Genomic DNA, 57,671 nt, shown 5'->3' on the forward strand with positions numbered 1-57,671 from the left:
ACCAACTCCTGTAACATGCGGTAAAGCGAAAGAATCATATCCGGAGGTATGTTCGTGATAACTCCATAATGAAACCGGAACCGGGTGCGGCTTACCATGCGGTACTGATTTATAAAAATCCGGATGCTATTTTCCAAGCCCTGCTGCAATACACGTTCATCGTCCAGGTTATGGATCACGTCCCGCAGACGCGTGCTCAGTAGATTAAGGTTTTTATAAACACTGTTCAGTAGTAACGGGGTATCGCCCCGGTTATCACGAACGGCCTCTATTTGCCTTGAGGCCAGGGTTAGCAACGGCGCGCAGTCGTCGTGCAGGTCCATAGCAATCCGGATACGTTCTTCCCAAAGTACTTCCAATTCGTTTTTAATAGCCTGATGCCGGCTGGCGTAATAACGCCGTTGGGTGCGCACTATTAAGATCAAAAAACCGGAGCAAATGATGCCCAGGACAAAAGAGGAGATCAATGCGGGGATAAACAAATCCTGGGAGGTATACATAATACAGCAAATAAATAAATACAATTGACAAGAAAATTAATAGCCGACATAATCCCTGCTATATAATAATGCCAGCTTTCTTTGATCGAAAAATTCCAAACCTGGTATAATTCTGTCAGGAGGGCATACGAAAAATAGATGATGAAAGCCGTACAAATAAGAAAAACGGCATCCCGGTATAGTATATAGTTCACCAGCTTTATGCGGTATCCGGCAATGTAAATGCTGATGATACAAATGAGAGCTGACCGGATTATAATAAACCAGGAAAAATATTGTTCCAGACTACCTTTGCAATACCATTCAGTCAGCCAAACCAATACGAGCAATATTAATAGGATTCGAAAAACCACAGTTTGTTTCCATTGGTAAAACTGCCAAAGGGTGCAAGCTGCCAACCAGAGCGCATAAATATTGTAGCCGGTAATGTTATTGCCGTGGATTTTGATAAGCACAATGCTCACGACTTCATTTACCAGGCCGATAGTAAGCAATGCCAAAAAGGGATAATAAGCTGAAGGGATAGCGGAAAGCCGTGCCCACGCTGTAAAAGCGGGCACGGCAATAAATAAACTCATTGCTGCAATGATCGTAAAACTCAATACAAATCTGTTTTAAGGTTGATTTAACGGGCTTGGATCAGGGCACTGTGGCGGGCAGCGGATGCCGGCATCTACAACCTCTCCATCGTCCAGCGTGCCGGCTGCGGCAGGCAAAATGTCTTTATTGGAAGCGTCGGAACCTACCAGCACGGCATGCAATTTCAGTTCGGTATCCATGCCATAGTAGATGCGCAAAGCCGCGCAACCCGGCTGGGCAAGCAATGCGTCAATAGCCGCCCTGTCAAAGGTTTCACTTAAAGGCAACAAATCCTTGTTTTGAAAATCGGGTGCCAGAATAGTCTCCATGTTCTGACGATAGCGGTATGTCATGGCCGCTGCTTCGGTAAGAGGGATCTCATGTTTCATCGTACAAGCTTTTAGGGTTTAAAAGCACTAAGTTCTACCATGGGAAATTCATTACCTATATCAAAATTGGTATAGGCGCAAATTTTTTGGGTATACTTTTAGGCTGATATAACCAAAGGGCACTGATGTGCGCAATATAGTGATTATAGCCCTACCGGCCGCTCACTCAACCCGATGACAAATGCTGTGACTTGTTTTTGTGAAAATAAAAGTGGACTGATGAATTAGGATTTCTTTGGGTCAATGAAATAGGGGACGATTAAACCATGATCAGGCAGATAAAGGTAATTTAGAATCTTATTACCCAGGCAGGCGCTTCGCCGGTTCAGCCTTGGCTATTCTTATTATCTCAGGTGGCTACTGCGGTTTTGAAAAAGGACTGTTTGAAAAATAATTTTCGAAATTTTTAAAAACAAATTTGGCAGTTTGAAAAAAGCCGTTATCTTTGCAGTCCCAAATCAAACAGTAAGATTCAAAAATGGCTGTCAAGTTCTTCATATACAGATAGTTAGGTAAAAAAATCTTTAAAAAATTTAGAAATAAATTTGGCAGATTAAAATAGAGCGCTTAACTTTGCAATCCCAAATCGAACGACAGGGTTTGAAAACAACAAAAAGTTCTTTAGAAAAAGCTGATAATGACTGTTAGGGTCGATCTGGATCGAATCTAGGTTATCAACAAGAGATCGGGTGAATAATTTTCAAATTTTCAAATTTGCGCATTATCACATTGGTCAAAGTTCTTTGAAAGTATGGAAGCAATAGCACAATCTACATCTCCGCAGTGATGCGGAGAGAACAGAAAGGTAAGTCAAGCGAAAATTAAAATTCGATTTGACACGTTAATTTAAGAACGCTCGACGCGAGTCGAGCGTTACTTTGAAGTTAAACGGTCAGTATCAAAACTCATTTACAACGGAGAGTTTGATCCTGGCTCAGGATGAACGCTAGCGGCAGGCTTAATACATGCAAGTCGAGGGGCAGCGCGGGTAGCAATACCTGGCGGCGACCGGCAAACGGGTGAGGAACACGTACACAACCTTCCTTTAAGTGGAGGATAGCCCAGGGAAACTTGGATTAATACTTCGTAACATGTTGTTGAGGCATCTCAATAATATTATAGTGGCAACACGCTTAAAGACGGGTGTGCGTATGATTAGATAGTTGGTGTGGTAACGGCGCACCAAGTCAACGATCATTAACTGGTGTGAGAGCACGACCAGTCACACGGGCACTGAGACACGGGCCCGACTCCTACGGGAGGCAGCAGTAAGGAATATTGGTCAATGGAGGGAACTCTGAACCAGCCATGCCGCGTGGAGGATGAAGGTCCTCTGGATTGTAAACTTCTTTTATCTGGGGCGAAAAAGGGGCTTTCTAGCTCAACTGACGGTACCAGATGAATAAGCACCGGCTAACTCCGTGCCAGCAGCCGCGGTAATACGGAGGGTGCAAGCGTTATCCGGATTCACTGGGTTTAAAGGGAGCGTAGGTGGGTTGGTAAGTCAGTGGTGAAATCTCCGGGCTTAACTCGGAAACTGCCATTGATACTATCAGTCTTGAATATTGTGGAGGTTAGCGGAATATGTCATGTAGCGGTGAAATGCATAGATATGACATAGAACACCAATTGCGAAGGCAGCTGGCTACACATATATTGACACTGAGGCTCGAAAGCGTGGGGATCAAACAGGATTAGATACCCTGGTAGTCCACGCCCTAAACTATGGATACTCGACATTTGTGATACACAATAAGTGTCTGAGCGAAAGCATTAAGTATCCCACCTGGGAAGTACGATCGCAAGATTGAAACTCAAAGGAATTGGCGGGGGTCCGCACAAGCGGTGGAGCATGTGGTTTAATTCGATGATACGCGAGGAACCTTACCTGGGCTAGAATGCGAGTGCCGTACCGTGAAAGCGGTATTTCTAGCAATAGACACAAAGCAAGGTGCTGCATGGCTGTCGTCAGCTCGTGCCGTGAGGTGTTGGGTTAAGTCCCGCAACGAGCGCAACCCCCATCACTAGTTGCCATCAGGTAACGCTGGGAACTCTAGTGAAACTGCCGTCGTAAGACGCGAGGAAGGAGGGGATGATGTCAAGTCATCATGGCCTTTATGCCCAGGGCTACACACGTGCTACAATGGGAAGGACAAAGGGTTGCCACCTGGTGACAGGGAGCTAATCCCAAAAACCTTCTCTCAGTTCGGATCGCAGTCTGCAACTCGACTGCGTGAAGCTGGAATCGCTAGTAATCGTATATCAGCAATGATACGGTGAATACGTTCCCGGACCTTGCACACACCGCCCGTCAAGCCATGAAAGCCGGGTGTACCTGAAGTCGGTAACCGTAAGGAGCTGCCTAGGGTAAAACTGGTAATTGGGGCTAAGTCGTAACAAGGTAGCCGTATCGGAAGGTGCGGCTGGAATACCTCCTTTTTAGAGCAACACTTACCTGTTGCTATTGCTTCCTGATCTTTCAAACTTATTTATCGATGGACTATGGTCAATGGACCATGGACTACAAAAAAAGTTCTTTACATAAGACCTGATGGCCAATTTGAGAACGGCATCTAAAGCCAACGGCAATTAGCACATTAGCTAATTATCACATTGGCCCATTAGTTAGATAGATCCGTAGCTCAGCCTGGTTAGAGCACTACACTGATAATGTAGGGGTCACCAGTTCAAATCTGGTCGGGTCTACCAAAAATGCTGAAGGCTAAAAGCTGAACGCCAAACGCCAGAAAGCGTTAAGCATTAAGCGTTGAGCTTTCTGCCCAGAATGGGGGTTAGCTCAGTTGGCTAGAGCATCTGCCTTGCACGCAGAGGGTCATCGGTTCGACTCCGATATCCTCCACAAGAAATTTTGAAAGCTAAATGTAAAATTTAGGATTTAAAATTAGTTCTTTAAATAATAGATGTCCGTTTCGGTAGTATCGAAAGCGTACAGGTTCGTAATCTGAACATCTACATTTTCAATTTATTATTTTATATTTTAAATTGAATAGAGTTCTTTGACATATTGGAAAACAAAAACTGTTAGGAGAGTACCTAACAAATTCGATCGCAAATTTGATCATCACACTATAATTTATTATGGTTGGTCTGAAGAAATGTGGTCGGGTAACAATCTACAATTAAACTAAAAATCAAGTCCAGCAGAGATGCTGGCCTCATATTAATTAAGTTTAACAACTTTTTTAAAGCAATTAAGGGCGTATGGTGGATGCCTAGGGTCTGAGAGGCGATGAAGGACGTGGTAAGCTGCGATAAGCTCGGGGGAACTGCACACAAGTATTATATCCCGAGATTTCCGAATGGGACAACCTGCTATACTGAAGGTATAGCACTCAGCAATGAGAGCCAACCCGGAGAACTGAAACATCTAAGTACCCGGAGGAAAAGAAAATAAACGAATGATTCCCTAAGTAGTGGCGAGCGAACAGGGAAGAGCCTAAACCAGCTTCGCGTGCGGAGCTGGGGTTGTAGGACTACTTTTAGAAATCGTTATCAAGCAGAATCTTTTGGAAAATTGAGCCAAAGCGGGTGATAGCCCCGTAAGCGGAAATTAACGAGGACGTGTAGTATCCTGAGTAGGGCGGGACCGGAGGAATCCTGCTTGAATCTGCCAGCACCATCTGGTAAGGCTAAATACTCCTCAGACACCGATAGTGAACCAGTACCGTAAGGGAAAGGTGAAAAGCACCCTGAATAAGGGAGTGAAATAGTACCTGAAACCGTACGCCTACAAGCGGTCGGAGTCCGCCTTTGGCGGATGACGGCGTGCCTTTTGCATAATGAGCCTACGAGTTACTCCTCACTGGCGAGGTTAAGTTTTGATAAAACGGAGCCGTAGCGAAAGCGAGTCCAAATAGGGCGCTTAGTCAGTGGGGGTAGACGCGAAACTTTGTGATCTATCCATGGTCAGGTTGAAGGTGTGGTAACACACACTGGAGGACCGAACCCGTTGACGTTGAAAAGTCTTGGGATGAACTGTGGATAGGGGTGAAAGGCCAATCAAACTGAGAGATAGCTCGTTCTCCCCGAAATGTTTTTAGGAACAGCCTCGGATTTTAGAAGTGTACTAGAGGTAGAGCTACTGATTGGGCTAGGGGGCTTCACCGCCTACCAAACCCTGACAAACTCCGAATGCTAGTACATATCTCCGGGAGTGAGGCTGTGGGCGCTAAGGTCCATGGCCGAGAGGGAAATAACCCAGAATAGCAGCTAAGGTCCCCAATACATGGTTAAGTTAGACAAACGATGTGAAATTTCTATAACAGCCAGGATGTTTGCTTGGAAGCAGCAATTCATTTAAAGAGTGCGTAACAGCTCACTGGTCGAGAGATTCTGCGCGGAAAATAATCGGGTATTAAACCATGAACCGAAGCTCTATGATTGTCCGCCTCGGCGGATACATCGGTAGGGGAGCATTGAAACGGCGACGAAGGTGTGTGGCGACGCATGCTGGAGCGGTTTCAAAAGAAAATGTAGGCATAAGTAACGATAAATAAGGTGAAAAACCTTATCGCCGAAAGTCTAAGGGTTCCTGATCAACGTTAATCGGATCAGGGTTAGCCCGGTCCTTAGTCAAACCCGAAAGGGGTAGACGATGGAAAGCAGGTTAATATTCCTGCGCCTGCTATGCATTAAAAGTGACGGAGCATGTTAGCTGCCTAGTCTGACGGATTAGACGAGTGGAACCTTCGGGTGAAACGCAGCAGTGAGAGTGCTTCCAAGAAAAGCGAGCATAGCAGCCGGTACCGCAAACCGACACAGGTAGACGGGATGAGTATTCTAAGGCGCTCGGGTGAGCCGTGGAGAAGGAACTAGGCAAATTGATGCTGTAACTTCGGGATAAAGCATACCACAGCGATGTGGTCTCAGTAAAATGGTTCAACCAACTGTTTAACAAAAACATAGGGCCCTGCAAAATCGAAAGATGACGTATAGAGCCTGATACCTGCCCGGTGCTGGAAGGTTAAGGAAGGGTGTTCGACGCAAGTCAAAGCTCCTGACTGAAGCCCCAGTAAACGGCGGCCGTAACTATAACGGTCCTAAGGTAGCGAAATTCCTTGTCGGGTAAGTTCCGACCTGCACGAATGGTCTAATGAGTTGAACGCTGTCTCCTCCACGAGCCCGGTGAAATTGTAGTATCGGTGAAGATGCCGGTTACCCGCCACGGGACGGAAAGACCCCGTGAACCTTCACTACAACTTTGCATTGATTTTGAATTACGGATGTGTAGCATAGTTGGGACGCTATGAAGCAGTGGCGCTAGCCATTGTGGAGCGGTCGTTGAAATACCAACCTTCTTTGATTTAGAATCTAATGACGCGAGTCACACAGTGCATGGTGGGTAGTTTGACTGGGGTGGTCGCCTCCTAAAGAGTAACGGAGGCTTGCAAAGGTTCCCTCAGTACGGTTGGTAATCGTACGCAGAGCGCATTAGTATAAGGGAGCTTGACTGTGAGACAAACAGGTCGAGCAGGGACGAAAGTCGGCTAAAGTGATCCGGCGGTTCTGTATGGAAGGGCCGTCGCTCAAAGGATAAAAGGTACTCCGGGGATAACAGGCTGATCTCCCCCAAGAGCTCATATCGACGGGGAGGTTTGGCACCTCGATGTCGGTTCGTCACATCCTGGGGCTGGAGAAGGTCCCAAGGGTTCGGCTGTTCGCCGATTAAAGTGGCACGTGAACTGGGTTCAGAACGTCGCAAGACAGTTCGGTCCCTATCTGTGGTGGGCGTTAGTAAATTGAGAGGACATGACCTTAGTACGAGAGGACCGGGTCGTACGTACCGCTGGTGTATCAGTTGTGCCGCCAGGTGCAATGCTGAGTAGCTAAGTACGGACAGGATAAACGCTGAAAGCATCTAAGCGTGAAACCTGCCTCAAGATGAGTTTACTTTTAAGGGCCGTCAGAGACTATGACGTTGATAGGCTACAGGTGTAAAGGTGGTAACATCAAAGCCGAGTAGTACTAATTGCCCGTACGCTTTAATTTTTTAAATTGTGTTATGTATAAACTCCTGACAGTTTTTCCAATATGTTATATTATTACCTCACCTAACCTCTCCTAAAGGAGAGGGATAAAGCGAGAAAGATTTTATGGTGGTTTTTCCAAGGGTGTTCACCTCTTCCCATACCGAACAGAGAAGTTAAGCCCCTTATGGCCGATGGTACTGCACCACAATGCGGGAGAGTAGGTAGCTGCCATTCTTATTGAACCCTTCAGTTTTTTACTGGAGGGTTTTTTTATGCCCATAGGTGAACAGGCCGCGTCCACCGCCCCGATAACGCACCGTAGCGGGGCGGCGGACGCCCTGTATGTTCAGCCGGACGAAACAAAAAAAACTGGCCAATATTTTTTGACGCCCTAACGAAAAATGGCTTCTTTGCAGAAATGCTGGGATGATAACAATAGCTCCCTCTTCCCGCAGTTGAACATTATCCCGTATAAACCCTAATTTTATATGTTGGTAATAATGATTGGTTGTTTGCTTTAACATTAAAATTAAATGGCAGGGAAACTGGTAAATAAAAATAAGCATCTTTCGAGGATAGAACAGGTTGTTGAATTCATTAGAAAAGGAATAGAAAAGGAACAATTTAAGTTTAATGATCAGCTTCCTACTATAAATAAATTCAGTGCAGACTATAGCGTGGCACGGGATACGGTGGAGAAAGCCTATGGTTTATTGAAACGGAGCGGATATATCCAATCGGTGCCGGGCAAGGGCTATTTTGTTGCGGCAAGGAAAAAGGATCAGTTGCGGATATTACTTGTTTTGAATAAGCTTAGCGCCTATAAAAAAATCGTTTACAATAGTTTTGTAAAAGCGCTTGGAGAAAAGGCCTGGGTTGATTTACAAGTGCATCACTATAATTTTGGACTGTTAAAGGAGATTATTGAATCTAAAATTGGCCAGTACCACTATTACGCCATCATGCCGCATTTTGATGGTAAGCTAAAGCAAAGCGACCTTATTAAGATTTTGAAGAGTATACCAGAAGATGAATTGGTGATGCTTGACAAGCGGGTAAAAGGTTTAAAAAGCGACTGCATTGAGGTGTTTCAGGATTTTGAAAATGATATTTATAAAGCATTGGTGTCAGCAAAAGAGATTTTAGCAAAGTACACCGGATTGTCAATTATACTAAGGGCGGATAGTTTGCATCCTAAAGAGATCATTGACGGCGCAAAAAAGTTTTGCGAACAAACAGGAAGAAAATTTGATGTATTATCCGGATTGGAAGAGGAAACCTTGACACCGGGTAAAGTTTATATAGATACTTCGGAATCGGATTTGGCGGTGCTTTTAAAGAAGGCAAAAGAACAGGGTCTGCAACCGGGCAGAGATATAGGAGTTATATCCTTTAACGAGACGGCCCTGAAAGATCTATTGAATATTACCGTGATTACAACAGATTTTGCAGCGATGGGTACGAAAGCCGCAGAATGCATTTTAAACAATAAAAAGGAAAAAGTCGCTAACCCGTTTTATATGATCAGGCGGAGTTCGGTTTGAACCAGGCCTGCTTAGCTCTATTTTCAGAAAATATACTGTTAATTCCCTATTGAACGTCTGCTTGCGGCGGGAAAGGCGGCTGTTTTAACGCTTGTTGTGATAATATTCCGGATCGAGTTGCTCCTTGTATTCCGGGTGTCTTCTGATAAAGCCTGCTACAAACGGACAATAAACCATCACCGACTTTTTTATTTCTTTGGCATAGCGAAACGCTTCTTCGGCAAGCGCGCTGGCAATGCCCTTATCACCCAGCAACTCCGGAACAAAAGTATGCATGAATGCGATGCTGCGTTTATAAAAACGATAGGTCAGGTATGCTTTTTGACCTTCAGATTCTATTTCAAACTGTTGTTCCCTGGAATTATTTACTATTTGCATCATTCATTTTCATTTTAAGATAACGAATTCTTTTTTAGATCGTTTTTTGAAATGATTTGGACGGCTGTAAAAATAAAACCTTGCAAATCAAAATATTTGCAAGGTTTCAATTGGATTTGATATCCCTTTTTGTCGGGATGACTGGTCGCGAAATTACTCCCTAATATTATGATTTATACCAACTTGTAAATTGGTATCAAAAAATACTCACCGATTTACTCACTGATTTATTACAAATAAAGAACTTAGTGCAAATAAAACTTTTATCCCTCTTCAAATGCCATTTTTGTCTTCGAAATTGACAGGAATGATATCAAAAACAGCGGTTAAAATTATTTTAGACAGTAACATTTTAAAATTTCCGTCATTTTGATAGCGCAAGTCAACTTCTTTTTCACTTAACATATAGCACAATCATTAAGGTTCAAACAATTTTTATCGCTCCTAAAAAAACGGAGTTGCCGTCTTTTTCGGCTAACTATACCGTGTCAGTATAAGGCTTTTTTCGAATATATCTAAGGTTGAGTTTACAAAATGTCAATTGCTAACAGACTAATAATATCACGGCGATAATCAGAAATTAATTATTATTCAAAAGCCTGGTTATATTTGTTCTTCATCCTTGATCTGCTATAATGTGTAAGTTGAAGCGCTTATTTACTGTCATATTCCCATTCCTGGTAACAGGCGCTGCAATGGCTCAATTGCCTGTAAGTAAATTAGGAGTTGAGCAGGGGTTGTCCAATGAAACCATTCGTTCTATCTATCAGGACAAAAAAGGGTTTATGTGGTTTGGCACATTAGATGGTCTCAATCGTTTTGATGGTTATTCCTTCAAAGTGTACCAAAATAAATTCGGGGATACCACTTCCTTGTTAAGTAATGTTATTTACGGGATAACCGAGGATCATCAGGGGAACCTTTGGTTGGGTACCCGCCTGGGCGTATGCCGGCTGGATCCGTTGCGTAATATTTTCCGGACGGTATATTATCAGAATGTCATAGAGCATAAAACCATCCGTTTAGACAGGGATGTTATTAAAACAATTGCGTGCGATGTGCGGAATAATATATTGATTGCAACAGAGCTCAAAGGGCTTATGATCTGCCCAGAGGCTTCGCTTGAAGCTGTTCAGATTCCGTTTCAGGATTCAGTTGGCAGAAAATTATACCATTATGGAGTGCAGGCTTTGGGCTTCGATAAATTTGGGCGCACCCTGGCTTTTGTTCAGGGAAAAGGTATCTGTAATCTTAATTATAAAGACCGGTCGCTGACATTGCTGAACGGGACCATAAAATATGTTAACAACATTCTGGCAGACGGCAATATATTGTGGGCTGCTACAAACGAGGGCATTTACACCTACGACCTAACGGCGAACAAAGTGACAAAGCCCCTCATTAAGCTCAATGCCGATATTGCCATGGCCGTTGCCGTTGACTCCCCGAATCATTTGTTCATTGCCACTATGGGCGGCGGTCTCAATATTTATGATCCATTACAGGGGAAGATGCATTACCAGCCGGGCGGCGATGGGCTCAATGACCTGTCAAGCAGTGGTATTTATTCGTTATATAAAGACAGGGAGGGGCGTTTGTGGATCGGCACAAGAAGGGGCGGTATTAATGTCCTGGACGGGAATCGGAGCAAATTCGTTACCATAAGGCATGAGCCGGGAAATAGTAATAGCTTATCTGGCAATTTTATTACATCGGTAGCTGAGCTGGCCAATGGCAACCTGCTGGTGGCAACAGAGGATAACGGCTTAAACCTGCTGGATAAAAGCACCGGTCGTTTTATCCATTACAGATATGATACAGCAAATCCCAATTCCATAGCGAGCGACAACATTAATAATATTACTATTGATCACCTGGGTAATATATGGCTGGCTACGTTTACGAACGGTATTTGCCGGTTGTTGCCCGGAACCCAAACGTTTAAAAGATACACAACGGTTAATACAAAAACAGGTGTAACGAATAAAGTGTTTAATACATTTTATGAGGATCGTAATCAAACGCTGTGGGCGTCTGCATTACGCAGGGGAAGCGACATGGGGGCGCTCTATCGTTATAACCGGGAGAAAGATGATTTTGAATTATTCGACGACCGCCTATCAGATCTGTTTTCATTAAACGAAGACCAGGAGGGAAATTTCTGGGGCGGCGGGATCACGGACCTGGTAAAGATTGACCGGGTAAATCACCGGCACCAGTTTTTCTATATTGGGCAGTTCATTCGTACGATTACGGATGACGGGGCGGGGCATTTATGGCTGGGAACAGAAGGGGGTGGATTGGTCTTATTCGACCGGAAACAACAGCAAATCATTGCCCGTTATACTACAACGGAAGGACTGAGCAATAACAGCATTTTCTCCACCCTGCCCGATAGTAAAGGGAATCTTTGGCTGGGGACCTTTAACGGCTTGTCAAAATTCAATCCGGAACAGCACCGTTTTAAAAACTATTATCGCAGTGACGGGCTCGAAAGCGACCAGTTTCATTTTAATGCCGCGGCCCGGCTGCATGACGGCGCATTTATTTTTGGGGGTATTAATGGATATAACCTTTTCTTCCCCGATAGTGTTGGAAGTCACAGCGGCAATGCACCGCTGCATATTACAGGTATCGTAGTGGATGGTAAATCGATTGCATTGATGCCGGATTATATCCGCAAAACAGGAGGCGGAACAATTACGGCTATTGCGGTTCCCTACAATAATGCAGTATTTACCTTCAACTTTGCCGCCCTCGAATATTCAGTTCCCAACAAGATATCCTATGCTTATATGATGGATGGATGGGATAAGGATTGGAGTTATGCAGGCAATAATCACACTGCCAGCTATACGCATCTCAGGGAGGGGCGCTATGTGTTTCGCGTGAAAAGTACCGACAGGAATGGCAACTGGAAAAACGAGATCGCCGTTGTTGTAAGGGTGTTCCCGCCCTGGTACCGCAGTTGGTGGGCCTATCTTATTTATATAGCCATTGCCTGTGCGCTTATTTATAGTTATCTGAAATACCGCTCAAGGCAGGCACAATTAAAATATGAGGTCGATTTGCAAAAAGTGGAAGTGCAGCGGCAAAAGGCCGAGCGGGAGAGAGCCGCGGTAGCGCTGGCTCTTGAAAAAGCAGAACATGAAAAGGATGCTGCCGAACTGGAAACTGAGCGTACTCAAAGGGCGCTGGAGCAGTCGGAGCGGGAAACGGAAAAAGCTATTGCAGATAAGGAGCGGGAGGTGGCCGAACGCCGCGCGTCCTTCTTCACCCATATTTCCCACGAGTTCAGAACGCCCCTGACGCTGATCATTAATCCCATTAAAGATATACTGGAAAAAAGCGCACTATTGCCCGAAAAAGAGGAAAGGGAAATGGAAATTGTGTACCGGAATGCCCGCAGGATGCTGAGCCTCACTACCCAGCTGTTACTATTCCGCAGAGAGGAAAGCGGCTGGGATAAAATACATCCGGCTAAACTGGAACTGGTGGAACTTTGTAAAGAGATCTATTTATGCTTTGTGCAGCAGGCTCAGGCGAAAAATATCAGCTATCAATTTAACTGTACTGAAGCGGAAATTGAGCTTTACGCAGACAGGGAAAAACTTGAAATTATTTTTTATAACCTGTTGTCTAACGCGCTGAAATATACACCGGCGGAAGGCAATATTTCATTTTCAATTATCGCAGCCGCTGTTGGTGTAGACATTGTTATCGCCGATAACGGCCCGGGTATTCCCATAAACAGCGCGGAAAAAGTATTTGAAAAATTTTATCAGGCGAAAGACGCAGCCGGTGGTGGAAAACCGGGATTCGGCATTGGGTTGTACCTGGCCCGCCAGTTTGCATTGGCCCATCAGGGCGATATAAAATATACAGGCACTCCTGAAACGGGAGCTGTTTTTGAGGTTCACTTATTGAAAGGAGCCGGTCATTTTAGTGAGGAGCAATTAGGGCAGCAGGATGTTCCCGCGCCGTCAGTATTCCAGGAAATAAGGCAGGATCTGGAAGGACAGGAACCTGTGGTACCGATGCGTTCGGCTGTAACAGCAGATACCGGTGGCCTGGTTGCCAGCGAAAAACAATCGGTACTGGTTGTTGACGACGACGATACGATCAGGGAATACCTTAAACTGATTTTTGAAGAGAGGTACCAAGTGTATGACGCGGCTAACGGAACCGATGGTCTCGCCCTGGCGGGAAAACTATTGCCAGATATCATTATAACCGATATTACAATGGAAAGATTAAGTGGTATCGACCTGTGTCACAAGATCAAAGAAAGCGCGGTGCTGGGACATATTCCCGTGATATTACTTACCGGAACTTCCAGCGATGCATTAAAATTACAAGGCGTAAAACAAGGCGCAGATGATTATATCATTAAACCCTTTGACAAGGAGCTGCTTTTAGCCCGGGTGGCCAACCTGCTGAAGAATAAGAACAGCCTGCAACGCTATTTCTATAATGAAATTACCCTCACCGCGCAGGATACGAAAATTCCGGAGCAATACCGTCAATTTTTAGAAACCTGCATCCGGCTGGTGGAAGAACATCTGGATGATGATGAGTTTACTGGCAAAAAGCTGGCTGCCGCTTTAGGCATGAGCTATTCGGCGCTCACCAAAAGGGTAAAAGCCGTTTCGGGGCAGTCGCTCAATAGCTTTATCCGCTTTGTCCGTTTAAGAAAAGCCGCCCGGTTGTTTATTGATACAACTGCCAATGTGAACGAAGTGGCCACCACTATCGGCATTTTTGATGCCCGCTATTTCAGGGAGCAGTTTAGCAAGCAATTTGGGATGAACCCTTCTGAGTTTATAAAAAAATACCGCAAGCCCTTTGCTAATAAATTTACAATAAATAAAGATATCATGAATAAAGGGCAGGCCGGGTAACAGGCCTCTTTCAGCGATCCTTGCTGCAGGAATTTTAAAAAAATGTTCCGGAATAAAATTTGCGTTTTGCCAAGCCTGGCTACTTTGTGTCCTTTCTATAAGCTGATAATCAACATTTTAAAATTGGTATTTGATAATTGACATTTTTTCTAAAATGTCAGTTTACCCCCCTTTTTTTGATAACCACCCACCGTTTGTCCTTCATTTCACAGTTTAATATTGCAATCGTAGCCGCTGCATTTATCTAGCTAAATCGGTTTACCTCAAAAGCTAATAAAAAGTGCTAAACGGATTAAGTGCTGCATACTAACGATTGTTAAAATGTTCAAGAAAAAGAAATCCATACATACGATTGCGAGGGATCTGGGCGTGTCAGCCACCACCATTTCTTTCATCATCAATGGTAAGGCGAAGGAAAATCGCATCAGCAGTGAACTGATTAAGAAGGTGGAAGATCATTTAGGCCATATTAATTACAAGCCGGATATTATCGCCCAAAGCCTCAGAACGGGGAAAAGCAATCTGATTGGAATGCTGATGGAAGATATATCAGATGCTTTTTTTTCCTCCATCGCCAGAGGTGTGGAAATGGGGTTGGAGAACAGCGGCTATAAATTGCTTTTTATAAGCACCAAAAATAAGACCGCCGATGCCAGCCTTATCCTGGATTTGTTAAAAGAGCATAAGGTAGATGCCTTTATTATAGCGCCCAGTCCGGGACTGGAGCAGGAGATCTCAGAATTAATTGAATCCGGCAAACCCGTTGTTTTATACGACCGCTATTTTAAGACGCTGAACACCTGCAATATTATGATCGACAACCGGGGTGGCGCCTATATGGGCACCATGGAGCTGTTTAATAACGATTATAAAGAAGTGGCCTTTGTTACGCTGCGCTCCGACCAGGTGCAAATGGCCGACCGGTTGCTGGGATATAAGGATGCCCTGGCGCAGATCGGGCAGTCAAAAACGATCCTGCTGGAGATCCCTTATAACCTTGATATTCATCAAACCTCACTACAAATAAGAAACTTTTTTAAGAAGAATAAAACGGTGGAGGCGGTGCTGTTTGCCACCAACTACCTGGCCATAGCGGGTTTGCAGGCTTTAAAAGACCTGGGATGGGTAGTCGGAAGCGATATCGGTATAGTGGGTTTTGATGATAACGCTCATTTTAGTTTATTCTCACCTTCTGTAACAGCGGTGGCACAGCCTGTAGGGGAGATCTCCAGGGCGATCGTTCAAAATATAAGAGAAGCGCTTACAGCAGAACGGATCTGCGAACCCCGCACCATCGTATTGCCGGCGCAGCTCATCAGAAGGGAATCTTCAGTAAAACCACTAGTATAATTATTTAACCACAGCTAAATCGATTTAAAAAACAACAACAATTATTATATGAAAAAGAGTAAACGATTGCCAAAATGGACCTGCTTAATAGCCTGGTGGGTTTTTCTTGCCATTTGCCCGCATTTTGCAATGGCCCAAACGCAAACAGTAACCGGCAAAATAGCAGATGCAAAGACGGGCCAGCCGGTTATTGGCGCCTCCGTTTTTGTAAAAGGATCTACCTCGGGCACCAAAACGAACGACGCCGGTTCCTTTTCCTTAAACGCCCCGGACCATGCTACACTGGTAATTACTGCTGTCGGTTATTTGCAGCAGGAAGTTGGGGCAAATGCCAGGTTAGACAATCTATTGCTGGAGCCAGGTTCCAAAGATCTGGACCAGGTAGTGGTGGTGGGATATGGCACCCAGAAAAAAGCCACCCTTACCGGCTCGGTGGAAACTGTTTCATCAAAAGCATTCCAGGACCGGGCGGTAACCAATATTGGCCTTGCGTTACAGGGCGAAACGCCAGGACTGGTGGTGACGCGTACTTCCCCGCGCCCCGGCAATGAGGGCCTGAACTTTGTGATCAGGGGGTTGAGCTCCGTAAACGGGAGCACCCCACTGATCGTTGTAGACGGAACGCCTGCATTGAATAACTTCTCCTTTTTAAATCTGAACCCGGATGATATAGAAAGTATTTCGGTATTGAAGGATGCTGCCGGTTCCATTTATGGTAGTGCGGCTTCTAACGGGGTTATCCTCGTGACGACCAAGCGGGGAAAAGGTAAAACTCATTATGATATTGGTAGCAATACGCGTTTTACTACCAATGGTATCACCGGTTATTCGCCCAGTATGCAACAGTATGCAACGATGTGGATCGATGCCAACAAAGAAGAAGCAACACCCAACTGGTGGGTTTGGGGTACGCAGGACAATTTGCTGAAGATGCAGCAGGGCGTGGAAGGGGCGTATCATTTTGCTACCTGGCCCAATGTTGACTATTTTATTTTTAATACCAACCGCATCAAGGAACTGTTTGCCACCCGTTATTCGTACCAGAATAACCTGAGCATCTCCGGTGGTACCGATAAATCGGCCTACCGCCTGTCTTTCCTGATGGCGGATAATAAAGGAAATCTTGCTACGGCATATGATGGACAAAAGCAATACAATCTCCGGTTTAATTATGACATTAAACTATCCGACCGTTTAAAACTGGAAACCGGTGTCAGCGTGGTAGATGCCAAAACTTCCACACCTTCTGTAGGGCTGGATGCTACGCTATACGCAAACGACATGCCTTTTTTTCCCGCTAAAAACCCCTTCGGTCAATGGTTCCCTATTTTTAATGGGGTGGATGGCGGCGCCAACAGGAACCCGGCTGCTTTAACATCAGACGGGGGGAGGGATAACCAGAATTCACTCACTGGCAGGGTAGATCTGAAGGCTACTTACCAAATAGTAAAAGGACTGTCACTTGAGGCAAAGGCGTCCATGCAGAACGAACGCTTTACGGAAGATAAATATATATTGGCTGTACCGATATATAACTGGTATGGCACCAGGCAGACGGGCTGGGCAGGAGGCACAGACACTACCAAAACCAGTTATTATGCCAAGTCGTGGACCAGCACCCTGCAATATTATTCAGCGTTGCTGCGGTACAATACCTCTTTCAAACAATTGCATAATATCTCGGCATTTGCAGGTATCGAAGCCCAAAAAACCGATTATAAGTGGATTGACGCCAATCGTGTAGGATTTACGGACCTGGGTGTTGAGAACATTAGCCTGGCCTCTACCGCTGTGCAAACCAACAATGGGTTTAGTTCGCAATACGGCAACTATGCCTACCTGGGCCGGTTCAATTATAACTACGCGGAAAAATATCTGTTAGAACTGCAGGGCAGGATCGATGGGAGCTCCCGCTTCGCTACCGGTCATAAGTTTCAGAACTATGGCGGCGCTTCTGTTGGCTGGGTATTTACAAAGGAAGATTTCTTAAATGGGCTTAACCCTGTTCTTAATTTTGGTAAGCTGCGGGCAAGCTACGGCACCTCCGGCAACCAGGCAACCGGCCTGGGTGAATTTGACTATTTGTCGCTGGTAAAAATAGGCACCACTGTTTTGGGATTGCCGGCGGCATTACAAAATTCTTCCTCCCTGCTTAATAATGGTATCATCAGTTATGACCGCACATGGGAGCGGGTAAAGATGAAGAATATCGCCCTTGACCTGGGATTTCTGAAGAACCGCCTGAATACAACTTTTGAATATTTCGGCAAGGATAATATCGGGATGCTGGTTAATGTAAATTATCCTTCTGTTTTGGGCGGTGCTGCACCTAAAACCAATAGCGGGCACTTCAGCACCAAGGGCTGGGAAGCCATTCTGAAGTGGGATGATCATGTAAAGGATTTTGCCTATAATATTGCATTGACGCTAAGTAATACCACTACAAAAGTAACCGGTGTTCAGGGCGCAGATTCGTACTCCCCCGGTAAAATGGGCATTGTGAATGGCTATCCTTATCAGCCCTGGTTTGTGTACAAAACCGATGGCTATTTTAAAGACCAGGCCGATGTAGATGCCTATTATGCCCAGTATGGCAGCAGCCCCGATCTGGCGGGTTTACCGAAGAACAATGCGGCCGTTGCTTTACGCCCCGGCGACACTAAAAAAATGGCGGGCTCTGGCGGAACGATAACGGGTTCCGGCAATGGCACCAGTTCACTGGTTTACGCCGGTGATGGCACACCGCATTATACATTTGGTACCAACCTGGGCGCTTCCTGGAAGGGATTCGATATCAGCGCGTTTTTCCAGGGACAGTTAAAACAACTGATCATGCGCAACGGCTGGATGTCTTATCCGTTTAATGCGCTTTATACGAATCAGAACCCTTCTTTCCTCGGTAAAACATGGACTACTGATGATCCCAATGCGCCTTATCCACGCTTAACGGTTAATCCTACCCGTGCAAAATGGGATTATGCCAACAACGACTTTATGCTGCAGAACAACCGGTACATCCGCTTAAAAGCGCTGATCGTTGGCTATAACCTGCCGCAGGCCTGGATCAGGAAACTGAAACTGGAAAAAGTGCGCGTTTATTTTTCAGGAAATGATTTATGGGAACTGGCCCATGTTAAGGACGGGTTTGATCCCGAGATGGGCGAGACCTCGCAAAATTCGGGTTATCCGTTTGCCCGCACCTGGGCATTTGGTATAAACATAGGATTCTAATCATGCTAAAATATTTATAAGATGAAACGACTGTCAACATATATTATGGCCGGAGCGCTGATCTGCCTTGCTGCCTGCCAGAAAAATTTTATAGACTTAAAGCCCACTGCGAATTTTACGGATGCGGTATATTTTAAAAAGCCCGCGGATTTTAAAACATATGCTACCGGGTTTTACGGAAAACTTCCGGGCTGGGATTTTAATACGATGGACAATAATTCCGACCTGTCGGCCAACGCCAACAATGCTGATTATGACCTGGGGCATGGTACTATTGCTGCCAGCACCAGCGGATCCTGGGATTATTCGGGTATCCGCAGTTGCAATACCTTATTATCAAAAGCCAGCGGCTATACTGGTGGGGGCAATATCAGCCAGTATGTGGGCGAAGCTTATTTCTTTCGTGCCTTTGCTTATTTTGGCTTATTGAAAACCTATGGGGGCGTGCCTGTTGACACTACCGTATTGACCACAAGTTCCCCGGAATTATTTGCGCCCCGCAACAGCCGCTATGAAGTGGTAAAGCAGATCCTTTCGGATCTGAACGGAGCCATTGCTAATTTGCCCACCGAACAAAATATACCGGCTACCGATAAGGGCCGCGTAAGTAAATGGGCGGCCGAAGCCGTCAAAGCGCAGGTGGAATTATATGAGGCAACCTGGGAAAAATATGTAGGCCAGTCTACCGATGGCGACGGTAAAGCAACAGGTGGCGGTACCGCGGGGTATGATGCGGCGAATGTAAAAAATTATTTAGCAGATGCTGTGGCCCTGTGTAAAGACATTATGGATAATGGCGGATACGAAATATGGAATAAAAACGGGGTAACCAGCATGGCCAATGCAAGTTCCTGGTATTTATTTAACCTGGAAGACGCGGCCAGCAACCCGGGGGGATTTGATAAGTCGGGCAACAAGGAATTTATTCTATACACCGTGTATGACTATACGCTGAAAAAAGGCGGAAAAAATATTACCTGGACCTCCTGGCAACTCTATCCCAGCCGCAAGTTTGTAGATATGGCGGTGTGTAGTGACGGCCTGCCTCCAGACAAATCGCCCTTGTTCCAGGGATACCACAAAACGGGTGATGAATTTAAGAACAGGGACTACCGTTTGATCAATTATTTGTACGGTAATGCCGCTCCAGCAACTGCTGTTACATTGGATTATGGCAGCCTGGGCGCCAGCGGGTATGCCAATAGTAAATATGCTGTGTACGGTTATGGAAGCCGCAGGACGGACAATACGGAATCAGCCAATTATCCCATTATTCGTTTAGCGGAAGTATACCTGATGTATGCCGAAGCTTTATATGAGTTGAATGGCGCTATTACGGACGCGCAGTTAGATGCTTCTGTTAATAAGCTGAGAGACAGGGGGGCTGTAGCGCACCTGAGTAATGCTTTGGTTACAGCAAACGGCCTGGATATGCTTACGGAGATCCGCCGGGAACGAGCCGTGGAATTATATCGCGAAGGCCGCCGTTTTGACGATCTGAAACGCTGGGGTATCCTGGAAGCTGCGCTGAACCCCTCCCGCCTGGGAATGGTGGTGGGCGATGCGTCGTATAACACGCCCTTTAAAGATGCCTCGGGTAATGCCACATCGCTCTATCATCCCTCCACTTATGTATTGGGAGAAGAAGCGGTGCAAACGCCAAAAGGTACCCTGAGTTGCGTGGTGGTAGACAGTAAAACAAATCATTCGGTTGCCAAAAAACATTATTTGTATCCGGTACCACTGAGCCAGATCACATTAAACAATAAACTGCTTCAGAACCCGGGCTATTAATAAGGGCATTTCATTATTCATTTTTAATAAAAGATTTTATGCGAAATAAATTCATCTGTTTAATAGGAAGCTTATTTATAGCAACTTTTATAATAATAGGCTGCGAAAAAGGGCCCGCCTACCGGACCTTCACTTATCCCGTTCCGGTTGCCTCCGGTATGAGCCCGGTCACCGGCTACCCCGGTAGTAATGTTAGCATCACAGGATCAAATTTTGACACCCTTACGGGGGCCGTAAAAGTTTGGTTTGGCGGTATTCCGGCAACCACTGTGGTAAGCTGCTCCAATAACCAGATTGTAGTGCAGGTGCCTGCAACGGCCACATCAGGAAAAGTAAGCCTGCAGGTATGGACCAATAAGCTCGATTCTATAGGCACTTTCACCGTTACCCCACGTAATTAATAATTTTTTGTAGGAACATACAACGATAAAAAATAAACACATGAAACGAAATGGCAATCTTATTTTGCTGACGGCTTGTTTTTTTTGTTGCCTTAGCGCCTGTCAAAAAGCATTCCGGGAAAAAGATCCCGCATCGGTACTATTATCTAAAGAGAATCAGGATAACCTTGCGCTGATGGAAGACTCCCTGGTAAGCGGTTATATTAATGATGACTTCAGTAAAATGGATACGCTCAACTGGAATGCTCCGGCGGGCCGTCTTGAAAATGGTAAAATGGCCGCTACCATGTGGCTGCAGAACGCTACGGTTCCTTATTACCGTGGCGATTTTAGCCGCAAGAACGGTCTCACTATTAATAAAGATAATTACCCGGTGATCGCCATAAAAATGCGGAAGCCGCCTAAGTCTAACTTCTTTTTTGATACCAACCTCGGCTCTTACAATAACCGCAACAACAACCATACGGTAATTAAACAGCCGGATGGCAGCAATATCTACTACTGGGACCTGCGCAATGGGGGACTGGGCACAAACCCCGTGCCTGGGGGGGATGTTTTCCTGTGGAGGTTTCAGTTCAAACTGGCAGAAGTGGAGCTTACGCAGGCCCAGTTGGCGGCGGGAGATATCGGTTATACCGTATCGTGGATCAAAAGCTTCCGATCGGTAGAAGACATGCGGGCAAAATTGAATATACCACCACCAACGCCCTATTCGTTTGATAAACAATTCAAGCATCCCGGTCTCCTGCATTCCAAAGCGGATCTCAACCGCATCCGGTCGCTGGTGCTGGATCAGAAACCCCAGGCTTATGCCTGTTACCAGTTGTTGCAAAACGATTACCATTCTCATTCCGATTACTTGTTGCGCGGACCGTTTACTTATTTTACCAGGGATAATAATGTATATGTCGACGGAGTGCGCGGCGGTTCTGTAAAAGCCCTCGTAGAGCGCGATGTGCTGGGTGCTTATTACAATGCCCTGATGTGGTATATTACCGGCGACACCCTGCATGCACGAAAATCCGTACAGATATTGGACGCGTACGCTAATAAAGCCGTTGGCATAGTTGGCGGGGATGCACAGTTAAACGGATTGTATGGTTTTTTGCTGGCGAACGCTGGTGAGATCATGCGCTATACCTATGATAAATGGCCGGAGACCTCGGCTATTCAATTAGGTAAAATGCTGCAGACCGCATTCTACCCAACCTTGCGCAATTTTAGTCCGGCTTCGCATGGCAACTGGGATATCATTTGCATGAAAGCCCTGATGGCCATTGCGGTTTATACGGATGATGCCGCCATGGTTAACAAGGTGGTCACGTATTTCTATCATGGCGAAGGCAACGGCAGTATCGATCAATACATTGTTTCGGATGCCGGGCAATTGCAGGAAAGCAACCGGGACCAGGCGCATTCCATGCTGGCATTGGGCTCGCTGGCAGAGCTATGTGAAATTGCCGAGCACCAGGGGATACCCTTATATGCGGCATCAGCGAACGCTATTATGCGCGGGTATGAATATACAGCAGCTTATAATTTAGGGAATACGGTTTCCTTCCGTACCTGGTATGATTATCATGAACGGAACTATAAAGATTATACGCCCGAACATATCTCGGATAATGCACGGGGTAGCTTTCGTGCGGTGTTTGAAATGGCTTATAACCATTATGTAACGCAAAAAGGATTGTCGATGCCTTACACAGAGCAGGTGTTGCAACACATCCGGCCGGAAGGTGCGCCTGCCTGGGCCGATAATCCGGGTTATGGTACTTTGTTATTTAACCGCTGGGAATAAATTTGTATGAAATTACTCGCCCTTGCCCTTTTAGCAGCCCTGTTCCTGGGGAGTTGTAAAACTGCTTCGGTGAAAACGGACAGCACATTGCGTTATTGCCTCCGGCAGGCTTCAAAAACACTGGCAGCAGCGGAAGCTACCGTAAGCATTCCCCGAAGCATTGCTCCCGGAAGCCGGAAGTGGTATTGTGTAAATTACCGGGACTGGACCAGCGGCTTCTGGCCGGGCATATTATGGTATGCGTATGAATTTAATAAGCAGCCAAAATGGAAAACAGCCGCGGAATGCTATTCGCGGTTGCTGTTTCCACTGGTAGACTCGTCTGCAATTGATCATGATATCGGCTTTCAGTTGTATTGCAGTGCGGGCAATGGATACCGGTTAACGGGGGACAGCTTGTACAGGAACATTCTTTTACGCGCTGCAGATTCACTCGCCACATTGTATAATGCAAAAGTTGGAACTATTTTGTCATGGCCCCGAGAAGTTCCGGGAGTAGACTGGCCGTTGCGGCATAACACCATTATGGATAATATGATTAACCTGGAGCTGCTATTCTGGGCTTCTAAACACGGCGGCGGGAAGAGGCTGTATGATATGGCAGTGAGTCATGCCACCGTCACGATGAGGAATCAGTTCAGGCCTGATTATACTTCGTATCATGTTGTTGTTTACGATACGGCTACCGGCAAAAAAATAAGAGGAATCACGCACCAGGGTTTTAGCGATGGCAGTATGTGGGCGCGCGGACAGGCATGGGCTATTTACGGGTATACCATGGTGTACAGGGAAACGAAAGACCAGCGGTTTCTTGATTTTGCTCAAAAGGTAACTGATGTATACCTGGAAAAATTGCCCAAAGATCTAATACCTTATTGGGATTTCGATGATCCGGCTATTCCCGCTGCGCCCCGTGATGCTTCTGCAGCGGCGGTTACAGCTTCGGCATTGTTGGAATTATCAACCTTTGTAACGGATAGAGCAAGGTCAAAAATGTATTTCGACAAGGCGGTTGCAATGCTGACGGCCTTATCTTCTGAAAAATACCAAAGTCGTAACACCAATGATGCATTCCTTTTACACAGCACCGGTCATAAGCCCAATGGCGGGGAAATAGATGCATCCATTATTTACGCAGATTATTATTATATCGAAGCTCTATTGCGGCTAAAAAAATTAAAGGAGCAACGATCTTTTTATGAAAAATTATAACAAGTGAAGTATTTATTATTTATCATATGCATTTTATTTTTTTCCGGTATTGTTAGCGCTCAGCGGATTATTGACGGCTCTTTAGTTACAATTCAATCTCCCGGTAAAAACCTTACAGTGCGTTGCTATCAAAAAAAAATGTCTGATACAACACGTGCACTGTTTTATACGGTTGATTATAAAGGTCAACCGGTGATCGGCGAATCATTGCTGGATATTAAACTGGACAATCACCTGAGCGAACAGGCGATGGCGCTTAAAGTGGATGGACATAAGGATTGGTGTGAAAATTTAAAGATAACGCATATTGATTATGTGGCTAAAGATAGCAGCTGGCAGCCGGTTTACGGTGAGCAAAAAAATATCAGGGATCATTATAACGAAGCTGTTATTCATTTGATAAAAGATGACAACCCTATTTACAAGCTGGACGTACAGCTACGGGCCTACGATGAAGGTGTTGCATTGCGCTACTTTTTCCCGGAAAATGAAAAAGGCACTTATTACCGTGTTATGAATGAACGTACAGAATTTGCCCTGCCTGCCGGAACCAAAGTCTGGCACCATGAATGGGCGCAGGCACCGTATCAATTGCTTCCATTAAATAACTGGCCCGCTGAAAGTGAAAGACCACTGACACTGGAGCTGCCCAATGGCTGGTATGCCTGCCTGGCAGAAGCGGCGATGGTAGATTACGCGCGTACGAAATTTAAATTAAGCGATATCCGGCCCCACACGATCGTTACATCAATGTATACGCCTGTTGACCTGATCTCGCCCGTGGGTACGCCCTGGAGGGTGATCATGATCGCCGAGCGCGCAGGCGACCTGGTGCAAAATAACAGCTTGTTGCTGAACCTTAATGAACCGTCAAAAATAAAAGACGTGGGTTGGATAAAGCCCGGAAAGATCATGCGGGTAATGACGCAAACCACCAAAGATGCTTTTGATAATATAGATTTCGCGCAGCAACATGGATTACAATATATTTTATTCGATTGGAAATGGTATGGTCCTGCATTTAGTTTTGCTTCCGACGCCACAAAAGTTGCGATACCGGATTTTGATCTGCCCGCTATTATTAAATACGGGAAAGAGAAGGGCATCGGGGTTTGGTTGTATGTAAACCAGCAGGCGTTACTGGCGCAGTCCGATTCTCTGTTTAGGGTGTACCGGGATTGGGGCGTAAAAGGCGTTAAGTTTGGTTTTGTACAGGCAGGGTCGCACCGCTGGACAACCTGGATAGAAGCGCTATTCAGCAAAGCTGCCGCGAACAGGATAATGGTGAATGTTCATGATGACTGGCGCCCCACCGGCGAACAGCGGACATGGCCCAACCTGATGACTGCGGAAGGCATCAGGGGCAATGAAGAAATGCCCGATGCAACGCATAATACCGTTTTACCCTTTACCAGGTTTATAGCCGGGGCGGCGGATTATACAATTTGTTATTATGATAAAAGGATCAAAACCACACACGCCCACCAATTAGCATTAGCCGCCATATATTATAGCCCGGTACAAACACTGTTTTGGTACGATAAACCGGCAATGAGCAACAATGAGCCGGAACTGAGCTTCTGGAAAAACATCCCCACAAGCTGGGATGAAACGAAAGTGCTTCAGGGGCACCCGGGCGCCTTTATCATAACTGCCCGCAGAAAGGGACAGGAGTGGTTTGTGGGTACTATAACGAATGACGAGGCCCGGCGGGTGACGATCAGTTTTGATTTTTTGCCGGCCGGTAAAAAATACGAGGCAACCGTTTATAGTGATGATGATACTGTAAATACAAATACCAAAGTGGGTGTAAAAAAAATAGGTATAACTTCAAAAACGGTTTTGCCGGTTCAGCTCAAACCTTCGGGCGGACAGGCGATATGGCTGCAACCACTATAAACTTAAAATAAAAAATGATGCAAATAAATACTGCGGGGGATTTAAACAAATCGGTAAACGGAGGTAAAGCGCTGTTCGGCATATCCATTATAGCCGCACTGGCCGGCTTTATTTTCGGATTTGATACGGTTGTGATTTCTGGTGCCAATATGCCAATAAAGGAATTGTGGCATACGTCTCCCTGGTTTCATGGCTTTTTTATTATGTCGATGGCATTATGGGGCACCGTGATCGGGTCCATATTCGGGGGCATTCCAACAGAAAAATATGGAAGAAAAAAGGTCTTGCTTTGGGTAGGTATATTTTTTACCGTTTCTTCAATCGGGTCGGCATTAGCGCAGGATGCTTATGTCTTTTCTTTCTTCAGGTTTATTGGCGGGGTGGGGATCGGCATCTCTTCCGTTGCCGCGCCTACTTATATTTCAGAGATTTCCACACCAGGAACGAGGGGCCGGCTGGGCGCCATGTATCAGTTCAATATTGTGTTCGGTATCCTGATCGCATTCCTCTCCAATTATTTTTTAAAAGGCATGGGCGGTGCAAATGATTGGCGCTGGATGCTGGGCGTAATGGCCATCCCATCGTTGATTTATACATTGCTGGTGTTTTCCATTCCTGAAAGTCCGCGCTGGCTGATCGCCCGCAAAGGAGATGATAATGCTGCCCGGCAGGTATTGCAGCAATTGGGTATTGGAAATATTGCCGCCGAAATGGATGATATAAAAAACAGTGCGGCAAAAGAACAGCAAAACGGCAGCCTTGGATTTTTTAATAAAAAATACTGTCCTGTTGTATGGCTGGCTTTTTTTGTGGCTTTTTTTAATCAATGGTCGGGCATTAATTTTATCCTGTACTATGCGCCGGAGATTTTAGAGCGTGCCGGCCTGGCCTCAAAAGACTCATTGCTGAACTCCATTGCCATTGGCGGGACCAATCTTGTTTTCACGTTTGTCGGTTTATACTTTATTGATCGTGTGGGAAGAAAAACCCTGTTGCTTTGGGGCGCTGTTGGTTATATTATCAGCTTAAGTATGGTTGCTTTTGCTTTTTATACGCACGCGTCTCCTATGTTCTTGTTATCCTTTCTTTTGCTGTTTATTGCATCGCACGCAATTGGGCAAGGTGCTGTTATCTGGGTGTTTATCTCTGAGATATTTCCCAATAATATCCGGGCACTGGGTCAGTCGTTTGGAGCCAGTGTGCATTGGGTGTTCGCGGCACTGATCACGCTGATTACCCCTGTTTTTCTTGATGCAAACGATGGTGTTTTTAAAGATAACCCCTGGCCAATATTTGCTTTTTTTGCTTTTATGATGTTCCTGGAACTTGTGTGGATACTAACCAGGGTGCCCGAAACGAAAGGTGCGTCATTGGAGGAACTGGAAAAAAAACTGATAAAATGAAAAAGATCGCAGGCGTTGTATTATTACTGGTTTTATATACTGGCGCAGCCGCACAACAATTAAAGGTTTATCCCGGACCAGAGCATGCGCCGGCGTCTTTATATAACGGTGACTTTACCGTAAAAGTGCGCAAGCTCGGGGGCATATGGCAGCAATTGTATACCTATAATGTAAAGGTGGATGAAGTTGTGGCTGCAAAACATATGGTGCGTGACGCTTCCCTATGCGCTTTTGATTTTTCCGGAGAGGTGGAATTGTCGGTTACCAATAACAAAGGGAGCATTCGTTCGGCACGCGTCAGGCCTTTGTCGTATGACATTGGGTCGGAGGTGAAAGGGAATACGCTATATTTTAAATTACGGAAGCCGCGCAATTTGTCGGTAGAAATCAACGGCGATATTTTTCATAACCTGCATTTATTCGCCAACCCCGTTGATGATTTCGTATACAATAAAAGCGATACCAATGTTATTTATTTTGGCCCGGGCATACATGATTTTGGTAAAGTACTTAAAGTGCCATCTGGCAAAATTGTATATGTAGCGGGTGGTGCTGTTCTGATGGGACAGTTGTTGGTAGATCATGCGCATGATGTGAAAATTATGGGTCGGGGTATTATTGATGTTTCAGTAAAGCAGGGCGTTCGTATCGCCAATTCAAAAAATGTATTAGTGGAAGGTATTTGTCTTACCCAGTGTCCCACGGGAGGTTCGGATAATGTCGTTATCCGCAATGTAAAAAGCATCAGTTATTATGGCTGGGGCGATGGTCTGAATGTCTTCGCCAGTAACAATGTGTTATTTGATGGCGTTTTTTGCCGCAATTCCGATGATTGTACAACGGTATACGGAACGCGCGGAGGATTTGCGGGAGGATGCAATAATATCGTGATGGAAAACGCCAGCCTGTGGGCCGATGTGGCGCATCCTATCCTGATCGGTACCCATGGGAATTCCCCTCATCCCGATACCCTCCAGAATATTATCTACAGGAATATTGATATCATGGATCATAAAGAAGCGCAGGTGGACTACCAGGGCTGTATGAGCATTGATGCCGGTGATAATAACCTGGTACGTAATGTTCGTTTTGAAAATATCCGGGTGGAAGATTTCCGGCAGGGGCAGTTAGTCAACCTGCGGGTATTCTTTAATAAAAAATACTGTACATCGCCCGGTCGGGGTATTGAGAACGTATTGTTCAAAGACATTGTCTACAATGGCGCACATGCTGAATTATCTGTAATTGCCGGGTACAGTGATGACCGGAAAATAAAAAACATCGTTTTTGAAAATTTGCGTATAAACGGTAAGTTGATTTATGACGATATGCCGTCTAAACCCAAATGGTATAAAACAAGCGATATCGCGAGATTTTTTGTTGGAGAGCACGTTGAGGATATTCAATTCCGGAAGCAGTAAATACGTTGATCATGTTGTTGGAACATATAAAAGGAGGTAAGATGAGGTTCAAAAGTATATTATTAGCGCTTTTGGTGCTGTCAGTTTCTGTGGTGCATGCGCAGTCCCACTATCCCGGTCAGCATGAAGGTAAATTTGCAATAAAAGACCGGCTAAAGCCCGCAGTGTACAGTTTTGATCTTTCGGAAGTAAAGCTGCTTGACAGTCGGTTTAAGGAAAATATGCTCCGGGAGCAGCATTGGCTTCTGGCCATCAGCCTCAAAAGCCTGTTGCATAGTTTTTATACCAATGCCGGAATGTATGATGCCAATGAAGGCGGTTATGATGAAATAAAGAAATATGCGGGGTGGGAGTCCATGGATTGTGAATTGCGCGGCCATTCAACGGGTCATATTTTATCCGGACTGGCATTAATGTATGCTTCAACGGGGGAGCAGATCTATAAATCAAAGGGCGATACGATTATAAAAGCTTTGGCTGCGATTCAGAAAACATTGAATCAAAATGGATACATCAGCGCATTTCCGCAGGAATTTATCAACCGGAATATCCGGGGTGAAAAAGTTTGGGCGCCCTGGTATACGCTGCATAAAATTCTGGCGGGCGTGTTGGATCAATATTTATATTGCAACAACGACCAGGCATTGGATATAGCCAAAAACTTTTCTGCCTGGGCTTATAAAAAACTGCATCCGCTTACAGCAGGCCAGCGGACGTTAATGCTGCGGAATGAATTTGGAGGAATGAATGAGGTCTTTTTTAATCTTTACGCTATAACAGGAGATGAAAAAGATAAATGGTTGGGCAATTTTTTCTATGATAACCGGATGCTTGATCCCTTAAAAGCCGGGATCGACAATCTAAAAGGTGCACATGCCAATACCTACATTCCCAAACTACTTGGCGTAACACGCGATTATGAAATTGAAGGCAATGCGGGCGGAGATGCTGTTGTTCGCTTCTTCTGGCAAAGGGTCACAACACATCATTCTTTTGCTACCGGCAGCAATAGCGATCGCGAACATTTTTTTCAACCGGATGCCATTTCGACCCATTTAACCGGGTATACCGGCGAAAGCTGCAATGTGTATAATATGCTGAAGCTGACGCGTCATTTGTACATTCACAGCGGCAATGTAAAATATGCCGATTATTATGAGAAAGCATTGTTCAACCATATCCTGGGTCAGCAGGATCCGGCCACCGGTATGATCGCTTATTTTTTACCCATGCTGCCCGGCGCGCACAAAGTCTATAGTACCCCCGACAGTTCGTTTTGGTGCTGCGTAGGCACGGGTTTTGAAAATCAGGCAAAATATGGCGAGGGCATCTATTATCATACTCAAAATGATTTATATATCAACCTTTTTATTCCTTCTGATCTGAATTGGAAAGAGAAAAGTTTCAGGCTAATGCAGCAGACAAAATTTCCGGAAGACGGAAATATGAAGTTCACGATTGATGAGGCTCCTGAATTTCCCCTCACCATAAACATCCGTTATCCTGACTGGGTGGCAGGGAGGCCAACGATTACAATAAATGGCCGATCAATAAAAATAGAACAGGCGGCCGATAGCTATATTTCTATTAAGCGTATATGGAAAAAGAACGATCGCATTGAAGTGAACTATCGGATGCAGTTGCGGACCATTCCTGCGAATGACAACCCGTCTGTTGCTGCAATTGCCTATGGTCCGGTAGTGCTGGCCGGCATAATGGGCACCGGGAACTTTAAGGGTAGGGAGCCTTATTCGGATCCGGCGAAGCACAATGATTACTATACTTACAACTATAATGTTCCGGCGAATATTGATACTGTATTGTCACTTGATGCAGCGAACATTAATCAGTATATAAAACAGGTAAAGGAGCAGCCGCTCACGTTTAAAACGGCTAAAGAACAAGTTGTATTAAGACCTTTGTATGATATTCACCGGGAACGCTATGTTGTATACTGGCACATCATTAAATAAATATTTTGAATGAACGGTATTAAAACAAAACGGATAATTTTTTTAATAGCTGCTGTTTTTCTTTGTGTTGTGCAGGTCGCCGCGCAGGAATACCAATGGTCTGTGCAATTGAAAAACTATATATCTGCCGAAACAAATGAAGCGCCTGATGCTTTTTTATGGATTCCGGACAACTGCCGGCAGGTGCGGGCGGTGATTGTAGGCCAGCATAATATGTGTGAGGAAACGATCTTTAATAATCCGGGTTTTCGACAAACCCTTCGGGCGCTGGGCTTTGCGGTTATTTGGATTACACCGGGCATAGATCAGCGATGGGATGTAAAAAATGGTTGTCAGCGCGTTTTTGACAATATGATGAAGGATCTTGCCGATGTAAGTGGTTATAGTGAGCTGGAGTTTGCACCTATTGTTCCATTGGGGCATTCGGCAATGGCGACCTTCCCCTGGAATTTCGCCGCGTGGAACAAGAACCGGACATTAGCGGTGATCTCCTACCATGGCGATGCGCCACGAACCAACCTTACCGGATACGGACTGGAGAATCTTGAGTGGGGCAGAAACAGGAATATTGATGGCATCCCTGGTTTGATGATCGAAGGAGAATATGAATGGTGGGAAGCAAGGGTGAACCCGGCTTTGGCATTCCGAATGATGTATCCTGAGAGCTGTATTTCTTTTTTATGTGACGCCGGGCATGGTCATTTTGATGTGTCTGACGAAGTGATAAACTACATCTGCCTGTTTTTAAAAAAAGCCGCGCAATACCGGCTGCCGGAAAACCAGCCATTGAATAAACCCGTGCCACTGCTCAATGTCAATCCTGGAAATGGCTGGCTGGCCCGGCGATGGGAGCCTTTTTCTTCAAAACGGCCACTTCCCGCGCCAGTGGCGCAATACAAAGGTGACCCCCATGATGCGTTCTGGTATTTTGATGAAGAGATAGCGGAAACAACCGAAAAATACTATGCGCATGAAAGAAAAAAAATGCCGCAATATATTAGTTTCTCCGCTGCTGGAAAGCTGTTTCCTTTCGATGCCCAAAGCCATGCGCAGTATAATGCAGGCGCATTGAAGCCTGAAGGCAAAACATTGGCCATTCATTTATCCGCTGTATTTACCGATTCACTTCATCAGGCCTATTCGAAAGCTCATTCAGGTATACCAACAGGCATCGAGCGCATATGTGGCCCGGTAGAAAAAATAAATGATACAACCTTTGCTCTACGATTTTATCGAATGGGGTTAAATAATGCAAAACGTACTAATGATGTCTGGTTGGCGGCTTATAACAAGGGAGATAGCATCTATAAAAGTACGGTGCAGCAGTTTAACTTTAAAGTAGTGTACCCGCTTACCGAAGGAAAACCTCAGCATATCTTATTTCCCGCAATAGCGGATGTAAAAGAAGGAACTGAATATGTCAGACTGAATGGGGAAGCTGACAGCGGATTGCCGGTTTATTATTATGTGCACCAGGGACCAGCAAAAATAGTTGGTAACAAGATTGTATTTACAAAAATACCCCCAAGGGCTAAATACCCGGTGAAGGTCACACTAATGGCGTGGCAATATGGAGTGGAAGGAAAAGTACAATCTGCCCCACCGGTGGAAAGAAGTTTTTACATAACCCGATAGTATTTTATATGATGACTGATAAATTTAAGTGGACGGTTGAATGGAACCTTGTGATCTCGGCATTTAAAAGAGTAGGGGCACTGCGTTATTGTTTTACTGGAACGATAGTACTATTGGTTACCACACATTCGATAGCCCAGCGTTTTACTCACCCGGGTATTCTGCTTGGCAAAACAGATATTGAGCGGATGCAGGTTGCTGTGCGATTAAAACAACAGCCGGTTTTTTCGGGATATGAAGTATTTGCCAGAGATCCGGCATCTCAATTTAACTATAAAATGCAAGGGCCTCTGGAAATGGTTGGCCGTAATCCGACGGTGGGCCAGTCGACTTATGATAATGACGCCAATGCCGCTTTTCAAAACGCGGTCATGTGGGCGATAACCGGCGACAAAAGATATTCCGAAAAATCAATAGCGCTTATTAATGCCTGGTCCCAAACGCTGAAATCGATCACCGGTCGTGATGCTATACTCATGGCGGGTTTGGGCCCCTTTAAAATGGTTAATGCTGCGGAGATTATCCGGTATACACATGCAGGGTGGAAAGAGGTCGACATTAAAATGACCGAGAAGCATTTTAAAGAAGTGGTTTATCCCATCTTAAAAGATTATGCGCCTTTTGCCAATGGGAACTGGGATGCTGCTGCCATGAAGACCTGCCTGGCAATAGGCGTATTTTGTAATGACCGGGAAATATTTGAAGCCGCTTTAAGCTATTATACCCATGGATGGGGAAATGGTAGTTTAAAAAATTACATTATAAACGCCGCGGGCCAGATACAGGAAAGCGGGCGCGACCAGCCTCATTCCCAATTAGGTATTGGCATGTTGGCTGAATGCTGCGCCATTGCCTGGAACCAGGGGCTGGATTTATATGCTTATGATGACAACCGCCTGCTAAAAGGTTTTGAATATGTGGCGAAATATAATTTGAACAATGATGATATGCCTTTTGAGGAATGGCTGGATAGAACCGGTAAATATCATCATTATAAAATTTCAGATAAGGGCAGGGGTGCGCTAAGGCCCTTGTTTGAGCAGGTGTATGCGCATTATGTGGTGCAACAAGGGATGAAAGCGCCTTATGTGGAAGCGGTGGTGAAAAAGCTGCGGCCTGAAGGAGCGGGGAGACCCGGTGCCGATCATCCCGGTTATGGAACGTTGTTTTTTGCCTGGGTAAATGATCAACCACCGTTGGGGGAAAGAAAGTCTGCAAAGCCTGCCGCACCTGCTGGTCTTGTAGCATTGGGAAAAAGCAGCGCTATTTCATTGTCATGGATCAAAACCATTGGCCGAAACAATACCTATATTATTAAAAGAGCAAAAAGCCTGGCAGGGCCATTTGTTCAGATCGCAAAAAATATAGCCGCCGATACTTTTGTTGACCGTGCCGTCAAAAACACTGAGCAATACTATTACAGCATTGAAACGGTAAAAGACAAACAACGAAGCGTGGATGCTTTTCCCCGTGCGGCAGTAGCGGGCCTTCCGAAAGGTTGGCGCCAGACCGACATAGGGGCAATCAAAACCGGTATAAGCTATTACAACGGCACGCAACTTTGTATTGATGCTTCCGGAAAGGGTATCGGCGCTATAACCGACGCTCTGCATTTTACATATACCGGAGTTACGGAACGCGGGTCTTTGATCGTCCGTATCTTGCCTCAGCCCAGTTCTCAATTTTCGGTTATAGGGATTATGCTGCGGGCAGATACCACAACTGGGGCGCCGTTCGTAACCTTATCCCTATATCCGGGCAAAACTGGCCAGCCCGAAGAGCCGGATTGGCATACGCGCCTGGAAAGCCGTACGGCGAACGGGGCAGAAACGAAGCTTATTGCAAAAGGAGGAAACCTTACCACCCAGGCAGCAACTTTCGGACGACTTACCGGCTGTTTTTGGTTAAAGCTGGAGAAAAAAGGAGATGAAGTTGCCGCTTATACTTCGTATGACGGGAACAGTTGGGGGAACACGGGTCGTACAACAATTCATATTGGTGCAACTGGCCTGTTGGGCATTTCAGTGGCATCCGGTATACAGAATAGCACTAAGGTGCGTATCGATAAACTGAAAAGTGACGGGACGGTTAATTTATAAATCAATGATAAAAAATATTCAATATTTTATATTGATTGCAGTGGTAACGCTGATTGAGTTGAACTCCCTGAATGCACAATCCTCCTATATCTCAAAGGTGTGGGTGTCGGATAATGGCGATGGTACCTATAAGAATCCTGTTTTAAATGCCGACTATTCCGACCCTGATGTTATCAGGGTTGGAGATGATTTCTATATGACGGCTTCCAGCTTTAATTGTACGCCAGGGTTGCCAATTCTGCATTCGAGGGACATGATAAACTGGAGCATTATCAACCATGCTTTAAAAAAGCAAATTCCTGAAGAATCGTTCAATACGCCACAACAGGGGAAAGGAGTTTGGGCTCCATCTTTTGCCTATCATAATAATGAATTGTACATATATTATCCCGATCCGGATTACGGCATTTACATGATCAAAACTAAAGATCCTGCAGGAGAGTGGAGCCGACCGGTAATGGTATTGTCCGGTAAAGGGATTATTGATCCTTCGGTGTTCTGGGATGATGACGGGAAGGCCTACCTGTCTGTAGCCTGGGCAGCGAGCCGTGCGGGGGTAAACAGCCTGCTCACTGTTTTTAAAATGAATAGGGAAGGTACTTCGGTAATTGATGAAGGGAAACATATCTATGATGGTCACGGGATGGATCACACCGTTGAAGGCCCCAAGTTTTATAAAAGAAATGGCTACTATTATATTCTATGCCCGGCTGGTGGTGTCGCTACGGGGTGGCAGCTTGCGCTTCGTTCAAAAAATATTTTTGGCCCCTATGAGCGAAAGGTGGTAATGGTTCAGGGCAATACCGGCATCAATGGCCCGCATCAGGGAGCGTTGGTCCAAACGCCAAAAGGATCAGATTGGTTTTTTCATTTTCAGGATAAAGGCGCTTATGGAAGAGTGGTGCATTTGCAGCCGGTACAATGGAAAAACGATTGGCCGGTCATTGGCGATGATAAGGATGGTGACGGCACGGGAGTACCGGTCATGCAATTCAAAAAACCGGATATTGGTAATGTTTACCCTACACAAACTCCGGCAGAAAGCGATGAATTTAATAATGATGGCTTAGGACTGCAATGGCAATGGCAGGGGAACCCTAAAATACAATGGAGCGCTTTAATACGAAAGAGCGGATTTTTAAGACTATTTGCTGTTCCTTCAGACACGGGGCGGAATTTATGGTCGGTGCCCAATTTGCTTTTGCAAAAGTTTCCCGCACCTTCTTTCACCGCCACTGTTAAAATAAAATGGAATATAGAATGGGATGTTTATCAAAATAAAAAAGCGGGCCTGATTATTATGGGGGATGATTATGCTTATCTGGATATTCATAAAACGGACAAGGGCTTTTTTGTCACACAGGTGATTTGTAATGATGCTGTAGGTGGTGGTCCCGAACGTACGATAGAAACCAGGGCGCTTAAAGACAGTGTTGTTTACCTGAGTGTGCATGTGGGTGCCCCCGATGCAAATTGTGTCTTTAGTTACAGTGATGATGGCGTTCGTTTTAACAACATCGGCGTTCCATTTAAGGCCCGGCCTGTTAAGTGGACCGGGGCTAAAATAGGGTTGTTTTCTGTGGCAACCCCTAAAGAACGAATCGGTGGATATGCAGATGTGGACTGGTTCAGAATTACTAAATGACCCTTCCCCTTCTCGTATGAATTAAAAGATTTATGGATGCTGCATTTTTTCGGTGTCTTTAAGCTCAATAATTAACTGGGCCTCCATATTGAAATATAAACCTGCATTGTTTTGTCTGTAGCTTTGGTTATTTGAGGTAAAAAAATATTGCCCATTCCTTGTGAATCAATGCGCCGCTGGTTCCAATCCTTTTCGAATCCTCTCAGATCGTATCAAAAAAAATGATACAACTGTATGGGATACAATAGGTTAACCGCTATTGGGTGAGTGCAAAATCCGTGCCCGTAAATACTCACCGATTTACTCACCCGAATTAGGCTATTATTTGAAATGATTTGACAAGCTGTAAAAAAATAAACCCTTGCAAATCAAAATATTTGCAAGGGTTCAACCGGAATTGATATCCTTTTTGTCGGGATGACTGGATTCGAACCAGCGGCCTCTTCGTCCCGAACGAAGCGCGCTACCGGGCTGCGCTACATCCCGCGCAAAATTTCTTCACAAGTTATCGATCGGGAAGATGGCGTTTCAGGCGCCACGCGGCCTCTCCGTCCCGAACGAAGGGCGCTATCCCGCCACAGCGGGACGCTACATCCCGAATGGGAGACAAATATAAATGATAGTTAATAAATTTTTTATAAACGAAAAAGATTTATTCAGGCAGCGATAGCTATTAGCAGGTGTTATAGTATCTTTCGATAAGAAACTTGCCTTAAAATCAGTTGAACCTCTCTGCCAATGAAAGCAAAACAAAACGGTATTTCAAGAAAAGCCTTTTTAGGAAACCTGGCCCTTGGTGGGTTACCTATCATCTTGTCTCCAAAAGATCTTTTCAATGGCCAGCTTTTCAGAACGGCAGCAAACGGTTTTATTCCGCAGGTCATTCCGCTGAGCACGGGGTGGAAGTTTAGACCGCATGCGGGAACGATTGCACGGCAGTCGGAACAGACGGTAACGATCCCGCATTGTGTTTCGAATCTTTCCTGGCAGGACTGGGACCCTGCATCCTGGCAGGCATTATGGCAGTATCAAAAATCATTTGAGTTACCCGCTGCTTTTTTGAATGAGCGGGTCTTCGTCCATTTTGATGGCGTTATGGTGGGTGCGGTGGTGCGCATAAACGGCCAGGAATTACCGTCACATTACGGGGGCTATCTGCCTTTTGAATATGAAATCACACCTTATGTAAAAAAAGAGAATTTGCTTGAGGTTATGGTAGATGCCCGCTGGAGCAATGTGCCTCCGCAAGGGTCGGTTAAAGGGGCTGCCCGGGTCGATTACCTGGAGGCAGGCGGAATTTACCGCCCGGTTTCTCTAAAGATAGTTCCCAAGATCTTTATACAGGATGTTTTTGCAAAACCGGTGGATGTATTAAACCCGGGGCGAAATGTTTCGGTAAAATGCACGCTGAACACTTCCGTTGCTCCGGTAAAAAACGCAGCGCTGGAAGTTACTTTGGTAAAAGAAGACAAAACCGTTGCCGCTACCCGTACTGCAGTAATAATAGATAAGACGGGAACAAAAGAAGTTGCGGTTACGCTGAGTGATCTAAAAAATATCCGGCTCTGGGATATAGATACTCCCCATCTTTATGGGGTTATTGTAAGACTTTATATCGATAACAGCATGGTGCACTGCTATAAAGAGCGGGTTGGCTTCCGGGAAGCTGCATTTACAACCGACGGATTTTTTTTAAACGGAAACCGCTTGCAGCTTTTCGGATTAAACCGGCATGAAATATTCCCTTATGTGGGCGGTGCAATGCCGGCCCGGGTGATGAAAAATGATGCGTTGATCCTGAAAAAGAAATTGAACTGTAATATGGTGCGCTGCTCGCATTACCCGCAATCCACCGCTTTCCTGGATGCCTGTGATGAACTCGGGCTGATGGTATGGGAAGAAGTTCCGGGCTGGGGCTATCTGGGTGATGAGCAATGGAAGGAGCTGCTGGTGCAAAATACAAGAGATATGGTACTGCGCGACAGGAATCATCCGTCAATAATTATTTGGGGCGTACGGGTAAATGAATCTCCTAATGACCCGGTGCTGTACCGGCGTACTAAAGCAATAGCAAAAAATCTGGACGGCAGCAGACCCACTTCGGGCAGCATGACGCCGGATAGCATGAAAACCTGGAAGGAAGACTGGCATCAGGATGTGCTGGCATTTGATGACTATCATGCTGATCCTGATGGAAACGTTGGGATCAACGAACCGGAGAAAGGCGTTCCTTACATGCTGGCAGAAGCAGTGGGGCAATTTAATTACGCAAAGCGAAAAAATTTCGACAGTTATTACAGACGATCGGGAACTATTGCCACGATGCAACATCAGGCAATCTGGCATGCTCAGGCGCATCAAAAAGCTAGGTTAAATAAACACAATTGCGGGGTGATTGCCTGGTGCGCTTTTGAATATGCCAGTTTGGTTAATCATTACAGAACCGTAAAATATCCCGGCGTGGCCGATTTTTTCCGGGTTCCGAAATTAGGAGCTTCCTTTTATATGGCGCAAACAGATCCGTTACTACGCCCGGTAATTGAGCCGGATTTTTACTGGGATTTTGGAAGGGAAACGCCGCATGGCCCCGGGAAAAATGTGGCTATATTCTCTAACTGCGACCGATTAGAACTGTATATTAATGATACCCTCCACGGCAGTTTACAGCCGGATATAAAAAACTTTTACAACCTAAAGTATCCTCCGTTTTTTGGGGATCTGGAGTGGAAAGGAACCGGGTTGCCGGAATTGAAAATTGTCGGCTATCTCAAAGGAAAGCGTTTATTGAGCCGGCGATTTTCGGCCGATCGTCAAAAGGACCGGCTTAGGATGATAGCGGATGATCCGGAGCTTACAGGTGACGGGGTAGATGCCACCCGCGTGGAATTTGGAATTACGGATGCCTATGGCAATTACAGGATAGGGGGCAAAGGGATCGTGCAATTTCAAATCAGTGGCCCCGGGCAGCTTATAGGCGATAATCCATTTAATTTGAATGAAAGCGGCGGGGTGGCCGCTGTCTGGATCAGGACGCAGCCAGGTGGTTCAGGCAAAATAGTGGTAACCGCTTTGCACCCGGAATTGGGTAAACAAAAAGTGGAAATAGGGGTGCTGCGCGCTAAGGTTAAATCAACGCTTGTTTAATAACCTAAGACACTTGTTAATCGTGAAATGTCAAACGATAAACATGGGAAGTTTACTTCTCCCGTCATGATACGCTGTTTTACGAGTAAGACCTCACCGGGACAATAAGGTTAAAAGCCAGGTAATACCCTTATTTTTCCACGTTTCTTTCGCTATTGACCGGCAACTGCGGACCATTTAAATGCACTACATTCTTTTGCTGCCGCTTTCGCATTACCATGTTCAGCAATTCTACTGTAAAGGAAAAAGCCATGGCAAAATAAATGTAATTCTTTAAGTGCAGTTCATGTGCGGCGTCGGCATTCCAGCCCTCAATGATCAAACTTACACCGATCATTACCAGGAACGACAGGGCCAGCATTTTGATAGTAGGGTGCTTCATGATAAAGTCCGATATGCGGGCGCTGAAGGTAAACATTACGAACATGGCAACAATCACTGCCGCGATCATGATCTCGATATGTTTGGCCGTACCGCCAGCGGTTATTACACTATCAAAGGAAAATACGGCATCAATTACCAGGATCTGTCCTATTGCCTGGCTAAAGCCCAGTGGTTTTTGGTTGGTGGATGCGGTTGCCGGATCTTCACCTTCCAGCTTGTGATGGATCTCTTTTACCGATTTGTAAATAAGAAATAAACCGCCGGCGAGCATAACGATGCTTGCCAGGTCAAACCCTTTTCCCAGCCACGATTCGGGGATAATGTACTTTCCCTTTTGGCTCAGCAACCAGCTAAGGGCCGCCAGCAGCAAACACCGGGTAATAATGCCGGTGAACATCCAGGTCCGGCGGGCTTTTGGCCGGAGGTCTTTCGGAAGCCTGTTTAAAATGATACTTACGAAAATAACATTGTCGATCCCGAGCACGATTTCCAGCACCGCAAGGATCAGGAAGCTGATTAGTGACTCCATGGTGAATATTTCGGAAGCCGAAATAAATAAAAAAGGCATACTGTTTGGGTTATAGATTTTTGCAGATATTTTTTACAATAGCAGGTCCTTCGTATATAAACCCCGTCCATATTTGAACCAACGCTGCTCCCGCGGCCATTTTTTCTTTGGCATCCTCACTGGTAAAAATACCTCCCGAGCCAATAATGGGGATATGGCCATCTGTTTGTTCAGCTATGTATTGAATCAGCGCCGTGCTTTTGGATTGAACGGGTTTGCCACTCAATCCGCCTGCGCCAATAGCAGCGAGGGTCATTTCGGGCGTGTTTAAATTACTCCGGTCGATGGTAGTATTAGACACCACCAGCCCGTCCAGTTTTATTTCAAGCGCCAGTGCAATAACATCGTCCACCTGCTCCTTTGTCAGATCGGGCGCTATTTTCAAAAGCACAGGTTTGGCAAAAGCCTTGCCGTTGTTGATCATTGCCAGGTTCAGCAATATTTTTCTTAGTGCGTCTTTGTCCTGCAACGCCCGTAGTCCGGGTGTGTTGGGGCTGCTTACGTTCACTACAAAATAATCCACAAAATGATGCAGCTTATTAAAGCAGGTGGCGTAATCCTCCCAAGCATTGTCGTTGGGTGTTATTTTGTTTTTGCCAATATTGCCGCCAATGATTAAGGGGAAAGGATCTTTGCTGCCGGCTTTTCTCTCTCTCCATGCCTCCAGGCGCCGGGCAATAGCGTCGGCCCCCTCGTTATTAAATCCCATCCGGTTGATCAATGCCTTATCCGCCGGCAACCGAAACAGGCGGGGCTTTTCATTGCCATCCTGCGGCAGGGGCGTAACGGTGCCAATTTCTACAAAGCCAAAGCCCAGCGCTTCCAGCTCATTCAGGAATACTGCATTTTTATCGAACCCGGCGCCTAAGCCCACAGGATTTTTAAACCGGAGGTTTAAAAATCGGGTTTCCTTTAACGGCGGTTGGGTGATCGATTGCACCAGTTTTTTCCCCACGGCGGTTTTTGTTAACAACTGAAGTTGCCGCATGGCCATGTAATGGGCCCGTTCGGGCTCAAAGTTGAAATAGATTTTGCGCAACAACTGGTACATAGGCGCAAATATAGTTTAAGATGGGCAATAGTTAATTGTCAATAGTCAACGGTTCATAGTTAATAGCGCTTTGCGTTAAGCGTTCCGCATTTAGCCCTCAATCTTCCAATCGATCGGGTCAATACCATGCGCTACAAGGTATTCGTTTGTTTTTGAAAAGGGTTTGCTTTTGAAGAAACCGTTATGTGCCGATAAGGGCGACGGATGGGCTGATTTGATGATGCAATGTTTGGAAGCGTCGATCAGGGACGCTTTTTCCTGCGCAAACCGGCCCCATAAAATGAAAACGACATTTTGTTTGTCATCCGATACTTTTTTTATTACAGCGTCCGTAAAGGTTGCCCAGCCTATTTTTGCATGACTCATGGGTTCTCCGGCTCTTACCGTTAATGAAGCGTTGAGCATGAAAACGCCTTGCTGTGCCCAGGAGGTCAAGTCGCCGGTGCGGGGTATCGGGAGGCCAAGATCATCCTGTAATTCCTTATAAATATTTACAAGTGAGGGTGGGGGCGGAACGCCTCTTTGCACGGAAAAACATAATCCATGGGCCTGCCCCGGCCCGTGATAAGGATCCTGCCCTAACAGTAATACTTTTACTTTGTCAAACGGAGTGGTATTGAAAGCATTAAAAATATTTGACCCCGCAGGATAAATAACCTTGCCTGCCTGTTTTTCTGTTTTCAGGTGGTTGACCAGCGATTCAAAATAAGGTTTATTGAATTCGGTTGCCAGCTCTTTTTTCCAGGAAGGTTCCATTGCTACATCCATGCTTGCTAAAGTTTGGGTAAAAATAATCATAGCGGCCCTATTCACAAATATTTATTGAAATTGGCCACCCTGTTGATTTTGAAAGAAAAAGATGCTTCAGGAATCCCGGAATTTTTTCTCTGTTGGCAATTCTCTGTTTATATCTTATCTTGAAGTGTATTTTATTTAAATGGAGTATATAGACTACTACAAAATCCTGGGATTAAATAAAGATGCATCCACCGATGACATCAAAAAAGCCTATCGGAAGCTGGCGCGTAAACACCATCCCGATCTGAATCCCAATGACAAAGAAGCCGTGAAGTTATTTCAGCAGATCAATGAAGCCAACGAGGTTTTAAGCGACCCTGAAAAACGTAAAAAATATGATCAGTACGGTGCAGACTGGAAACATGCAGAGCAATTTGAGGAAGCGCGAAAGCAGCAAAGGGCTTCAGGCCAGGGCAGTGCCAACCCCTTTGGCGGTGGGGAATACTATTCGTATGGCGGCGGTGAGGAGGGAGATTTTTCCGATTTCTTCTCTTCTATGTTTGGTAATTCGGGGGGTGGCGCCGGGCGCCGGCAATCGAAGTTTAAAGGGCAGGACTATCGTGCCTCACTGCAGATCAATCTGTCGGAAGCATACAAGACCCATCAGCAAACCTTTACGGTAAATGGCAGGAATATCAGGATTACCGTGCCCGCGGGAATCGAAAATGGCCAGGAAATAAAGATCGCAGGCTATGGCTCTCCGGGTATCAATGGCGGCCCCAATGGCGATTTATATATAACCTTCACTATTCATAACGATACGCAATATGTTCGCAAAGGGAATGATCTTTATTTGAATGTTCCGTTGAATTTGTATAAAGCGGTACTGGGGGGTGAAGAGACCATCGATACCATGGATGGTAAAGTGAAACTGACCATTGCCCCTGAAACGCAGAATGAGACCAAAGTGCGTCTGAAAGGCAAAGGATTCCCGGTATACAAAAAAGAAGGCGTATTTGGCGACCTTTATGTTACCTACCAGGTAAAAATGCCGAAAAATCTGACGGAAAAAGAAAAAGAATTATTCAGGGAATTGGCTGCCGCAGCCGAAAAAAAATAATTATGGAACCTGCAAATCAGATAACCGTAGAACAATGCTGTTCCTACTACAGCATTGAAACCTCCTTTGTGCGGTCTTTAAATGAACATGGGCTGATCGAATTAAAGCAAGAGGAGAGTGCCGTTTTTATCGGCTTTGAAGAACTGGGCAACCTGGAGCGTTATATGCACATGCACTATGACCTGGATATTAATATGGAAGGATTGGAAGCCATTGCCCACCTGCTGGACCGGGTGCACGCCTTACAACATGAGATAAAGGGATTGAAAAATGAACTGGGCCGCTGAATCCGATAACGCGAACGCATACATTGGTCTGATCACTAATCCGTTTTTTAAGAGTTGATGCGCCCATCCTGGGGCGTTCAGCTTAATCCTTTGCGCAATCCACTTTTGTATAAACCATCCCATTAAACTGTATTTTTAAAGGATCTTTCAGCAGCGCGCTGTCTGCCTTTATATATTCATCGCCGGTACCGGTAATCAATTGATCCCCCACCTGTTTTAGATAGATCTGCCGAACACTGTTGACCCCTTCAGACTGGAAGTTATAAAAGAGTTTTAAAGTATCTGCGCTAAACCCGCCATGAATAGTCCCTGTGCTTTTATCTTTTTCAAAGTGGTTAAAACGCATGGTTCCAGTGATACTATTGCCATTCCGGGTATAGCTTATATCAAATGTGTCCTGCTTTGCAATGAACTGAAAACAGGCATGTGACGCAGCCGGCCGAACGGGAACACTATCTGTATTGATAGTTGTATGTTCTTTCGATGCGTTGGTTGTAGTATTGTTGCAACTAAATAAAAAAGTACAGCAACTGATAAGGGCGATAACAAACGTTTTCATATTTTTCAAAGATTTCAGAAAAGCAAAAATCGTGAAATAAATTTTAATACGCCCCGGAGATAAAATAATGTTGTATCAGAACCCGTTGTTCCCTCATTTAAGCCTTTTATTACTTTCGGATCGCTGCTGTTTCGTTTTTTTGATTATTTTCCGGCGGATTTAAATTTTTAGTATGTGTAAGCCTAAGTATTTTTTGATTTTTTTCTTGTTGTTAGCTGGTGTAATGGTGGAAGCACAGGATTGTTACTGGCAGCAGCGGGTAAACTATCATATGGATGTGGATATGAATGTGACCACTAACCGCTTCACCGGTAAACAAAAGTTAGAGTACTGGAATAATTCCCCGGACACGCTGGACCGGGTGTTCTACCATTTGTATTGGAACGCTTTTCAGCCGGGAAGCATGATGGATGAACGCAGTAAACGGCAGGGGACGATTTTTTTTGGCGATAAGCCTGATTGGGATCCCCGGGTTAAAGATCGCATCAGCCATTTGAAACCCGATGAGGTCGGCTATCAGAAAGTTCAATCACTTACGATGAATGGGGCGCCGCAAAAATATGAGGTACAAGGTACCATTCTAATTGTACGGCTGAGCAAACCGATCCTTCCCAAACAAAAAGTGACTTTTGATATGAATTTTGAGGCGCAGGTACCGTTGCAGATCCGCCGGAGCGGCCGCGATAACCCCGATACAAAAGTGCGCTACTCCATGAGCCAGTGGTACCCCAAGATCTGCGAATATGACCGGGAAGGCTGGCATCCTACACCTTATGTAGGCAGGGAGTTCTACGGAGTTTGGGGCAATTTTTCAGTAAATATAACCATCGATAAAAACTATATCCTCGGTGGAACGGGGTACCTGACCAATGCGAATCAGATCGGCTATGGTTATGAAGCAACGGGAACCAAAGTGAACCGGCCGGCCGGAGACCGGTTAACCTGGAAATTTGTAGCGCCGGAGGTGCATGATTTTATGTGGGCGGCGGATCCTGGTTTTATACATCAAACCAAAAAAGTAAGGGCCGGGCTTACGCTGCATCTCTTATACAAACCGGCAAAAGCTACCCCGGAGAAATGGGAGCAGATCCTGACGAATGCCGCAAAGGCGCTTCCTTATATTGAAAAAACCTTCGGAGCCTATCCCTACAAACAATACTCATTTATAACCGGCGGCGATGGCGGCATGGAATACCCGATGGCTACCTTGCTCGCCAGTCCCGGCGCCTGGCTGCATGAGTGGATGCACGAATGGTTTTATGGCAGGCTGGCAACCAATGAAAGCATGTATCCCTGGATGGACGAGGGCAGCGCCAATTATGCCGACGCCCGTGTTACCAACTGGCTGCACGGTGATACGGCAAGATTCCCCCAAGGCGATTCATATAAAAGTTATTTCAGCATCGTTAAAAGCGGCAAGGAAGAGCCGTTGAGCACCCATGCAGATCATTTTAATACCAACAGGGCATACTCCGTAGCCAGTTATTCAAAAGGCGCTATATTCCTGGAACAGTTGGGATACATTGTGGGCGCACCGGTAAGAGACCGGATCTTTTTAAACTATTATAACCAATGGAAATTTAAACATCCCAATGCGGATGCGTTGATCCGCGTGGCGGAGAAGACAAGCGGCGCCAAACTGGACTGGTATAAGGAATTCTGGATCAGTAGTACCAAGACAATTGATTATGCGATTGACAGTCTTTGGGAGGAAGGCGGCAAAACAAAGATCCGGTTACGTAATGATGGATTAATGCCCATGCCGGTAGATTTTGTTCTTACGTTTAAAGACGGTTCCAAAGAGATGCACAATGTGCCGCTGGATCTTATGTATAGCGCCAAACCAAAAGAAAGTGATGCCTTTGCGAAATGGATCACGTATAAACCCTGGCCCTGGACCAATAAATATTATACGGTTGAAACCAGCCACCGGCTGGCGGATATAACGGTGGGGGAGATCGATCCTTCGCAGCGCATGGCGGATGTGAACCGCGCCAATAATAAAATTGAATTAAAATACTAATAACTAAAAAATCAGCTATAGCGCTTATTGCAATTTGAGCGTAAAAAATGGTACTTTTGCGAAATTTATGCCGGTAAACCGGGTTTAAAATAACGCAATGGAATCCTTAAATACAACAACTGAAAATACTGCTGATAAAGAGCGTGTGCCAAGCTATTGGAACGTAGTGGCCTCTAAATGTCCGCGCTGCAGAAGAGCACCCATGTTTGAGGTACGCAACCCTTACAAACTGAAAACCACCATGCGGATGCACAAAGAGTGTCCTACCTGCAAACAGCCGTTTGAGCTGGAAACCGGTTTTTATTTTGGAGCCGGTTATGTGAGTTATGCCCTTACCGTGGCGCTAAGTGTGGCTACCCTGGTGGCCTGGTGGGTAATTATCGGGCTGAGCATTTATGATGACCGCTGGATCTATTGGATGATTTTTAATGCAGTGTTCCTGATTGCCCTGCAACCCGTGTTGATGCGCATGGCCCGCAGCATCTGGCTTTCCTTTTTTGCGAGGTACGATCGTAAATGGTACGTGAATGCGCCCACAAGGGTTAAGAAAAAGGGTACTTGAGAAAAAACCTTTTTAAACCGGCCTTTTTTTGCCAGCGTTGGTGTTGAGCAGAGGAAGAGTGAAAGAAAAATACCAGTGCCCGGAAGCGTCATTGATTTATTGGAGCCCTGGCCATCGTCAGCACAACGGGTAACACCAACAAAAGCAGCAAGCGAAGCGCAATTGAAAGAAAAAGAGAGCTGAACACTGGCTGGTAAAGATCAGCAGCAGTCCTGAAGGACACGGTCATGTACGATTACAAAACTCATCCATAACACCACCAGGATGGATAGCAAATTAATAAGGGTGCCGGTTATGTAATAATTGCGCTGAAAAGCATTGGGCCTGTTGGCCATTTTTTTAGCGTAATGCCGGGAAGCAATTGGGACCAGCCCCAGTAGACATAATATAATAATTGCCGGATAAAGCCCGGTTCTGATAATGCCAATAATGCTGAGTGCTGCTGCAATTAAAGTTATTGCCATTGCCAGGGAAGTAACCACCCCAAATGTTTTTGTTTTCATTTTGGTAATAATTTATAACTCAAAGATATGAAAAGTACTTTGAGTTACAAAGTAAGTCAAACTTGTGTTGAAAACTGGATATGACTCGGTGCTTTCGGCGTCTTTGTGGTGAAAATCAGTTATGGGGCTTGAAGCACTGAAATAGGAATTACTGCTCTGTTTTTCGTTAATAGCGCTATATGCACTGCAGCACAAGTGTGCGACGCAACGGGGCTGATGGTCGTACTGCTGATGACTAAATGAAAATCAGTCAGTTATGCTTATGAAACAGATTAGGCCATTCCTCTTAGATTTCGTACTTTTGCAGTCCGAATTTAAAAACCTTCGGATTTATTTATGTTTCAATTATTTTTTAAACAATTAAACGCTGATGCACAGGAGTCTGCAGGCGCTGCCGACGAACCGGTAGCAGAAGCAGCTACAGCGACAACTACTGCACCTGTAGCCGCGCCCGCGGAAGCACCTGTTGCTGTTGAGACGGCCCACGATGATTTCGACTGGAGCATCGACAAACGCAATGTTTCTTCTTACACAAAAGAAGAGAAAGAAAAGTACGACAAAGTGTATGAAAACACTTTTGTACAATTGAACGACGGAGAACTGATCAACGGTATCGTTGTGGGCATCACGAATACAGATGTGGTGTTGAACATCGGTTTTAAAAGTGATGGTCTGATCTCTTTAAACGAATTCCGCGATTTGCAGGGTCTGAAGATCGGCGATGAAGTGGAAGTAATGATCGTTGAAAAAGAAGACCGCGATGGCCACCTGAACCTGAGCCGCAAACAAGCCCGCACTACCCGTGCATGGGAGCGCATTGTGGAGGTGAACAAAACAGGCGAAGTGGTTACCGGTACCGTTACTTCTAAAACTAAAGGCGGCTTGATCGTTGATGTATTTGGTATGGAAACCTTCCTGCCGGGTTCTCAGATCGACGTTAAACCTGTTACCGACTACGATCAGTTTGTTGGTAAGACCATGGAATTTAAAGTGGTTAAGATCAATGAAACCATTAAGAATGCTGTGGTATCGCACAAAGCGCTTATCGAAAGCGATATCGAAGCACAACGTGCTGAGATCATCGGTAAACTGGAAAAAGGTCAGGTACTGGAAGGAACTGTTAAGAACATTACCGACTTCGGGGCCTTTATGGATCTGGGCGGCTTAGACGGATTACTGTACATTACTGATATTTCATGGGGACGTATTTCTCACCCGAACGAAGTACTGAAAATTGATCAGAAGATCAATGTGGTGGTGCTTGACTTTGATGATGAGAAAAAACGTATCAGCCTGGGTCTGAAACAATTGACGCCGCATCCCTGGGATGTGCTGCCTGAAGGTATTGTAGAAGGCAACACCGTTAAAGGTAAAGTGGTGAATATTGAAGACTACGGTGCATTCCTGGAAATCACTCCGGGCGTGGAAGGATTGGTACACGTAAGTGAAATTACATGGGCCAACACTCCTGTAAATGCTAAAGACTTCTTTAAACTGGGCGATGAGCACGAAGCGAAGATCGTAACATTGGATAAAGATACCCGTAAGATGAGTCTTTCTATTAAGCAATTAACAGAAGATCCCTGGAACGATATCGAGATCAAATTTGCTGAAGGCAGCCGTCACTCCGGTGAAGTGAAGAATATTACCAACTATGGCGTGTTCGTAGAATTAGCGCCTGGCATTGGTGGTATGATCCACATCAGCGACCTGAGCTGGTTGAAACGCTTCAACCATCCTAACGAGTACACTAAAGTGGGTGAGCATATTGATGTTGTGATCTTAGGCATCGATAAAGACAACCGCAAACTGCAGTTAGGACATAAACAACTGGAAGAAGATCCCTGGAACACACTGCAGGATACTTTTGCTATCGGCAGTGTACATGATGGTACGATCGTTCGCCGCGATGATAAAGGCGCTACGGTTCAGTTGCCTTATGGTCTGGAAGGATTTGCTCCTAACCGTCACCTGGCTACCCAGGAAGGTAAATCGCTGAACCTGGACGATACCGCTCCTTTTGTAGTGATCGAATTTGATCGCAACGAAAAGCGCATCGTTTTATCACATGCGCGTGTTTGGGAACAAGCCGCGTATGATGAAAGAGAAGCCGGTAAGAAAGAAGCAAGAGCCGAGGTTGAAAAGACCAAGAAAGCGGTGAAGAATATTCAGAGCAAGGTGGAGAAACCTACTTTGGGTAACTTAAGCGCACTGGCAGATATTAAAAAGAAACTGGACGAAGAGAACGCGGGTAAATCCGAGTAATCTGAAACCGTTTTTAATAAGCGTAAAACCGTCTCAATTGAGGCGGTTTTTTTTAGCACTCAATCGCGAAGGCGCGATGGCGCGAGGAATAAATTTTTGGAAAGCTGTTCCGGCAGTAAAATCTTCGCGTTCCAACATCGTCATTTCGATGAGCATTTCTGAAAGAAAGCGAGGAGAAATCTGGTAGTTAAAGAATGGGATTTACCTTCGGTGAAATTGTTCTCACCCTCCTGGCGTCGGGTTCGAATCCGATAGCTATCGGATGACGGTGAAAAGGACGCGGCGTTGCAGTGACAAATTTCAACCGTGAGGGCGCTATGACGCGAGGAATAGTTTTTTAGAGAAGCTGGTGTTGGTAATAAAATCCTGGCGCCCCCGCGTCTTTGCGGTTAAATACGGTTCAATACAAAAAAGCCGCTCGTTGCAGGAGCGGCTTTTCTCTTAAGGATAAAAAATTATTTCTTGTTGGCTTTAAGTGTAAAGCCGAGCTCTACATCTTTACTGATCGCCCAGTTTTCAGGGCTTCCTTCGGTTTTGTAATGAACGCCCCAGGCGCTGCGGTCAATAGTGAATTTTGCATGCGCTGTAACATCGTTACCTGCAATGATGATCTGTGCAGGGAAGGTAATATTCAACGTGCTGTCTTTTAAGGTAAGGTTACCGCTGATCAGGTTGGTAGCGCCGGGCAGCAGGCTTTTCTGCTGGGTGCTGTCGTAAGGAGCTACTTTGGTGATCACGAATTTGGCCGTTGGGTATTTTGCCACATCAAAAAAATCGGGGCTTTTCAGATGGTTTTCCAGGTCGGCCGCTTTTTTACCCGGTTCTGTTACGGAAGCGGTATCAACTTTAAGGGCCGCCAGATTTATTACGAAATTACCGGCGGTAACCACTCCGTTGTCAACGGTAAGTGTGCCGTCATTTATACTAATTATCCCAAAACGGGGCGCCAAACCGCCTTTATGGGTGGCACGCCAATCCACCGTTGTAGTTACGGTATCAATAACGTAAGCATTTCCGGCAGCAACAGCCGCCTCTTTTTTTTCTTCCGTTTTTGCCGAATCGCTGGATGTTCCGCCACAGGCTGCTAACAATACGGCCAGGGAAAGGATTGAAATTGTTTGCTTCATAAATTATTTTTATTTTTTAAAATGTCCGCAAAGGTAGCCCGATATTACATAAATCGATGTTTAAACAGCAAATATGGCAATTTTATAACAATTGCCTTACAAGCTTTTATTTACTACTTTTCTATAAAGTTTTTATAACTCTGTTCATTTTCAAAATAGGTTACCGCACCCTCCGCCCCGGTCATTACAATATAGGCGGTGGCTTTGTCTATTGTTTTTCCCGATTGCGGATCGGTTGCCTTGCGTACCGATGGATCATTGGGAATGCGGCTTTTGCACATTTCGCAGCAACCATAATAGGTTTTCCCATTAAGGGGAACGGCTAATTGTTCTTTGCCCATAAAAGCATCATTAACCATGCAAACCAGGTTGGGTGGTACGGGATCTCCTTTTTTATAATTACCGGCAACCGGTGTAGCTGTTTCTGTTATTGAAGCTGTAGCGGGGACCGGTGCTTTGTTTCCCTGTTTTTCTGTTTTGCTGCTACATGCTGCCAGAAATAAAACGAGAGCCGTAAGAATGCTTATTTTTTTGATAGGGTTCATTTTGTATTTTTTGATTGTTGTTAAAAGTGAATAGAGAATGGTCAATAGTCAATGGTCAATAGTGAATAGAGAGAAGGCGCGCGCTATTGACATTTCACCCTTCATTAATACGTCACCACCACGCCACCGCCAAAACCATAATTGGTGGTGTAATTCGCTGCTACACTTAAATGCCGGGTAACAATATAGCGCAGTCCGCCCATGTATTCTTTTTGCGTGTCAAAAGAAAAAGCGCCCCGGAGCCTGCTGGTTAAAGGAATGTCTTCCCGGTTTAAGACGAGGCGAAAGATACCCCTGGTGTCTACCTGCGCGCGCAATACGACCAGCATAGGAAGGGTATAGGCGATCCCCGCACTGTAAGCTATCTTACCATCATGGTAAAAAGTTTGTCCAAACATATTTTTTTCAGGATGATCATCCTTTTTATAGCGCCACTCAACACCTACATAAGGACGGGCCCATTGCATGCTCCCCAGGTATCGGCCAAAAGTGGCTTCCAATTCATGCCCGTTAACGGCGTTGTATCCCAGTTTCCATTCGGCATCAAAGGACCAGCGTGTATTGTTCAGTGCAGCGGCGCCAAAATTACCATTGGAGGCAAACTCATTTTCGGCTTTTAAGAAAAACATCCGGTCATCGCGATAAATTTTCTTTATTGCTTTTTGAGGATTGGGAACCAGAGGATTGGCGGGTTGATTAGCGTAACTGAAAATACGTCCCATACCAGCCATCATATGATATAAAATATGGCAATGGAAAAACCAATCGCCTTCTACATTGGCTTCGAACTCGATCACGTCTGTTTCCATCGGCATGATATCGATCACATTTTTTAACGGGGCATATTCGCCCTTGTCATTCAACACGCGGAAATCATGCCCGTGCAGGTGCATGGGGTGCCGCATCATAGACCCGTTGTATAATTTAATACGGACAATCTCTCCTTTTTTTATAAGGATCTTGTCGCTCTCGGATACCACCCTGTTATCCATGCTCCACACATACCGGTTCATGTTGCCCGTTAGTGTAAAGCTGAGCTCCTTTACCGGTGCCTTTTTGGGCAGGGTGGTTGGCTGCGGCGCTTTCAGCATATTATAATTTAAGGTGACTATTGCGGGAGGCATATTCATTTGCATGCCGCTATGTTCCTGCATCGCAGCATGATCATGGGTTGCGGATTTCCCGCTTTGCTCCTGCTTTGTTCCTCCAGGCCCTGTTATTTCCGGGTACATCACCGTATTCATATCCATTTTCTGAAGGCTCATCTTATGCCCTTCCATCTCTTTCATGCTTCCGTCCATGCGCATCATATCGTTCATCATTTTCATTCCCTCAAAATACTTCAGCCGGTCCCAATGCGTGGCCAGTTGTTTTTTTCCGGAGCCGATAAACAACGAAGAAGTGTTAACCCGGTCTTCAGTGGTGGCCAGCAGCTCATAGGAAATTCCGTTTTCAGGAATCTTAACCACGATGTCCATCGTTTCCGAAGGGGCTATTATAAAACGATCTACGGGTACCGGTTCCACATCATTACCGTCATTGCCCACAACCGTCATTTTTCCTCCGGCATAATTGATCCAGAAATAAGAGGAAGCACCGCCATTGGAGATCTGTAAACGCACTTTATCCCCTGCTTTAAATTGTGTCAGTTGACTTTCTTCTGCGCCATTGATCAATACTTTGTCATAATAAACATCACTCACGTCCATGGCTTTCATCCGCTTCCATTCGTTGGTAAGTTTAGTGCCAAAATGACCTGCTTTTATGGCTTCGCCGTAACTCTGTACCGCGCCTTTTTTTATGCCGGCCCAATCATTGCCATTGCGCAGCATCCGGTGGATCTGGTGGGGCATGATGTCGGTCCAGTCGCTCAGCATCACCGGTATGCTCGGCAGGTCATCAATTCCTTTCCTGAATGTGAGGTCGCCCTTTTTTTTCTTTAAGATCATGGACCCGTACATGCCGATCTGTTCCTGGAACCCGAAGTGACTGTGATACCAATAGGTACCATTCTGGATAATGGGGAAACGATAGGTATAAGTAGTGCCGGGTTCAATAGGCATCTGGGTCAAATAGGGCACGCCGTCTTCTTTATTGGGAAGGAAGATGCCGTGCCAATGCAGCGCCGTAGGCTCTTTGAGCTGGTTGTGCACCACAATTTCAGCCGTATCGCCTTCGGTAAATTCCAGGGTGGGCATGGGGATCTGCCCGTTCACTGATATGGCCATTTTGTGTTTGCCCGAATAGTGCACCATGGTGTCTCTTACATAAAGATCATAGCGCCTGAGCTGTTGTGCCGTTGTAGTTGCTGCAACTGCTCCCCACAATAATAACAGCAACAATACGTGTTTATAATTTTTCATTGATATGTATATCTTGACGCTCGTTTAAGAATTGTATTTTATGACTAAGGTTCCCGCAGCTCCCGCTGCCAATTGCTGATCAACCCGGGGTATTGCTAAGCGGGAAAATCAGTATATAAAATTTGTAACTTAATTTTTAACCGGGCTCTTACTCAATCACTGCTTTTGTTGAACCACAGCTAAGCATTTTTGCGCCGTAGAAAGGGTTGCGGATCGTTTCATTTTTGCTGAGCCAATGGGCGCCACTATTGAACATCGGGCATTCATTATAATAGATCTTGTATGATGATTTTGACGTCTTCATTAATTGATACATGGCATTGCTCAAAGCCGCATAGGCCGTTCTTTGCTTTTCGATCCCTGATGCTGTTTTCAAAGCGGTTACTTCTTTTGTAAGCGCATTCATTACCTCCATCCAGGCCATATGCTCTTTATGCTCCAGCTCCTCCATTTTTACTGCGGTCACTGCGTTGCTAAGCTCAGTCGCTTTTTGAGCGGTTGCTCTTGCATCGGATGCCAACAGGGCGTCGCCAACAGCGAAATAGGCTTTATATAATGGCTCAAGCCTGGAGGCCGCTACCGGGGCTGTTTGCGAAGGAGCCGCATCTTGTTCCATATGAGCAGGATCTGCCGGGGCCGATTCGGATTGTGGCCTTGCGTTTATAGCTCCTTTGTACTGGCATTTCTTGCTGAGGGCGTTGTAAACGGAAACAGGGGCATTGTACGCCTCGTTATCGAAACCGGCCAGCGCTACCCGTTTTAAGATAGCTTCGGGGCTGGTTATTTTACTGTTATAAGTTAACTGACCTTGTTTTGTTTGCGGGTTCCAGGAGAGCAACGAAACTTGTTTTTCGGTGCCCGCTGCTTCAATCATCTTTTTACAATCTGCAGAGCTGCCTTGTATAGTTACGGTTGCGGTTGCTGCATTTTTTATTGGAGTTGCCGCAACTATTGAAACAGCGGACAGACCGATCAATACTGTTAACAGGTATTTTTTTATTGTTGTCATGACGTTATAATTAATCAGGTGAATGATGTATGCACAACAGGCATGCATACTGTACGGGTTGATTTCCTGGTATAGATCATACCAGGTAAAAATAAAGGGCATAGGCTGCCCATGGAACTGATTAACTTGCCCGCGGAGGCTGCCAGATGGTGTAACTGTAGGCTGTAAGTTGGTGATCATTAGGTTTTATAACATACGCCTTACCCGCTTTTAAAGGAGGCGCCACTTCGATTGAAGTTGCCACATGCAGGCTGGAAACGGACATGGGATGACAATTATTGTTGGTGCAATTATTATCATCGCAATTTCCTTTTTTATGCTGGTGCTTTGCCGAATGCTGTTTACAGCAATCCATCTTTTTATCTGTGCCGGGTTGGTCTTTGTTTTCCTTTGCGGCTTTGGCGGTTTGCTGGTGCATTTCACAGGCTTGTGCCGTTCCCGCCGGTATCAGAAAGATTCCGAGGAAAAATAACATGAGCCCTGTAAAACGCGACAGTAACATGCGGCAAAGGTATAACAACCGGCGGGTGGAATCAAAAAAAAGGCAGGATTTATCTGGCCCCATCCGATAAATAACAGATTGTTAAGGATAATGAAAAATTTGTAAGAGAATATCTTAATTGTGTAACAATGATTGCGTTGGAATCAGTAAACGGATCACTAATTCCATTATTTGGGGTTTCAGCATGATTTAAAAATGCAACGAAATGATCCGCGCAGATCTGCGGCCAGAAAGGTTTCCTGCGGATTTTCGCGGATGAACGCTATACGAACGATCTGCGCAAATCAGCGAGCCAAAAATTATTTTGCAATGATCGCTCGCAGACGTCGCGGATTTTCGCAGAAGATGGAAGTGTAGGTCGCGCCGCGCCGATGGCTCCCGATTTATCGGGATGCGTGAATCTGCGGGCCAAAATTCTTTTTATATAACCTTTTGCTTTAAAACCTGTTTGAGTTTAAAGATATAAACGCCTTGTTCGTAAATTTACCCATCAAAAAAAATAAACACAATGAACGACTTTATTTTAAATAACGGATTGCCGATCCCCGCTATCGGTTTTGGCACCTGGCAGATCCGGGATGGAAAACCGGTAGTTGATGCGGTGACTGCTGCGTTAGCGGACGGCTACCGGCATATTGATACCGCAGCCGCCTACAAAAATGAAGCGGGCGTGGGCACGGCCATCAGCGAAAGTACCCTGCAACGAAAAGATATCTTTCTCACCACCAAACTTTGGAATACCGACAGGGGCTACGACGCAACCCTCGGGGCTTTTGAACGATCGCTTCAATTATTGCAGACCGATTACCTGGATCTGTACCTGGTACACTGGCCGGCAAACAGCAAACAATTCGACAACTGGAAAAATATTAATGCAGACACCTGGAAAGCTTTTGAAGCACTGTACCGGCAAGGGCGGGTAAAAGCGATCGGGGTGTGCAACTTTATGGTAAAGCACCTGGATGCATTAAAAGAAACGGCTGAAATCTTTCCGATGGTGAACCAGATCGAATACCATCCGGGACATACCCAGGATGATGTGGTAGCCTGGTGCAAGAACGAAAAAACGTTGGTGGAAGCCTGGAGCCCGATAGGATCCGGCCGCTTGCTCGACAATCAATTATTGAAAGAAATTGCCGCAAAATATAAGGTGGGCGTGGCACAGCTTTGCATTAAATTTTGTTTACAACAGGAGGTGCTTCCCCTGCCGAAATCGGTAACGCCTGCCTATATAAAATCCAATTTTGAGGTGGATGGGTTTACCATAGATGCCGCGGATATGAATAAGATGAACGCGTTGAAAAATGAAGGATGGTCGGGCCTGGATCCTGATAAGGTAGACTTTTAACTGCATGACGCAATATGTATATAAAGAGATAACGTCCCCAACAGGGCCTTTACGTCTGATCACGGATGGGAAGCATCTTATTGGTGTGCTGTGGAAACCCTTTGATGATGCAGAAGGGCTGATTCAAGACGCCGCACATCCGGTACTGGTAAGAACAGAAGAGCAACTTGCTGCCTATTTTGCCGGTAAAAGACAACAATTTGAGCTGCCCCTGAAATTTATTGGAACTGATTTTCAGAAACGGGTTTGGGAGTTATTATTGGATATACCCTTTGGGCAAACCATTAGCTATGGCGAAATGGCCAAAAGAGTGGGGGATATAAAAACAGTGCGGGCGGTGGGCGGCGCCTTGAATAAAAATCCGATCCCGATCATCGTTCCCTGTCACAGGGTGGTAGGCAGCGACGGGAAAATGGTAGGCTTTGGCGGCGGGGTAGCGAATAAAATTTATTTACTGGATCTTGAAAATCCGAAACAGCAGCTCGCTTTGTGGTAGCGACCCTTCATGATACAAACTTTTTCTGATAAAAATTTTAAACGGATCTGCAAACAACTGGCAAAAAAGGATAAACACCTGGCGGCTGTTCTGAATGCTTATGGACCTCCGCCTATGTGGACCCGGCCGAATAGCTTTGAGTCGCTGGTGCATATTATACTGGAACAGCAGGTTTCCCTGGCTTCTGCGCTGGCCGCTCTAAAAAAATTACAGGAGTTTACTGGTGGAATTACGCCGGGTAAAATTTTAAGGATGGATGACCAGGCCCTGCGCGCCTGTTATGTGAGCAGACAGAAAATGATTTATATCCGGGGGCTGGCAAAAGCCATTGCTGATAAGGAGCTTGACCTGGATGCGATGCTATTGCTTACTGACAATGCGGTTCGCGCGAAACTGACAACCTTCAAAGGGATCGGGAACTGGACGGTGGATGTATACCTGATGTTTGTGTTACAACGCACCGATATTTTTCCTTCGGGGGATCTTGCGGCGGTAAATGCATTAAAGCAATTAAAAACGTTAGCTGCTGCCACACCCAGAGAGGCGTTAATAGCTATTGCAGAAGAATGGATGCCCTATCGAACAATCGCCACTATGATCTTATGGCATCATTATTTGTCGGAGCGGCGAAAAAGCCAGTAAGAGCGCGGCATCCACACGCTCTTCCAAAAAAAGAGCACCGGTGTTATAAAGGCAAGAGGAAAAAGCCGTTACTTTGCTCTTTTAAGTGTGTTGACTATACATGATAAATATAATTGTATATATTTTAGTTCTGGCAATAAATGCCTTTTTGCTTTTTAGGGCACCGAAGCGCTATACAAGAAAAAAATTACTGATCATAAACGGCATCGGCATTGGAGCTTCAATGCTGTTGTTGTTTCTGTGTTCGCTTATGGCATTGGGCATATCAAAAATGACTTCTATTGATGAAG

39 protein-coding genes, 3 tRNA genes and 3 rRNA genes (2 of these 45 cut by a window edge) are annotated in these 57,671 nt (G+C 45.4%); 30 read left to right on the forward strand and 15 right to left on the reverse strand.

What is annotated here, in order from left to right; translation table 11 throughout:
• The 3 genes in view from NIASO_RS19205 to NIASO_RS19215 are tightly spaced (at most 12 nt apart) and all read right to left on the reverse strand, a layout consistent with a single transcriptional unit that may run on beyond the window.
• Nucleotides 1–500, reverse strand: partial view of a sensor histidine kinase gene (locus tag NIASO_RS19205; protein WP_008582506.1) — the 5' portion only. It extends 232 nt beyond the left edge of the window; 500 of the gene's 732 nt are visible here — the first part of the coding sequence; it begins with the start codon at nt 498–500; its stop codon lies off the left edge, out of view.
• Nucleotides 464–1,102 carry a hypothetical protein gene (locus tag NIASO_RS19210; RefSeq protein WP_008582505.1) on the reverse strand — a complete coding sequence of 213 codons (639 nt, stop codon included), beginning with the start codon at nt 1,100–1,102 and terminating at the stop codon, nt 464–466. Before NIASO_RS19210 ends, NIASO_RS19205 begins: the two co-directional genes overlap by 37 nt.
• A 12-nt stretch (nt 1,103–1,114) precedes the next feature.
• On the reverse strand, nt 1,115–1,468 hold the full coding sequence (locus NIASO_RS19215) for a hypothetical protein (protein WP_008582504.1): 354 nt from the start codon (nt 1,466–1,468) through the stop codon (nt 1,115–1,117).
• Between the two features lie 911 nt (nt 1,469–2,379).
• On the opposite strand from NIASO_RS19215, the gene NIASO_RS19220 reads away from it, so the two are divergent.
• The 6 genes from NIASO_RS19220 to NIASO_RS19250 all read left to right on the forward strand — a co-directional run bounded on the left by NIASO_RS19220 (nt 2,380) and on the right by NIASO_RS19250 (nt 9,002).
• Nucleotides 2,380–3,907 (forward strand): 16S ribosomal RNA (locus NIASO_RS19220).
• Between the two features lie 192 nt (nt 3,908–4,099).
• A tRNA-Ile gene (locus tag NIASO_RS19225) sits at nt 4,100–4,177 on the forward strand.
• Between the two features lie 78 nt (nt 4,178–4,255).
• A tRNA-Ala gene (locus NIASO_RS19230) sits at nt 4,256–4,328 on the forward strand.
• Between the two features lie 342 nt (nt 4,329–4,670).
• Nucleotides 4,671–7,477: ribosomal RNA gene (locus NIASO_RS19235) — 23S ribosomal RNA — on the forward strand.
• 103 nt (nt 7,478–7,580) lie between these two features.
• Nucleotides 7,581–7,692: ribosomal RNA gene (gene rrf / locus NIASO_RS19240) — 5S ribosomal RNA — on the forward strand.
• The 16S, 23S and 5S rRNA genes sit together here with 2 tRNA genes alongside, the layout of an rRNA operon.
• A gap of 299 nt (nt 7,693–7,991) precedes the next feature.
• Nucleotides 7,992–9,002 carry a GntR family transcriptional regulator gene (locus tag NIASO_RS19250; RefSeq protein ID WP_008582503.1) on the forward strand — a complete coding sequence of 337 codons (1,011 nt, stop codon included), beginning with the start codon at nt 7,992–7,994 and terminating at the stop codon, nt 9,000–9,002.
• An 84-nt stretch (nt 9,003–9,086) separates the two neighbouring features.
• On the opposite strand, the gene NIASO_RS19255 is transcribed toward NIASO_RS19250, so the two are convergent.
• Nucleotides 9,087–9,383 carry a GNAT family N-acetyltransferase gene (locus NIASO_RS19255; RefSeq protein WP_008582501.1) on the reverse strand — a complete coding sequence of 99 codons (297 nt, stop codon included), beginning with the start codon at nt 9,381–9,383 and terminating at the stop codon, nt 9,087–9,089.
• Nucleotides 9,384–10,024: 641 nt separating this feature from the next.
• On the opposite strand from NIASO_RS19255, the gene NIASO_RS19835 reads away from it, so the two are divergent.
• The 14 genes from NIASO_RS19835 to NIASO_RS19325 all read left to right on the forward strand — a co-directional run bounded on the left by NIASO_RS19835 (nt 10,025) and on the right by NIASO_RS19325 (nt 36,145).
• Entirely contained in the window at nt 10,025–14,281 is a 4,257-nt protein-coding gene (locus tag NIASO_RS19835) for a hybrid sensor histidine kinase/response regulator transcription factor (protein WP_168128498.1), read from the forward strand.
• 321 nt (nt 14,282–14,602) lie between these two features.
• Nucleotides 14,603–15,631 carry a LacI family DNA-binding transcriptional regulator gene (locus NIASO_RS19265; RefSeq protein ID WP_008582497.1) on the forward strand — a complete coding sequence of 343 codons (1,029 nt, stop codon included), beginning with the start codon at nt 14,603–14,605 and terminating at the stop codon, nt 15,629–15,631.
• Nucleotides 15,632–15,679: 48 nt separating this feature from the next.
• A complete protein-coding gene (locus NIASO_RS19270) occupies nt 15,680–18,862 on the forward strand; it encodes a SusC/RagA family TonB-linked outer membrane protein (protein WP_008582495.1) in 3,183 nt (1,060 codons plus the stop codon).
• 21 nt (nt 18,863–18,883) lie between these two features.
• Nucleotides 18,884–20,656 carry a RagB/SusD family nutrient uptake outer membrane protein gene (locus tag NIASO_RS19275; RefSeq protein ID WP_008582494.1) on the forward strand — a complete coding sequence of 591 codons (1,773 nt, stop codon included), beginning with the start codon at nt 18,884–18,886 and terminating at the stop codon, nt 20,654–20,656.
• 38 nt (nt 20,657–20,694) lie between these two features.
• Nucleotides 20,695–21,057, forward strand: coding sequence for an IPT/TIG domain-containing protein (locus NIASO_RS19280; protein ID WP_008582492.1), 363 nt, complete (start codon nt 20,695–20,697; stop codon nt 21,055–21,057).
• A 40-nt stretch (nt 21,058–21,097) separates the two neighbouring features.
• On the forward strand, nt 21,098–22,858 hold the full coding sequence (locus tag NIASO_RS19840) for a DUF4979 domain-containing protein (protein WP_008582490.1): 1,761 nt from the start codon (nt 21,098–21,100) through the stop codon (nt 22,856–22,858).
• A 6-nt stretch (nt 22,859–22,864) separates the two neighbouring features.
• Nucleotides 22,865–24,070, forward strand: coding sequence for a glycoside hydrolase family 88 protein (locus NIASO_RS19290; protein ID WP_008582487.1), 1,206 nt, complete (start codon nt 22,865–22,867; stop codon nt 24,068–24,070).
• Between the two features lie 3 nt (nt 24,071–24,073).
• Nucleotides 24,074–25,969, forward strand: coding sequence for a glycoside hydrolase family 97 protein (locus NIASO_RS19295; RefSeq protein WP_008582486.1), 1,896 nt, complete (start codon nt 24,074–24,076; stop codon nt 25,967–25,969).
• Nucleotides 25,970–25,983: 14 nt separating this feature from the next.
• Nucleotides 25,984–27,372, forward strand: a complete 1,389-nt coding sequence (locus NIASO_RS19300; protein ID WP_008582484.1) for a sugar porter family MFS transporter — start codon at nt 25,984–25,986, stop codon at nt 27,370–27,372.
• A complete protein-coding gene (locus NIASO_RS19305; protein ID WP_008582482.1) occupies nt 27,369–28,793 on the forward strand; it encodes a glycosyl hydrolase family 28 protein in 1,425 nt (474 codons plus the stop codon). The genes NIASO_RS19300 and NIASO_RS19305 overlap by 4 nt, the downstream gene beginning before the upstream one ends.
• A 41-nt stretch (nt 28,794–28,834) precedes the next feature.
• On the forward strand, nt 28,835–30,766 hold the full coding sequence (locus NIASO_RS19310; protein ID WP_025299162.1) for a glycoside hydrolase family 127 protein: 1,932 nt from the start codon (nt 28,835–28,837) through the stop codon (nt 30,764–30,766).
• A 9-nt stretch (nt 30,767–30,775) separates the two neighbouring features.
• The gene (locus NIASO_RS19315; protein WP_008582478.1) at nt 30,776–32,401 is read left to right on the forward strand and encodes a hypothetical protein; all 1,626 of its coding nucleotides are present in this window, start codon (nt 30,776–30,778) and stop codon (nt 32,399–32,401) included.
• 8 nt (nt 32,402–32,409) lie between these two features.
• Entirely contained in the window at nt 32,410–34,500 is a 2,091-nt protein-coding gene (locus tag NIASO_RS19320) for an alginate lyase family protein (protein ID WP_008582476.1), read from the forward strand.
• A 4-nt stretch (nt 34,501–34,504) separates the two neighbouring features.
• Nucleotides 34,505–36,145, forward strand: a complete 1,641-nt coding sequence (locus tag NIASO_RS19325; RefSeq protein ID WP_008582474.1) for a glycoside hydrolase family 43 protein — start codon at nt 34,505–34,507, stop codon at nt 36,143–36,145.
• Between the two features lie 412 nt (nt 36,146–36,557).
• Here the strand turns inward: NIASO_RS19325 and NIASO_RS19330 are convergent.
• Nucleotides 36,558–36,631 (reverse strand) — tRNA-Pro (locus tag NIASO_RS19330).
• 252 nt (nt 36,632–36,883) lie between these two features.
• On the opposite strand from NIASO_RS19330, the gene NIASO_RS19335 reads away from it, so the two are divergent.
• Nucleotides 36,884–39,289 carry a glycoside hydrolase family 2 protein gene (locus NIASO_RS19335; RefSeq protein WP_008582472.1) on the forward strand — a complete coding sequence of 802 codons (2,406 nt, stop codon included), beginning with the start codon at nt 36,884–36,886 and terminating at the stop codon, nt 39,287–39,289.
• Nucleotides 39,290–39,419: 130 nt separating this feature from the next.
• Here the strand turns inward: NIASO_RS19335 and NIASO_RS19340 are convergent, their stop codons facing one another.
• The 3 genes from NIASO_RS19340 to ung form a co-directional block, all read right to left on the reverse strand.
• Entirely contained in the window at nt 39,420–40,202 is a 783-nt protein-coding gene (locus NIASO_RS19340) for a TerC family protein (RefSeq protein WP_008582470.1), read from the reverse strand.
• A 49-nt stretch (nt 40,203–40,251) separates the two neighbouring features.
• Nucleotides 40,252–41,292 carry a quinone-dependent dihydroorotate dehydrogenase gene (locus NIASO_RS19345; RefSeq protein WP_008582468.1) on the reverse strand — a complete coding sequence of 347 codons (1,041 nt, stop codon included), beginning with the start codon at nt 41,290–41,292 and terminating at the stop codon, nt 40,252–40,254.
• Between the two features lie 90 nt (nt 41,293–41,382).
• On the reverse strand, nt 41,383–42,060 hold the full coding sequence (gene ung / locus NIASO_RS19350; RefSeq protein ID WP_025299166.1) for a uracil-DNA glycosylase: 678 nt from the start codon (nt 42,058–42,060) through the stop codon (nt 41,383–41,385).
• Between the two features lie 169 nt (nt 42,061–42,229).
• Here ung and NIASO_RS19355 point away from each other — a divergent pair, with 169 nt between their 5' ends.
• Together NIASO_RS19355 and NIASO_RS19360 are read left to right on the forward strand one after the other, a co-directional pair.
• Nucleotides 42,230–43,150 carry a DnaJ C-terminal domain-containing protein gene (locus NIASO_RS19355; RefSeq protein ID WP_008582464.1) on the forward strand — a complete coding sequence of 307 codons (921 nt, stop codon included), beginning with the start codon at nt 42,230–42,232 and terminating at the stop codon, nt 43,148–43,150.
• Between the two features lie 2 nt (nt 43,151–43,152).
• Nucleotides 43,153–43,437 carry a chaperone modulator CbpM gene (locus NIASO_RS19360; RefSeq protein WP_008582463.1) on the forward strand — a complete coding sequence of 95 codons (285 nt, stop codon included), beginning with the start codon at nt 43,153–43,155 and terminating at the stop codon, nt 43,435–43,437.
• Between the two features lie 82 nt (nt 43,438–43,519).
• Here NIASO_RS19360 and NIASO_RS19845 read toward each other — a convergent pair whose 3' ends face one another.
• Nucleotides 43,520–43,996, reverse strand: coding sequence for a hypothetical protein (locus tag NIASO_RS19845; protein WP_008582460.1), 477 nt, complete (start codon nt 43,994–43,996; stop codon nt 43,520–43,522).
• 172 nt (nt 43,997–44,168) lie between these two features.
• Between NIASO_RS19845 and NIASO_RS19370 the strand changes: the two genes are divergently transcribed.
• Together NIASO_RS19370 and NIASO_RS19375 are read left to right on the forward strand one after the other, a co-directional pair.
• Nucleotides 44,169–46,019, forward strand: coding sequence for a M1 family metallopeptidase (locus NIASO_RS19370; RefSeq protein WP_008582458.1), 1,851 nt, complete (start codon nt 44,169–44,171; stop codon nt 46,017–46,019).
• A gap of 97 nt (nt 46,020–46,116) precedes the next feature.
• Nucleotides 46,117–46,581 carry a DUF983 domain-containing protein gene (locus NIASO_RS19375; protein WP_008582456.1) on the forward strand — a complete coding sequence of 155 codons (465 nt, stop codon included), beginning with the start codon at nt 46,117–46,119 and terminating at the stop codon, nt 46,579–46,581.
• 200 nt (nt 46,582–46,781) lie between these two features.
• Here NIASO_RS19375 and NIASO_RS19380 read toward each other — a convergent pair whose 3' ends face one another.
• Nucleotides 46,782–47,084 (reverse strand): hypothetical protein, encoded by a 303-nt coding sequence (locus NIASO_RS19380; protein ID WP_008582454.1) that lies wholly within the window; start codon nt 47,082–47,084, stop codon nt 46,782–46,784.
• 336 nt (nt 47,085–47,420) lie between these two features.
• Here NIASO_RS19380 and rpsA point away from each other — a divergent pair, with 336 nt between their 5' ends.
• Nucleotides 47,421–49,349 (forward strand): 30S ribosomal protein S1, encoded by a 1,929-nt coding sequence (gene rpsA, locus NIASO_RS19385; RefSeq protein WP_008582453.1) that lies wholly within the window; start codon nt 47,421–47,423, stop codon nt 49,347–49,349.
• A gap of 455 nt (nt 49,350–49,804) precedes the next feature.
• Here the strand turns inward: rpsA and NIASO_RS19390 are convergent, their stop codons facing one another.
• The 5 genes from NIASO_RS19390 to NIASO_RS19410 form a co-directional block, all read right to left on the reverse strand.
• Nucleotides 49,805–50,476, reverse strand: coding sequence for a YceI family protein (locus NIASO_RS19390; RefSeq protein WP_008582450.1), 672 nt, complete (start codon nt 50,474–50,476; stop codon nt 49,805–49,807).
• A 113-nt stretch (nt 50,477–50,589) separates the two neighbouring features.
• Entirely contained in the window at nt 50,590–51,021 is a 432-nt protein-coding gene (locus NIASO_RS19395) for a hypothetical protein (protein ID WP_008582448.1), read from the reverse strand.
• 104 nt (nt 51,022–51,125) lie between these two features.
• Complete coding sequence (locus NIASO_RS19400) at nt 51,126–53,384, reverse strand: multicopper oxidase family protein (RefSeq protein WP_008582446.1); 2,259 nt, start codon at nt 53,382–53,384, stop codon at nt 51,126–51,128.
• A gap of 148 nt (nt 53,385–53,532) precedes the next feature.
• Complete coding sequence (locus NIASO_RS19405; RefSeq protein WP_025299167.1) at nt 53,533–54,393, reverse strand: DUF3347 domain-containing protein; 861 nt, start codon at nt 54,391–54,393, stop codon at nt 53,533–53,535.
• 121 nt (nt 54,394–54,514) lie between these two features.
• On the reverse strand, nt 54,515–54,868 hold the full coding sequence (locus tag NIASO_RS19410) for a hypothetical protein (RefSeq protein ID WP_157547275.1): 354 nt from the start codon (nt 54,866–54,868) through the stop codon (nt 54,515–54,517).
• Nucleotides 54,869–55,403: 535 nt separating this feature from the next.
• On the opposite strand from NIASO_RS19410, the gene NIASO_RS19415 reads away from it, so the two are divergent.
• From NIASO_RS19415 to NIASO_RS19430, 4 genes are all read left to right on the forward strand, one after another.
• A complete protein-coding gene (locus tag NIASO_RS19415) occupies nt 55,404–56,243 on the forward strand; it encodes an aldo/keto reductase (RefSeq protein ID WP_008582441.1) in 840 nt (279 codons plus the stop codon).
• A gap of 4 nt (nt 56,244–56,247) precedes the next feature.
• On the forward strand, nt 56,248–56,739 hold the full coding sequence (locus NIASO_RS19420; RefSeq protein ID WP_008582439.1) for a methylated-DNA--[protein]-cysteine S-methyltransferase: 492 nt from the start codon (nt 56,248–56,250) through the stop codon (nt 56,737–56,739).
• Nucleotides 56,740–56,748: 9 nt separating this feature from the next.
• Entirely contained in the window at nt 56,749–57,381 is a 633-nt protein-coding gene (locus NIASO_RS19425) for a DNA-3-methyladenine glycosylase family protein (protein WP_008582438.1), read from the forward strand.
• A 148-nt stretch (nt 57,382–57,529) separates the two neighbouring features.
• Nucleotides 57,530–57,671 carry the 5' portion of a hypothetical protein gene (locus tag NIASO_RS19430; protein ID WP_157547277.1) on the forward strand. Its footprint extends 254 nt past the window's final position, so the window shows 142 of its 396 coding nt (coding positions 1–142); the start codon lies at nt 57,530–57,532; its stop codon lies beyond the right edge, outside the window.

The organism is Niabella soli DSM 19437, assembly GCF_000243115.2.
Lineage (GTDB): Bacteria > Bacteroidota > Bacteroidia > Chitinophagales > Chitinophagaceae > Niabella > Niabella soli.

Coding starts and splice junctions, on each gene's coding strand:
- ung (WP_025299166.1), bottom strand. CDS start 42,060: ATGGATGTAGCAATGGAACCTTCCTGGAAAAAAGAGCTGGCAACCGAA.
- NIASO_RS19320 (WP_008582476.1), top strand. CDS start 32,410: ATGATGACTGATAAATTTAAGTGGACGGTTGAATGGAACCTTGTGATC.
- NIASO_RS19840 (WP_008582490.1), top strand. CDS start 21,098: ATGAAACGAAATGGCAATCTTATTTTGCTGACGGCTTGTTTTTTTTGT.
- NIASO_RS19340 (WP_008582470.1), bottom strand. CDS start 40,202: ATGGAGTCACTAATCAGCTTCCTGATCCTTGCGGTGCTGGAAATCGTG.
- NIASO_RS19255 (WP_008582501.1), bottom strand. CDS start 9,383: ATGATGCAAATAGTAAATAATTCCAGGGAACAACAGTTTGAAATAGAA.
- NIASO_RS19300 (WP_008582484.1), top strand. CDS start 25,984: ATGATGCAAATAAATACTGCGGGGGATTTAAACAAATCGGTAAACGGA.
- NIASO_RS19325 (WP_008582474.1), top strand. CDS start 34,505: ATGATAAAAAATATTCAATATTTTATATTGATTGCAGTGGTAACGCTG.
- NIASO_RS19425 (WP_008582438.1), top strand. CDS start 56,749: ATGATACAAACTTTTTCTGATAAAAATTTTAAACGGATCTGCAAACAA.
- NIASO_RS19310 (WP_025299162.1), top strand. CDS start 28,835: ATGAGGTTCAAAAGTATATTATTAGCGCTTTTGGTGCTGTCAGTTTCT.
- NIASO_RS19290 (WP_008582487.1), top strand. CDS start 22,865: ATGAAATTACTCGCCCTTGCCCTTTTAGCAGCCCTGTTCCTGGGGAGT.
- NIASO_RS19415 (WP_008582441.1), top strand. CDS start 55,404: ATGAACGACTTTATTTTAAATAACGGATTGCCGATCCCCGCTATCGGT.
- NIASO_RS19405 (WP_025299167.1), bottom strand. CDS start 54,393: ATGACAACAATAAAAAAATACCTGTTAACAGTATTGATCGGTCTGTCC.
- NIASO_RS19355 (WP_008582464.1), top strand. CDS start 42,230: ATGGAGTATATAGACTACTACAAAATCCTGGGATTAAATAAAGATGCA.
- NIASO_RS19360 (WP_008582463.1), top strand. CDS start 43,153: ATGGAACCTGCAAATCAGATAACCGTAGAACAATGCTGTTCCTACTAC.
- NIASO_RS19275 (WP_008582494.1), top strand. CDS start 18,884: ATGAAACGACTGTCAACATATATTATGGCCGGAGCGCTGATCTGCCTT.
- NIASO_RS19410 (WP_157547275.1), bottom strand. CDS start 54,868: ATGTTATTTTTCCTCGGAATCTTTCTGATACCGGCGGGAACGGCACAA.
- rpsA (WP_008582453.1), top strand. CDS start 47,421: ATGTTTCAATTATTTTTTAAACAATTAAACGCTGATGCACAGGAGTCT.
- NIASO_RS19845 (WP_008582460.1), bottom strand. CDS start 43,996: ATGAAAACGTTTGTTATCGCCCTTATCAGTTGCTGTACTTTTTTATTT.
- NIASO_RS19335 (WP_008582472.1), top strand. CDS start 36,884: ATGAAAGCAAAACAAAACGGTATTTCAAGAAAAGCCTTTTTAGGAAAC.
- NIASO_RS19265 (WP_008582497.1), top strand. CDS start 14,603: ATGTTCAAGAAAAAGAAATCCATACATACGATTGCGAGGGATCTGGGC.
- NIASO_RS19375 (WP_008582456.1), top strand. CDS start 46,117: ATGGAATCCTTAAATACAACAACTGAAAATACTGCTGATAAAGAGCGT.
- NIASO_RS19400 (WP_008582446.1), bottom strand. CDS start 53,384: ATGAAAAATTATAAACACGTATTGTTGCTGTTATTATTGTGGGGAGCA.
- NIASO_RS19345 (WP_008582468.1), bottom strand. CDS start 41,292: ATGTACCAGTTGTTGCGCAAAATCTATTTCAACTTTGAGCCCGAACGG.
- NIASO_RS19395 (WP_008582448.1), bottom strand. CDS start 51,021: ATGAACCCTATCAAAAAAATAAGCATTCTTACGGCTCTCGTTTTATTT.
- NIASO_RS19380 (WP_008582454.1), bottom strand. CDS start 47,084: ATGAAAACAAAAACATTTGGGGTGGTTACTTCCCTGGCAATGGCAATA.
- NIASO_RS19280 (WP_008582492.1), top strand. CDS start 20,695: ATGCGAAATAAATTCATCTGTTTAATAGGAAGCTTATTTATAGCAACT.
- NIASO_RS19315 (WP_008582478.1), top strand. CDS start 30,776: ATGAACGGTATTAAAACAAAACGGATAATTTTTTTAATAGCTGCTGTT.
- NIASO_RS19370 (WP_008582458.1), top strand. CDS start 44,169: ATGTGTAAGCCTAAGTATTTTTTGATTTTTTTCTTGTTGTTAGCTGGT.
- NIASO_RS19215 (WP_008582504.1), bottom strand. CDS start 1,468: ATGAAACATGAGATCCCTCTTACCGAAGCAGCGGCCATGACATACCGC.
- NIASO_RS19305 (WP_008582482.1), top strand. CDS start 27,369: ATGAAAAAGATCGCAGGCGTTGTATTATTACTGGTTTTATATACTGGC.
- NIASO_RS19270 (WP_008582495.1), top strand. CDS start 15,680: ATGAAAAAGAGTAAACGATTGCCAAAATGGACCTGCTTAATAGCCTGG.
- NIASO_RS19390 (WP_008582450.1), bottom strand. CDS start 50,476: ATGAAGCAAACAATTTCAATCCTTTCCCTGGCCGTATTGTTAGCAGCC.
- NIASO_RS19420 (WP_008582439.1), top strand. CDS start 56,248: ATGACGCAATATGTATATAAAGAGATAACGTCCCCAACAGGGCCTTTA.
- NIASO_RS19250 (WP_008582503.1), top strand. CDS start 7,992: ATGGCAGGGAAACTGGTAAATAAAAATAAGCATCTTTCGAGGATAGAA.